Below are 44097 nucleotides of genomic sequence, written 5' to 3' on the forward strand. Positions count from 1 at the left end.
ATGACTCCGCTGCACGACCTCGCCGCCCGCTGCGGCATCAGCCCGGTGACCCGCGATGACGACGGCACCCAGCGCCCCGTTCCCGAGGCGGTCCTCACCGGCCTGCTCGAAGCTCTCGGGGTGGCCGCCACCACCGACGACGACGTCGCCGCCAGTCTGCAGCAGCTCGCCGATGACGAGGTGCGCCGGGGACTGCCGCGCTGCGTGACGATGCGGGCAGGCGCACCCGAAGGCGTGCCGGTCCACGTGCGCGAGGGAGCGCCCTACCGGCTCCTCATCGAGACCGAAGACGGTGCCGTGCTGCCGGTCGAGGCGATCGGCGAGGCGACCGCGACCACCTCGGTGATGGTCGACGGGACACCGCAGCTGCGTCAGTGCCGCACCGCCGTTCTGCCCGAAGGGCTGCCGACCGGCTACCACACCCTCGTGCTCACCGACGGCGACGCCGAGCACCGCTGCCCGCTCATCGTCGCCCCCGCCGCCACACCCGGTCCCGGCAGCCGTGCAGGGCAGGCCGGGGATGCCCGCGAGCGGATGTGGGGCCTGTGCGCTGACCTCTACGCGATCCGGTCCCACCGCTCCTGGGGAGTCGGGGACTTCGGCGACCTCAGCGACCTCGTCATCGCCGCCGCCGACCGCGGTGCCGACTTCATCCGACTGGGTCCCATCCACGCACTGCCGATCCGCGAGACCAACGTCAAGAGCTCGAAGGCCAGCCCACTGGGCACCCCATCTCCCTACGTGCCCTCCAGCCGGGTGGCGATCGACCCGATCTACCTGCGCATCGAAGACGTCCCGGAGATCGGCCACGTTCCCGCCGCCCAGCGCGAGGCGATCCAGTCACTCGGCCGCGGCTGGGGCCGGCCGAATGCCGCCGCCGAGCCGATCCCGCGCGCCAAGGTGCTCGGCGACAAGCTCGCCGCCCTGCGCATCCTCTACAGCATGCCCCCGACGCCGACGCGGCGCCGGCTGTTCGCCGACTTCTGCCGGCAGGCCCCGGAGTCGCTCCAACGCTGGGCGCTCATGAGCGCGGCAGCCGCCCACTACGCCACCGGGCGGAACCCGGATGCGTGGCGGGAGAAGATGCCGCACCCGCACAGCAGGACAGCCGCGGAGTTCTCCGAAGAGCACCGCACCGATGTCGAGTTCTGGCTGTGGACCCAGTTCCTGGCCGTCGAACAGCTGCGCCAGGTCAAGGCTGTGGCCGCACAGGTCGGCATGCGGGTCGGGCTCATCACCGACATCGCCCCGGGCATCAGCGCCGAGGGCGGAGACTGGTGGGCGGGCCTGCCCGGCGAGGACGCCGACTCCGGCGGTCAGAGCCTGTACCTCGACGGCATCGAACGCCGCGACGGCTCGGCCTCCAGCGGCGATGCCGCCCTGCGCCCGTGGAATCCGCATCTGCTCGCCGCAGACGGCTACACCGCGGTGCGCGACATGCTGCGCACCGCCGCGGCCGGAGCCGGGGCGATCAGCATCGAGCGCTTCTCCAGCCTCGGCCGGCAGCGGTGGGCCGTCACCGACGCCGAGGAAGATGCCTGGGCCGAAGTGGACCTCGGGAGCGAGGCGATCGATGCGGTGCTCGCCCTCGAATCCGAACGCCTCGGCCTTGACATCCTTTCAACCACCTCGGTGTGGGAGGACCCCGAGCTGCGCCACAGCTTCGCTGACGGGACCGCGCCGGTTGAGACGATCGCCGTGCTCACCCCGCCGACCCACACACCGCTGGCCAGCTACATCAACCTCGGCGACATCGAGGCCGCGCAGAAGCACAAGGCCCTCGACGGCGACGTCCACCAGCTCACCAGCGACGCCCGCACTGCCCGCCAGGAGGTGCTCAAGGAAGCCGCCGAACTCGGTGCGCTGGCCCCGACCGAGACGATGGTCGGCACGATCGACGAACCCTGGCCGGTCGTCGCCGGGCTGCACACCTACCTCGGACAGCTCAACGCCGCCTACCTCGGAGCCTCCCTCATGGATATCGTCGGCCAGGAGGCCCCGCCGCACATTCCGGGCGCGGGGGAGTCCCACCCGAACTGGTCGGTGGTGCTCCAGGACGCGAACGCCCAAGCGGTCCTCATCGAGGAACTCGACCAGCATCCCGGCTTCGCCCAGATCGCGAACACGCTGAGCGAACAGGTCTCCGGCGGCCTTAGGCTGGAGGCCACCGAGCCGGCCGCCGGCTTCGCCGCAGACACCGGTTCGACGGCCGCCGACGAACTCCAGGCCGATGCCGGAGAGGGCGCATCGGGCAGCGAACGGCAGACCACCGGCTCGACAGCTGCCAGCGCCCGCACCCGTGAGGAGGACAGATGACCAGCGAATCCGCGAATGCGCAGTCAGCCGGCAGCGCGACCGGTGTGCCGGCAGACGCCCACGCCGAGGCGCCTGCGGAGCTCACGCGACTGCGCAACAGCATCGACAACGTCGACGCCGCGCTCATCCACATCCTCGCCGAACGGTTCAAGCTCACCGAAGCCGTCGGCCGGCTCAAAGCCAGCAGCGACTTGCCGCCCGCCGACCCGGCACGTGAGGCCCGGCAGGTCGAACGGCTGCGCTCCCTGGCCGAGGAGAGCCACCTCGATCCCGAATTCGCTGAGAAGTTCCTCACATTCATCGTCGCCGAGGTCATCCGCCACCATGAGCGGATCGCCGAGGAGAACCGCGACAGCTCAGCCTGAGCCGGTGCGGCGCCGGCTGCCAGGGGAGAGGCGCCGGTGACAGGGCCGCCCGGCTGCTTTGAATCCGGTGGCCAGGCGCGCTAGACTGTTGCGTCGGTGCAGAAAGCACCACGGTCGATCCTTCCTCTCAATGGGTCGGATCCTCCTGCCGGTTGCCGCGCAGCCTGCAGAAGGAGACGGACCAAGGAAGTATTGCCGTTTCGGGAAGTCGCCGCAGCATCCGGCTGGGCGCGCAGAATGCTAAGAAGGGGTTCGCACATGGTCTATGCCATCGTCCGTGCCGGCGGCCATCAGGAGAAGGTCAGCGTCGGCGATATCATCACCGTCAACCGTATGAAGGCCGCAGCTGGCGACAACGTCGAACTCGAAGCAGTTCTGCACGTCGACGGCGACACCGTCACCCACGACTCTGACTCGCTTGCCGAGATCACCGTGACCGCCGAGGTCGTCGACGAGACCCGCGGACCGAAGATCGTCATCCAGAAGTACAAGAACAAGACTGGATACAAGAAGCGGATCGGTCACCGCCAGGATCTCACCCGCCTGAAGATCACCGGTATCAAGTAAGCACACCCAGCTCTTTCTAGGAGACACACTATGGCAACGAAAAAGGGAGCGAGCTCGACCAAGAACGGTCGCGACTCAAACGCCCAGCGACTGGGTGTCAAGCGCTTCGGCGGCCAGACCGTCAACGCCGGCGAGATCCTCGTCCGTCAGCGCGGCACCCGTTTCCACCCGGGCGCCAATGTCGGCAAGGGCGGCGACGACACGCTGTTCGCCCTCTCGGCAGGCACCGTTGAGTTCGGCGCGAAGGGCGGCCGCAAGGTCGTCAACATCGTCGCCGGCTGATAACAGACATTCCGGCAGTCCGGCTGCCGGCTCACCACGACGGTGAGCGCACGGAGGGGTGAGTCCGCACGGACTCACCCCTTTGCGCATCTTCCGCACCGTTCGCTCCCCGGGCGCATCACCCACCGAGGCGTTGCGCCCGCTAGGCTTGAGCGGGCAGCCGCTGGACAGCTGTGCCAGCACCCAGACCAGGCAGCACACCTGGTCGTCAACCACAGGATGACAGGACGCTATGGCCATCGAATTCATTGACCGTGTGACTCTGCACGTCTCCGCAGGCGACGGCGGCAACGGCTGCACGTCGGTGCGGCGTGAGAAGTTCAAGCCCCTCGGCGGCCCCGACGGCGCCAACGGCGGTAACGGCGGCGACGTTATCCTCGAAGTCGACGACCAGACCACCACGCTCCTGCCGTACCAGCGCTCACCGCATCGCAGCGCTCCCAACGGCGGGATCGGCAAGGGCGACCTGCGGCATGGCGCCGACGGTGAGGACCTCATTCTGGCCGTGCCCTCCGGCACGGTCGTGAAAGCCGCTGACGGCACCCTGCTGGCCGACCTTGTCGAGCCGGGCACCCGGTTCATCGCCGCCGCCGGCGGCCGCGGCGGGCTCGGCAACGCAGCCCTTGCCTCGAAGAAGCGCAAGGCACCCGGCTTCGCCCTGCTCGGCGAACCCGGTGAGACCCGCGACCTCATCCTCGAAGTCAAGACCGTCGCCGACGTCGCCCTCATCGGCTACCCGTCAGCCGGCAAGTCCAGCCTCATCGCCGCCCTCTCGGCAGCCAAGCCGAAGATCGCCGACTACCCCTTCACCACGCTCGTGCCCAACCTCGGCGTCGTGCAGGCCGGCGACACCCGCTACACGATCGCCGATGTGCCCGGGCTCATCCCCGGAGCCGCACAGGGCCGCGGTCTCGGCCACGAGTTCCTCCGCCACGTCGAACGCTGCGCAGTCCTCGTCCACGTCATCGACATGGCCACCTGGGAGACCGACCGCGACCCGGTCAGCGACCTCAAGACCATCGAAGCCGAACTCGCCGCCTACGAGGTCGACGTCGCCCCCGGAGACGACAACACCGCAGGCGACCTGCTGCTGCTGACCGAACGGCCCACCCTCGTGGCCTTCAACAAGGTCGATGTGCCCGACGCACAGGATCTGGCCGACATCGTCCGCGAGGACGTCGAGGCCGCCGGCTACCGGGTCTTCGACGTCTCGGCTGCCACCCACAAGGGACTGAAGGAACTGTCGTACGCGCTGGCCGACATCGTCGCCGCCGAGCGCGAACGCCGCGCTGCCGAAGCGAAGGAACCGGTGCGCACCGTCATCCGCCCGGTCGCCGTCGACGACACCGGATTCCAGATCGTCGAAGAGCACTCCGCTGACGGTCCGGTCTTCCGGATCCTCGGCGCCAAGCCCGAACGCTGGGTGCGCCAGACCGACTTCGGCAACGACGAAGCCGTCGGCTACCTTGCCGACCGGCTCGAGCGCCTCGGTGTCGAAGAAGAGCTGTTCCGGGCCGGAGCCAAGCCCGGTGAGACCATCGTCATCGGACCCGATGACGGGGTGGTCTTCGACTGGGATCCGACCATGGTCGGCGGAGCCGAACTGCTGGCCGCCCCACGCGGCGGCGACGCCCGGCTCGAAGAGAGCGGCCGCGCCACCCGCCGGGAGCGCAAGGCCGCCTTCCACGAGCGGATGGACGCCAAGGCCGCCACGCGCGCCGAGTTCGAAGCCGAGCGGCTGGCCGAGAAGGCCCTGCGGGAGGAAGGAGAACAGGGGTGAGCGATGTGACCCTGGAGGCCACCCGCGAGGCGGTGCGCCGCGCCAAGCGCGTCGTCGTCAAGATCGGCTCCTCGTCGCTGACCTCGGTGGCAGGCGGCCTCAACCGCGACCATCTGCGCGCCCTGACGACCGCACTGGCTCAGCACCGGGCTGCCGGCCACGAGGTCATCCTGGTCTCCTCCGGCGCGATCGCCGCCGGCCTCGAACCGGCCGGACTGCCCAAACGGCCGAAGGACCTCGCCACCCAGCAGGCCGCCGCGGGCGTCGGCCAGGGCCTGCTCATGGCGGCCTACACCACCGTGCTGCGCGAACACGCCGTCGTACCCGGCCAGGTGCTGCTGACCGCCGACGACCTTATCCGCCGCACCCAGTACCGCAACGCCCAGCGCGCCATCGAACGCCTCCTTGCCCTGGGCGTCATGCCGATCGTCAACGAGAACGATGCTGTGGCCACCCACGAGATCCGCTTCGGCGACAACGACCGTCTCGCTGCCCTCGTCGCCCACCTGACCCACGCCGATGCACTCGTGCTGCTCTCCGACGTCGACGCCCTGTACACCGCACCCCCGGGCGACCCGGACTCCCGCCGCGTCGACTTCGTCCCGGACCAGGACGCACTGGCCGCCTACGGCATCGGCGGCACCGGGGCGGCCGGCACTGGCACCGGCGGGATGCTGACGAAGGTGCAGGCGGCGACCATGGCCGCCGACTCCGGCATCCCGACCGTGCTGACAGCAGCCGACAACGTCTACCGGGCACTGGCCGGAGAGGACATCGGCACTTACTTCGCCGTCACTCACCGGCGCCGCCAGACCCGCCTGCTGTGGCTGGCGCATTTGGCCCAGACACTGGGTTCCATCCGCATCGACGACGGTGCCGTGCGCGCGATCTCCCGGCGCGGCACGTCTCTGCTGGCTGCCGGGGTCAGCGGCGTCGACGGGGAGTTCGAAGCCGGAGATCCAGTTGATGTTCGCGACTCTGAGGGTAGGCTGGTGGCGCGTGGGCTGGTGAACTTCGCCGCTCACGAACTCCCAGACCTGTTCGGGCTGTCCACTGATGAACTGGGTCGGCGCTTCGGGGATGACTACCGCAAGGAGATCATCCACCGCAACGACCTGGTTCTCACCGACGCCGTCTTCTAAGAAAGCACTGACCATGACGGAAACTGCGACTTCTGAGATCCATCCCAAGACCGTGCGCGCGATCACCCGCATCGCCAAGAGCGCCAAGGATGCCTCCACGGAGCTGGCCACCACCTCGACTGCGGTGAAGAACGCCGCGCTCGAGGCGATCGCCCAGACGCTGGAGGAGAACACCGCTGACATCCTGCAGGCCAATGCCGAGGACCTGGAGATGGCGGAGAAGAAGGGCACGGCTGAGGCACTGCTCGACCGGCTGCGGCTGACCGAGGAGCGCATCGCCGACATCGCTGGTGCTGTACGCGAGGTCATCGCGCTCGACGACCCGGTCGGCACCGTCATCCAGGGCCGCACCCTGCTCAACGGCATCCAGCTGACCGAACAGCGGGTGCCGATGGGCGTCATCGGTGCGATCTACGAAGCCCGCCCGAACGTCACCGTCGACATCGCCGCCCTTGCCATCAAGGCCGGCAACGCCGTCGTGCTGCGCGGGGGATCGGCTGCGAAGTCCTCGAACACGCTGCTCATCGAGCTGTTGCGCTCAGCGGTCGAAAGCACGGGCCTGCCGGCCGCGACCGTCGCTGGCATCGACGAGTACGGCCGCGACGGTGCGAAGGTGCTCATGCAGTCACGTGACTTCGTCGACCTGCTCATCCCGCGCGGCGGCGCCGACCTCATCTCGACTGTCGTGCACGAGTCGATCGTGCCGGTCATCGAGACCGGGGTCGGCAATGTGCATATGTTCCTCGACGCCTCGGCCACGGCCCGGCAGTCCGCCGGCCTCGTCGTCAACTCCAAGACCCAGCGGCCGAGCGTGTGCAACGCCCTGGAGACCCTGCTGGTGCATGAGAAGGCGGCCCGGCGCGTGCTGCCGAAGATCCTCGGCGAACTCGACGCCCACGGCGTGACGATCCACGCTGGTTCCGATGTCGGCGAGTACGCCCCAGACGGTGTCAAGGTCCGGCGGGTCTCGCGCCGTGACTGGGCCAAGGAGTACCTCGGCCTGGAGATCGCGATCAAGCTCGTCTCCAGCCTGGACGAGGCCATCGAGCACATCCGCGCCTACACCTCCGGCCACACCGAGGTCATCGTCACCAACGACATCTCCAACGCCGACGCCTTCGTCGGTGCCGTCGATGCCGCCGCTGTCGGCGTCAACGTCTCAACCCGGTTCACCGACGGCGGGCAGTTCGGCCTCGGAGCGGAGGTCGGCATCTCGACGCAGAAACTGCACGCGCGCGGGCCGATGGGCCTGACCCACCTGACGACGAGCAAGTGGATCATGCGCGGCAGCGGACAGCTGCGCATCTGAATCGATGGCCGGCCACGCCGCGCCCGGGTGCGCGCTGACCTGCATTTCATGAGAAACTGGTGACGACTGTCGCGCCCGCGCGGCAGCCGGCACCATCTGACACAAGGAGAAACTGAGTGAAGACCGCCATCCTGCTCGCCCAGGCAGCACCTGAGCATCATGTCGTCATCGACCTGCCGATGGACCCGATCTACTTCGGCCTCATCGCATTTGGCATCCTGATGTTCCTCATGTTCGTCACGATGTCGTGGAAGGGCATCTCGCACCGTCACTGACATGTCATCAGGTCCGCGCAGAGTCGGTGTCATGGGTGGCACCTTCGATCCCATTCACAACGGTCACCTGGTCGCCGCCAGCGAGGTGGCGGCCACGTTCGACCTCGATGAGGTCGTGTTCGTGCCCACCGGCATTCCGTATCAGAAGCAGCACGTCACCGCTGCTGAGCACCGCTACCTTATGACGGTCATCGCGACCGCCTCGAATCCGCGGTTCACCGTCTCCCGGGTCGACATCGATCGGCCCGGGGAGACGTACACCATCGACACGCTGCGCGATCTGGCCGAGGTGTATGGTGAAGAAACCGAGCTGTACTTCATCACCGGCGCCGACGCGGTCGAGCAGATCCTGACGTGGAAAGACGTCGAGGAGCTGTTCTCGCTGGCGCACTTCGTCGGCGTCACCCGGCCAGGACACGACCTCAACGGCGACGGCATCCCGACCGATGAGCTGAGCCAACTGCAGATCCCGGCCCTGGCGATCTCCTCGACCGACTGCCGGGCACGTGTGGAAAAGGGCCTGCCGGTCTGGTACCTGGTGCCCGATGGTGTCGTGCAGTACATCGCAAAGCACGAGCTGTACAGGAGTGAGGATGGCTGACGAGTTCATGTCCCGCAAGGCGCGCCGTGAAGCAGAGCGGCGTGCCGCCGAGCAGGCTTTCGAAGCCCGGCAGAGCAGCGGACAGCCCGGGCAGCCGCCGGCAGACACGACACCGGCAAGCACGACTCAGGTACAGCAGACCCAGGCACCTGCCGACCAGCCAGCAGCCCAGCAGCAGGCGGTCCCGGCTTTCGACGGCGCCGAGGTGCCGCCAGTGCGCCACGAGCGCGGCCCGCTGGCAGCCGACCGGCCGGTCGAAGAGGCACCCCCGCAGACCGCAGCCAACCGCCGTCGCTACGACGACGCCTCAGCACCGGTGCGCCGGACTGATCAGCATCAGCAGAACGGTCAGCCGCAGGTGCAGGAAGCCCAGTCGACGCCCTCACCCTCCCAGCCGGTGCCTTCACCGCCGAAGCCCGAGCATGCGCCGCCGCCGTCTGCGACGGACCTGCCGACGTTCGCCACGCGCGCCGAACGGCGCCGCTATCTGCGCGAACACGGGCTCGTGCCCGCTCCCGCCGACGCCGCCGACGCCACCGTTACCGGTGAGAGCGCCGCCGGCACCGGACCGACCGCCCAGGACACCCCGGCAGCAGCGAGCGATGACACCGAGCAGGCTGCGGCGATGACCCCGCGCCCACCGGCCCCGCCGGTCGAGGAGAGCAGCGCAGCCACAAACCAGCGTCCGTACCCCTCGGCCCCGGCCCGGCAGGCCACGGCGAGCAACCTCGCCGGCGACCTCAGCGACGACGTCGCAGACGAGCGTCCGCACACCATGAGCCCCGGCGCCTATGCCACCAGCCATCCGGGCACCCCTGCGGCCCCGGCTCAGGGATCCAGCGGGATGCCAGTCGAGCAGATCGGCACCCAGCGGATGTCACCAGGAGCCAGGCCCGATGCTGTCGTTGCCTCCCCGCCGCCTGCCACCCAGCCAGCCGGCTCACCGCTGCCGTCAGCCCAGCCGACGCCCTCGCCGTCAGCTCAGCAGACCGCAGCACCCGAACAGGCTGCGGCAGCAATCCCGGTGCCCGAGCATGGCCGCCCGGTAACCGGCACGACCCCGCCGACGGCAGGCGGTGTGGACCTCACAGCGCGACGCCAGCGCCGCGCCCCCGTCGTCAAGCCCCCGCAGACAGAGGGCATCCGCGTCGTCACCGGCGCCGCCCAGCTCGCCCGCACCCAGGCGGCGATCGACGAGGCCCGGCGCGCCGACGACGCCCAGACGCCCACCGCCTCGGGTACGGCCGCCGGCACCCAGACCGACCCCAGCGCCGAGGCCGACGACCACGCACTGCGGGTGCGCGCCTCCGGCCCGATGACCACCCCGATCGACGCGATTCCACAGGAAGACCTCGACAAGGAGGTCGAAGGTGACGCCGTCGAATCGTGGGACGCCCCAGACGCCGGGGAGGGCGATGAGCTCGCCAGCCCGCCAGCCCCGCCGATGAGTGCGCGCCAGATCACCCACGAAGACGGCGACATCCTCTACGACGGCGAGCCGTCGAAGCTGCCGTTCATCGTGCTCGGAATCGCAGGAGTCGCGGCGCTCACCCTCATCATCTTCGCCCTCATCCTCATCTTCTGAGGTCTCCTCGTAACGAAAGGAACTGCGTGACGGCTACCGACCACGCGATCGCACTGGCCCGGACTGCCGGACAGGCCGCCGCCGACAAGCTCGGCACCGACATCGTCGCCCTCGACGTCAGCGAGCAGCTCTACCTCACCGACATCTTCCTCATCGCCTCCGTGTCCAATGAGCGGCAGGCCGGCGCCGTCATCGACGCCGTCGAACAGGCGCTGCGCACAACCCACGACGTCAAACCGGCCCGGCGTGAAGGCAAGGGCTCCTCAGGCTGGTCGCTCATCGACTTCGGCGATGTCGTCGTCCACGTCTTCAACGCCGAGGACCGGCAGTTCTACGCTCTCGAAAGCCTGTGGAAGGACTGCCCGGTCATCGAACTCGACATCGACGCAGGCAGCGACAGCGCAGCCGGTGAACCGGCGGCAGGTGTGCAGGACTGATGGTCCAGGCGCTGTACTTCGTCCGGCACGGCGAGACCGACTACAACCGGGAGGGCCGCTTCCAGGGCCACGCCGACATCCCGCTGAACGCCCGCGGCCGTGAGCAGGCAGCAGCGGTGGCCGCCGAGCTGGCTGGTCACGGCATCCGCACTATCGTCTCCTCTGACCTCTCCCGCGCCCGCGAGACCGCTGATGCGATCGCCGGTGCCCTCGGCGTCGAGGTCGAGGAGAACCCGCTGCTGCGCGAACTCAACGTCGGCGACTGGCAGGCCAAGACCCGCCAGGAGATCAGCGAGATCTGGCCCGAGCAGCTCGCCGCCTGGCTCGGCGGCCAAGACATGCGCCCACCCGGCGGCGAGAGCCGCAGCGAATCAGCCAACCGGGTCGTGCAGGCGATCCGCGCCCTCGTCGCAGAGATCGGCGAGGTTGACGGAGCAATCGCCATCGTCGCCCACGGTGCGGTGCTGCGCGGGGCTGCCGAGGAACTCCTCGGCATGAGCGCCGGCAGCGGCAGCCTCGGCGTTCTCGGCAACTGCGCCTACGGTGTGCTCACCCCGCGCCGGGACGCGTGGGTGCTGCGCAGCTGGGGGATGAGCGCCACCGACACCCCCGCGTGAGGCGCGCGGTCAGCGCAGTGGGCGGGCGCTAGTCCTCGGCTGGTGCTCGTCGCCCACCAGCTGGTGAGCGAGATCGAGCAGCTGCTGGGCTGAGCGCTCCCAGCTGAACGTCTGTGCCTGCCTGCGGCCTGCCTCGGCGGCGGTTCGCCAGCGTTCGGCATCGGCAAACCGGAGCACGGCAGCAGCCATCGCCTCGGGGTCCCGCGGGTCGAAGAACTCCGCAACACCATCGGCGAGTTCGTGGAAAACCGGGATGTCCGACAGCGCGACCGGCACTGCGCGGCTCATCGCCTCGACGACCGGCAGACCGAAGCCCTCATCCAACGACGGCATGACGAGCGCGGTCGCCCGATCGAGCAGCTGCTGATAGTCCGCATCGCTGATCCCGCGGTGGAAGACCACCCGGGCACAGTCCGGCGTGAGGCTGCGCAGCCGCGCCTCGATCTGCGCAGTGATGCCACTGGCCAGGTGCAGCGTCCAGCCCGGCAGCCAGTGCAGCGCCTGGACGAGCGTGTCGACGTTCTTATACGGCAGGAACGAACCCATGTAGACGAGCGTGCGCGCATCATGGCCACTGCTGCGCTGCGGCAGCTCGGCCGGCGGGGTGGCGGCATTGCGGATGACGGTGATCGGGCGGCTGGTGAAGTCATGCTCGGCCAGCAGCCGGGCGGTCGTCTCCGAGACCGCAGCAACCGCGTCAGCACGGTCGAGCAACAGCCGCTGCGGCCAATGCGCCTTGTGATACAGCCGCCACAGCCCCCGCACCGGGGCCGGCAGGTCACGCGGCGGCAGCGGGTGCGAGTAGTAGATGAGATCGTGGATCGTGAGGATGAGCTTGTAGTCACGCGGCCAGGAGCCCATCACCTGCATGGGGGAGAAGACGACATCGGCGCCGAGCCGGTTGACCTTCGTGCCGATCCACAGTTCCGCAGGCGACAGCGGAGAATTCAGCTTCACCGACTCGACCTCGGGCAGCATAGCCAGCTGCCGGTCGTCGTGAATGATCGCGGTGACCTCGACGTCGGTGCCTGAGGTGAGCTCGAGCAGGGAGGTGAGCAGGGAGGCGCCGTACCGGGAGATCCCGTCATGATGGGTCATGCGGGTGAACCGGGCATCGAAGAAGAGTCGCATCGCCACCAGCCTAGGCTACGTCCTGCGGTGATCTGCGGTCGGCTTCAGGGTGATATCAGGTTCTCAGCGTTTTGGCGAGCTTCGTTCAGTGTCGATATTATGTTGCGTATGTTCGAAGCGACTCCCGCACCCGTGCCAGCAGCCGCATTCCGAGCTCTTCAACCTGAGAGCGCCATCACGGGTGGACGGGTGGAACATCCATGACAGGACTTGTGACCCTGGCCCTGCTGGCCGGTCTTGTCGCTCTGACCCCGGTCGTCACCGCTCTCTTCGGCCGGGCCTCCGGCTGGCTCATCGGCGCCGCCTACGTCGCTGCCGCCATCGCCTTCATCCCGGCCACCCAGGCAGTGCTCGCCGGTGACACACCGGAATGGGCGCTGCCGTGGATGCCGGCCTTCAACGTCGAGCTCGCCTTCCGCATCGACGGCATCGGCGTGGTCTTCACCCACATCGCGCTGCTTATCGGCGCGGCCGTGCTCTTCTACTCGACACACTATCTCGATAAGGGCCGCAACCTCAGCTTCTACTGGCTGATGGTCGCCTTCACCTTCTCGATGGTCGCTCTTGTGCTGACCAACGACCTCGTCGTCCTGTTCATCGCCTGGGAGCTGACGTCCCTGGCGTCCTTCATGCTCATCGCCCGGTCGGGCTCTTCCGGGGAGGCGCCGTCGTTCCGCACACTCCTCATCACCTTCATCGGCGGTGTGCTGCTGCTTGTCGCCGTCGGGTTCATCATCGCTTTCACCGGCACCACGAACATCGTCGCCGCCCTGACCGATCCGTTCTGGGCAGCCAATCCGGCTGCCACCACGGCAGTGGCGCTGCTCGTGGCGATCGCGGCGATGACGAAATCCGCGCAGTTTCCGTTCCACACCTGGCTGCCTGATGCGATGGCCGCCGCCACCCCGGTCAGCGCCTACCTGCACGCTGCCGCCGTCGTCAAAGCCGGCATCTTCCTGCTCATCCGCTTCACCCCGGCCTTCCACACCACCCCGGCGTGGAACGGCCTGCTCATCACTACCGGCCTCATCACCACGGCACTCGGCGGCTGGTTCGCCCTCAACCAGGCGGACCTGAAGAAGCTCATGGCCTACTCGACGGTCAGCCAGCTGGGCCTCATCGTCGCTGCAATCGGCGTCGGCAGCGAACTGGCCCTCGCGGCGGCCGTCTTCCACGTCATCGCCCACGCGCTGTTCAAGTCCGGGCTGTTCATGATGGTCGGCGTCATCGACCACATGGGCCACACCCGCATGTTCGGCCGTATTCCACAGCTGTTCCGTATCGCCCCGATCTCGTTCGCCGTCACCGTCCTCGGCACCGCCTCGATGGCCGGCATCCCGCCGCTGTTGGGCTTCGCGTCGAAGGAGACGGTGTTCATGGCGCTGCGTGAGACTCCGGGCGCGGCCGCGCTCGGCTGGCTTGCCCTCATCGCCGGTGCTGCGGCGTCGGTGCTGACGTTCGCCTACTGCGCCAAGATCGTCTTCGGCAGCTTCGTCGACGGGCCCGAGGTGCCGGCAGAGAAGCTCGGCCACGAGGACAAGGTCATGCTCACCTTCGCGGCCCTGCCGATCCTTGCGTCCGTGCCGCTGGCGTTCATGCTGCCGACACTGGAGAACCTTGTCGTCCCGGCCGCTGCGGCAGCGCTGCCGGGCACCGACCCGCACCCGCACCTGGCCCTGTGGCACGGCATCAGCCCCGAGCTCATCGCCTCCGCCCTCATCATCGTCGCCGGCACCGTCATCATCCTCACCCGCCAGCGCGCCTGGGAATTCTTCACCGCCGCTACCCTGCCGTTCAACGGCGCCGATGTCATCGACGTCATCACCCGGTTCCTCGGCCGGCTCGGCGCCCGGGCCACCCGTCTCATCGGCGATGAGCGCGGCGCCCCGCACGCCGCAGCACTCATCGGGTTTATGACGGTTGTCTCGATCGGCGGCTTGGCCACTGTGCTGGCCGGCCACGAGCTGCCGGCCGCGCAGCCGAATCTGTCGCGCCCGATCGACTTCGTGCTGCTGGGACTCATCGGGTTCTCCGTCATCGCCGTCTGCTTCTCTCGCTCCCGCATGACCGCCACCGTCGCGCTGTCGGCCGTCGGCATCCTTGCGACCATCCAGATCATGGCGATCGGCGCACCCGACGTCACGCTCACCCAGTTGCTCGTCGAGGCGATGACGATCATCGTCATCATGCTCGTGTTGCAGAAGCTGCCGCGCACCTTCTGGAAGTATCCCAAGCGCATGCAGGTCCGCCGCGGCGTGCTCGCCATCCTCGCCGGCATCGGCGTCGGCGGCATGACATGGGCGATGGCCGGCCGGCGCGAACGCTCCGACATCGCGATGTGGTACCTGAATGAGGCCCCGGAGATCTCTGGGGGCAACAACATCGTCAACGTCATCCTCGTCGAATTCCGTGCACTCGACACCCTCGGCGAACTCACCGTGCTCGGCATGGCCGGCATCGCCATCGTCGCCGTGATGTCGACGGTGCGCGACAAGTACATCGACCCGCCGGCCTCCGAGGTTCCGGAGATGCCGCGCCGGCCGTGGATCGTGCTGCGTCCGCGCGGTTCCATGGCCCACCGTGCGGTGTCTCTGGCCTGGCCGAACGTCGTGGCCATGCAGCTCATGGTCCGGATCGTCGGCCCGATCCTGGCGATCACCTCGGCGCTCATCTTCTGGCGCGGGCACAACGAGCCCGGCGGCGGCTTCATCGCAGCGCTCGTCGGCTCGGCGATCGTCGGGCTGATGTATATGTCGACGTCGAAGGACCGGGCGATCGGCCCGCCGCGCGCGCCGCTGTTCCTCATCGGCGGCGGCATGCTCGTCGCCGTGCTGACCGGCATCGCCGGACTCATCTTCGCCGGGTCGTTCCTCGAGCCGATCCACGGTTACATCCTCGGCGAGCACTTCTCGACCTCGCTCATCTTCGATGTCGGCGTCTATCTGGCGGTCGTCGGACTCATCCTCGTGTCGTTCAACCTGCTCGGCACCTCGGATTCAGCCTTCACCCCGGCTGGTGACGACGTCCTCTACCTCGGTGAGATGCACCGCGATGTCGTCGATCACGAGCGCACCCGAGAACGCACCGACGAGATGGTCCACGGTGAGCTCGCCGGCCCGATGGAGAACATGCGAGGCGAGCCGCCCACAGCTGAGGACTACTTCAGAGAAGAGAGCGACCACACCCGGTTGTCGAGATCATCGAGGCACATCGGCTCAGGCACCCAGATGAAGGAGCGTGGAGAATGATCCTGGCAGTCACAGTCGGCGTTCTCACCGCAGGCGGGGTGTACCTGCTGCTGCAGCGCTCCATGGTGCGTGCCGTCTTCGGTCTCACGCTCATCTCCCACGCCGCGAATTTCGCGCTGCTGGCCTCCGGCGTGCCCGCCTGGCGCGGTGAGCCGCTGGCCGACCGCACCGACATCGCGGTCGCAGCAGATCCGCTGCCGCAGGCCTTCGTGCTCACCGCCATCGTCATCACCCTTGCGGTGACGATCTTCATGCTCGCGATGGCTGTGCTCGGACACGATGACGACCAATACCGCACACCGGAGACAGGGGAGGCCCACCAGCAGTGAATCCCGCTCTTCTGCTCCTCATCATCGCCGTGCCGCTGTTCGCCTCGGCGATGACCGTCCTCATCCGCGTGCGCGTCTTCGAACGCGCCCTGCTGCTCGCCGTTCCGGTCTTCGTCTTCGTCTTCGGCATCGTGCTGCTCGTCTACCACCAGCAGGTGCCGGTCATCGCCCACTCGGTCGGCGGATACGAAGACGGCCTGGCGATCCCGTTCGTGTCCGACACGTTCACCGCGCTCATGCTCACCGTCACCTCGCTGGCGGCGTTCGTGTGCTGTCTGTTCCTCATCACCACCGGTGAGGACCAGTACCGGTTCGTACCCTCGCTGGTGCTCATGATGCTCTCCGGCGTTTACGGTGCCTTCCTCACCGGCGACCTGTTCAACCTTTTCGTCTTCATCGAGGTCATGGTGCTGCCGTCCTACGCGCTCATCGCCGTGACCGGCACCTGGCGGCGCCTGGGTGTGGGGCGGATGTTCGTCATCGTCAACCTGCTCATCTCGACGATCCTCGTCATCGGCGTCGGCTTCGTCTACGGTGCTGCAGGCACCGTGAACATCGCCGGTATCGCAGCGATCGGCCATGTCAGCCCGCAGCTGTCGCTGGCGGTCGGCTTCCTGCTCGTGGCCTTCCTCGGCAAGGCCGGCGCGGCTCCCATGCACGGCTGGCTCATCCGCTCGTATCCGAACACCTCGGCGGGGATGATGGCGCTGTTCTCCGCCCTGCACACGAAAGTCGGCCTCTACGCCGTCTACCGTGTCTACACCGCAGTCTTCGGCCAGCCGGCCCCGTGGGCGTGGGTGCTCGTCGCACTCGTCATCGTCACGATCCTTCTCTCGGTTGTCTCCGCGTTCGGCGAGCACCGGGCCCGCAACGTGCTGGCGTTCACGATGTCCAACGGCGTCGGCCACATCCTCATCGGTGTCGCCCTCATGACCGCCGCAGCACTGTCGGCGGGCATGTACTACCTCATCCACCACATCATCACGATGGCCGGGCTGCTGCTCGTGCTCGGCGCCGTTGAGCAGACCTACGGTACCGGCGCGTTCAAGAAGCTCTCGGGCCTGGCCCGGCGGGAGAAGTTCGCCACGGTCCTCATGGTGCTCGGGCTCTTCAGCATCATCGGCCTGCCGCCCACCTCGGGCCTGTGGGGCAAAGTCGGGCTGATCCTCGCCTCGGCATCGGCAGACCGGCCCGGCTCCTGGATCATCATCGCCGCGATCGTCATCGGCTCGATCATCGGGCTCATGGCCCTGCAGCGGATGTGGTCGAACACGTTCTGGGGCAAGGACATGACGACCTACCACCCGGACTCCAAGCAGACCGGACGCGCCCCAGCCACGGAGCTGACCGACGATGTGCGCATCCCGAACCGGCTGCTCATGCCCGGCGCGATCATGATCGCCGTCTCGGGGTTCCTGTTCTTCGGCGCCCAGCTCGTCATCCCGTTCACACAGCACGCCGCCGAGAGCCTGCTCAACATCACCCCCTACCTGGAGGCGGTGCTCGGACATGTTTAATCCCATCAGCGCGGTCGGATACTCCGCGTGGATCCTCAAGGAAGTCGTCGCCGGCAGCGTCGAGGTCATCACCCACATCTTCCAGTCCGGCGGCTACGGCCACCCGATGATCGTCGAACTGCCGCTGCGCTGCGTGACCGATGTCGAGGTCACCCTCATGGCCTCGTCGATCACCATCACTCCGGGCACCCTCGTCGTCGCCGTCGGCGCCGGGGACGAGCGCCGCCCGCCGACCCTGTTCGTCCACGTCCTCTTCGCCGACAGCGAGGACGAAGCACTCGAAGGACTGCGCGACATGGAGAGCCGACTGCTCAAGGTCACCCGCGGACGCGCACCCGGTGACATCCGTGAGGGCACGAAGTCGGGTGATGTGCGATGACCGTCGTCATCTGGATCTGCATCGCTCTGCTGGCCGCCAGCATCGTCATCGGACTGGTGCGTGCGCTCACCGCCATCGATATGGGTTCGCGAGCCATCATCGGCGACCTCGTGTACTTCTCTGCCATCGGCATCCTCACCTGCATCGCGATGCTCGTGGACCTGTCGATCATCCTCGACGTCATCTTCCTGTCCTCGCTGCTCGGCATCCTCGCCACGGTGGCGCTGGCCCGCATCCAGACAAGGGGGCACCGATGATCCCGGACACCCTGGCCGCTGTGTTCGTCGGGATCTTCGGGATCACCGGCAGCCTGCTCATGTTCTTCTCCGTCATCGCGATGTTCCGTGCCAAGGACGCCCTGGCCCGCATCAGTGTTTTCTCACCGGCCACCGGCCTCGGCATGCCGCTCATCCTTGCCGCCGCCTACATCTACACGCTGTGGCAGGACGGCTTCAGCCTCATGCGCCTGCTGATGGCCCTCGTCGCGTTCGTCTCGCTGCTGCTGGTGTCCTCGGTCGCCTCGAACACCCTCTCGCGGGCGACCTTCATGGGCGGCTCACCGGTATGGCGCAAGACGCACCCGAACCGGCTGGCCGAGCCGCGCCACCCTGAAGACGACGCCGGCCTCAACTGAGCGGTCAGTCCTCGATCGCGTCGATGATCCCTGTGATCTGCTCCGGGCGCTCATAGTGCGTCAGGTGCCCGACGCGATCGAACACCACGAGCCCGGCATCCGGAAGCGAATCAGCGAACGCCGTAGTCGCGGCCAGCGGCGCGATCTTGTCATCCCGCCCGGCGACCACGGTGACCGGCATCGTCAACGCGTCTGCCACCTCGGCGGCGGTGTGCCGGATCGAGACCTCGAAGGCCTCAGCCAGAGAGCGGCGGTCGGCAAACGTCGAGAAGTGCCGGCGATGCTGGTCGTGGATGAACGCGCGCAGCCCCGGATCCCGGGTTGCGGCCATCACCTCGCTCATCAGCCGGACGATGGCCCGGTTGCGCAGCAGCGCGCTGCCGGCCCGTTCTGGCAGCTGTGATCCGGCCCAGTAGTAGGCTTGTGCGGCCTGCGTCATGATCCGGTTCGTGCCCGCGAGTGCGGGGGTGATGATCGGGTTGAGCAGGATGAGCGGTGCCGCCGCCGAGGCGGGGGGCACCTGGGCGCGATCGGCGCGGCTCATCGTGCGGGCGGCCCAGTGGGCGGTCAAGATCGAGCCGAAGGAGTGTCCGATGACCAGCGGGGGAGCGCCTGCGGCAGAGGTCACTGCGGTGACGAGCCCGTCGAGGAAGTCGAGGTAGGCCTCCAGGGTCAGTCCGCCGGGCAACGGGGGAGTGAGCCCGAATCCGGGCAGATCAGGCACATAGGCCTCGCGCGTGCGCAGATGATGGGCGATGAACGATAGACCGTGGTGGTCGCCGCGGAAGCCGTGGATGAGCAGCACCGGCCGGCGCTCTGCGCTGCCGAACGCGCTGCGGGCCGGGTAGTGCCACAGCGCTGTCGGAACTGTGCTGCCCCGGAAGGGGACGGAGAGATCGGCGCGGGCGCTGTGTATGAAGTCCATCGATGGTGAGTCTACCGCCCGGTCACCGGCACAGCTCGCGAGCGCCAGGCGCGGCGTTGCTGCAGACCCGGCTTCAGCGTTGCGCAGCTCACACCTGCAGGATTTTGCAATTCGCCCACGGGTGAGTACCATCGATACAGGCGTTCGCGAGAACACCAACCCGCACGGGGGTATGGCGCAGTTGGTAGCGCGTCTCCATGGCATGGAGAAGGTCAGGGGTTCGAATCCCCTTACCTCCACAATGTGAAGTCTCGGGACATCGTTCACTCGATGTTCCGAGATTTCTTTTTGTTTTGGCGTTGATGTCTCGCGTCATCGTTCCGGGTTTCGCTGTGGAAAACTGCGCGCGAACACGATCGCGAAGCTCTCCGCCCGCTGGCCTCTGACTGTTCGGCCTCGGTATGCGTTTCTTCGTTCCCAGCGACTCGCCCGCGCTGGCCGCCAGTAACTTCGACACCAGATAGCCACAGGACCCCTGAGCTTGGCAGGTCAAGGCTGCGGGCATCTCCTCACCGTGTAATGCCATGGTTGAGTCGTGAACGATGACGTGCGACATGCCTGGAACGATCTCGTGAGACATGTGCAGTCGGGATCTAGGCGGTAGGGGTGAACGATGTCGTGAAACCACACACCCTTACCTCCACCATAAGAGGCTTACTGAAATCGGCGTCCTCGTAAACGCCGCTAAGCAGGTCGAGCCAGAGGTTCGTTAGTTCGGCCAGGCCGCCCTTCGGGGCGGTTTTTGGCGTTTCTGGGCCGCTGTGGCGCGCTGTCGCGGCTTGAGTGGCGGCGCGGGCGGCCTCGGGTGATGCGCCCGCTGTGAGGGCTTCCCAGCCGCGTTCGGCGGCGAGAAGTTCCCGTAGCGGAGAGCGGATGTCGTCACCGACGACTTCGTCGTGGGCGCCGTAGACGTGGGCGAAGATGGCCTGGTTGAGTCTGCGGCGGGTGGCTTCGCTGGCGTGGAGGTACAGCTCGTGGGGGTTCTCGAGCAGGTCGAGGTGGGCGTAGAGGAACGCTCGGCCGCTGGAGAGATCGCCGTGGACTTGGCTGAGTTGCTCGGTGACGCGTTGCCGGTTGCGGGCGATGTCGCGCAGGCGCTGGAGGATGCGTTCTTGCGGGAGCGAGCTGTCGGCGGCGAGGTCGAGGAGGTTGTCTTCTTTGACGGTGAGCTGCGCGAGTTGGTCTTCGAGGTTCTTGCGGAGCAGTTGCTGCGCGGCGACCTGGTCGTTCAGGGCGGTCTCGATGTGGTTACGCACGGCGGCGACAAACGCGGGGCTGAGGCGGATGGTCTTGTAGTGCTCGGCGACGGCGTCTTCGACGCGGTCGATCGAGGAGTATGGGGCGTCGCAGACGTGGTCTTGCACGCCTCGGCATAAGAAGTAGCCGTAGTCGGCGTTGCCGTGCCTGCCGGTGGTACGCATGAGGATCATGCGGCGGTTGACGAGCTGTTCGAGGCGGCACTGCCCGCACCAGATAGTGCCCTTGAGGTAGTGGTCGTGGCGCTTGCGGCGTTCGCGGGCGTAGCCGCGTTCGTCCATGAGCTGCTACACCTGGTTGAACAGCTCCTCGGAGATGAGCGGCTCGTGCCTGCCGGGGTAGGTCTCGTCCTTGTAGCGGACTTCTCCGAGGTAGTAGCGGGCGCGGGGAGCATCTGCTGGATCTTAGAGTCGGAGATCGGCCCGGCTGGACGCCACTGTGTGGGCCTGCTGCGAAGGTCTCGGCCGGTGCGCTCGTCAGCGATGTCTCGGAACTACTTGCCGCGTATTATGAGCAGTTCGAAGGTGAGCGTAACGAAAGGTACGCATTCGGGGTCGACCTTGACGCTGTGGATCTCCGGCCTTAAGGCCGGAAAGTGTGGCGTGGTTGGGAGTGTCGTGGGTTAGTTACCATAAAGTCCGGACCAACCTATTCTGATCCGGATTCCCTCTCCCCGGTTCAGAAGGGGATGGAGATTGTGAAGCGGATAGCCGGGCGCATACCTGTTCTTAAACACGACGCAAATCGATCGCTAAGGCGATACTGAAGCGGTTTATCTTCGGGCAATTCATGGAGGGACAGCGACATTCCTATTCCGGCAAATTGAGGATTATAAGACAATGGAGGTAGATCGCAGCGTCCCGGTCGAACCGTCAGGCTCCCGCCTGCGGCAGCCCAACCCGCCCGACGCGACGTGGCACGCTGGCCGTGTCGGAGGTCCCCGGTATCGTTGGACACGGAACTATGAGCACAACTTAAGACGCGCCCTCGGCGCGGAGGAGCATGACCCTGATGAAGCGCAGAGCGGCCGGATCGATCGGCTGCGACGGCCGCCTGGCCGCCGCAGCTTCCATGTGTCTGCCCTGCTGCACCGTGAGGGGCTGCCGATGACAGCTCCCCTCACCGACTACCAGTCGAAGTACTTCGCCCACGAGCTGCAGCGCAGCTACGCCAACGACCACGTCGGCAAGCTCGCTGGTCTGCTGTTCGACGCCCAGGTCGAGCCGAAGCCCCACCAGATCGATGCGGCGTTGTTCGCGTTGCAGACACCGTTCCTGCCGGGCGTGATCCTCGCTGACGAGGTGGGTCTCGGTAAGACGATCGAGGCGGGCATCGTCATCTCGCAGTCCTGGGCCGAACGCAAGCGGCGCATCCTGATCATCGCGCCCTCGAGCCTGCGTCAGCAGTGGAAACAGGAGCTGTACGAGAAGTTCCTCATCCCGTCCTCGATCCTCGACGCCAAGTCGAAGCACGCGTTGCTCACGACGGCCGACACCCGTTCTACTGAGGTTCTCATCTGCTCGTATGAGTTCGCCCTCCGCCACGAGACCTCACTGCTGAAACCGTGGGATCTGGTGGTGGCTGACGAAGCGCACCGCCTGCGCAGCTTCTGGAACGGGAAAGCAAAGATGGCCGAGGCCGTTTCGCACGTCGCCCGCAGCGCGCACAAAACCGTTCTGCTCACGGCGACGCCGCTGCAGAACAAGCTCGAGGAGCTGTACGGTCTGGTGTCGATCTTCGACCCAGACTACTTCTACTCTCTCGACGCGTTCCGCGAGCGGTACATCAAGAACCGCGACCTGACCGGCGATGACGATCTGGTCGAGCGTGTGGCATCGATCTCGAAGCGTACGCTCCGCAAGGACGCGAACAAGTACATCCGGTTCACCAAGCGCATGCCGCTGACGGTGGAGTTCACGCCGTCGCCTGACGAGGTGCGCCTGTACGACCTAGTCAACGACTACCTGCAGCGCGACGAGCTGTTCGCGTTCGCGGGATCGCAGCGCCATCTCTCCGCCCTTATCATTCGTAAGCGCCTCGGTTCGTCGACGTATGCTGTGGCGAGCACGCTGGAGAACATTGCCAACCGTCTGGCGGACGAGGTGGCCGCCGGCAAACTCCGTGACAACCGTGGCGGGCTGTTCCTGGCCGACTTCGAGGCTGGTGACGAACTCGAGGACGAGATCGTCGAGGAAGCCGAAGAGACGACGGATCAGGCATCGAGCGCGCAACTCGACGCCGAGACCCTCAAGCGCATGCGCGCCGAGGTCGATGAGCTCCGCGAGTATGCGGCACTGGCTCGCTCGATCACCGTCAATCAGAAGGCAGTCAAGCTCAATGAGGCCCTCGACATGGGCTTCGAGCGGCTGCGCGAACTGGGCGCCGCCGAGAAGGCGATCATCTTCACCGACTCGACCAAGACGCAGGAGTACATCGCCCGCACGCTGGCCGATGCCGGTCGCGGCGAGGGCGTGGTGCTGTTCAACGGATCGAACACCTCACCTGAGCAGACGGCGATCTACCAGGCATGGCTGACGGCCAACAAGGACGGCGATCTGATCACGGGCATCCCGGCGGTCGACCGACGTAAGGCGCTCGTGGACTACTTCCGCGAGCAGGGCACGATCATGATCGCGACCGAGGCGGCGGCGGAAGGTATCAACCTGCAGTTCTGCTCGATGCTCGTCAACTACGACCTGCCGTGGAACCCGCAGCGCGTCGAGCAGCGCATTGGCCGCGTGCACCGCTTCGGCCAGAAGCACAACGTCGTCGTCGTGAACTTCAGCAACAAGGGCAATGTCGCCGAGCAGCGCATCCTGGAACTGCTGACGAACAAGTTCCAACTGTTCTCGAGCGTGTTCGGCGCCTCCGACGAGGTGCTCGGCGCGGTGGAGGACGGCCTCGACTTCGAGAAGCGAATCAGCGACATCCTTACCCGCTGCAAGACGGCCGGCGAGATCGATGCGGCATTCAAGCAGCTTGAGGATCAGTTCGCGGGCGAGATCTCGAAGGAGATGGCCAGCGCCAAGGCCAAGGTCTTCGATCACCTCGACCCGCACGTGCAGGATCGCCTCAAAGCGTACGACGAGCAGTCGGATGACGTTCTCAACAAGTTCGAGCGTCTCCTGCTTGCGATCACCCAGCACGAACTCCGAGAGGTCGCGACGTTCGAGGGCGACGGCCGCACGTTCGTCCTGAATCAAGCGCCGACCAAGGATGCACCGACGGGTCGCTACTTCTTCAAGTCAAAGCCGCTCCCGAATGCCCACCAGTATCGCTACGCCAGTCCGCTCGCGCAGCACGTCGCAGACACCGCGAAGGCGCACGAGACGCCGCAGCGCGAGCTGACCTTCTCGCTCGGCCAATCGAAGCGTGACAGCAACGCTGTCAAGGCGCTCGAAGGCAAGAGTGGCGAGCTGACGGTCAACTTGCTGACCTTCACGATGCGCGCTCGCGACGAGGACATCTCCGAGTCGTACATGCTCGCCGGCGGCATGACCGACGACGGCGAGTTCTTGGACGAGGAATACGTCGCCGACATCCTCGACCTCGCCTGCCTCAACGTGGGTGAACAACCCGTCGCGGTCGACGTCGCGAAGGTCGATCCACAGCTCAAGGCGCGGCTCGGTGAGCTGGAGAAAGAAGTCCAGGGGCGCAACTCTCGCTACTACGACCAGCAGGAGGAGCTGCTCTACCGCAACCAGCAGGACCGCAAGGCCGAGCACGAAGGCAAGATCCGTGAGTATCGCACCAAGGAGAAGGAAGCCCGCAAGGCGGCGAAGCGAGCGGACGACCCGATGGAGCAGCTCAAGCTCAAACGTGAGGCCCGCAAGTGGGAGCGTCGGGCGGACGAAGCCGACGACGACTTCCGCGACGCACGCCGCAAGCTGCAGGCCGAGATCGACGAGAAGCTCGACATGATCGAGCAGTCCCTACAGGGCACTCAGCAGACCGAACACCTGTTCGCGATCCGTTGGCGCATTGTCGCGTAACTGCCAGCGTTCACAGACGACATCGCACTTTTCAAACTAAGGAAAGAGAAAATCCGATGAGCGAAGAAGTTCACGAAACACCATCCACCACACCGAACTTCCGAACCGAGCTCGCCGCGCAGCTGGCTGACCTGGTCCCCGAGGCCATCGCCGACGGCAAGGTGGACGTGGAGAAGCTCAAGGAGCTGCTCGAGAGCGACGCGGCCGACACCAGCGAGCGGTTCGGGCTCTTCTGGCCGGGCAAGAAGCGCGCCCTGCGTGCGGCGCAGGAGCCGACCACTGCAACGCTGCGACCTGACTTCGAGAACTCGAAGGACTGGGACACCACCAAGAACGTGTTCATCGAGGGCGACAACCTCGAAGTGCTGAAGATCCTGCAGAAGCACTATCACGCCAAGATCAAGTTAATCTACATCGATCCGCCGTACAACACCGGCAACGACTTCGTCTACCCGGACAACTACAAGGAGGGTCTCGACGCCTACCTCGAGTGGACGCGTCAGGTCAACGAGGAGGGCAAGAAGCTCTCGACCAACGCCGACACCGAGGGGCGCTACCACTCCAACTGGCTCAACATGATGTACCCGCGACTGAAGCTCGCGCGGAACCTGTTGACCGAGGATGGCGTTATCTTCCTGTCGATTGATGACCACGAGTACGACAATCTCAAGAAGCTCTGCAATGAAGTTTTCGGGGAGTCCAACTACTTGAACACTTTCGTCTGGGTTAGCAACCTCAAGGGGCGTCAGATCGCTGCCAGCGGTGCGGCAGGCACCAAGGAGTACATTCTTTGCTATGCACGTCGAGTGGACGAGGCGGGTGAATTCATAGGCTCAGGATCGAAACTTAAGAAGCTGATGCCCTCCATATACAAGGGGTTCAACTACAAAGCTGAGCATGACGAGCGTGGCGCGTATGTTCTCAAGAACGAGCTCTACAACACTAACTCGGCATTTAACGAGGTTACTCGCCCCAACCTTGTCTTCGACATCTACTACAACGCGGAGACGGGCGATGTGAAGACCGCCGACGTGTCCGATGTGCATGTCTACGATGGCTACACCAAGATCGCCCCGAAGCAGAACAATAACGGGACAAACAAGTATCACGCATTTCGCTGGAGTCGACGCAAGGTCGAATCGGAATCGTATGACCTGGCGTTCATTGAGGGGGCTTCCGGATGGAAGGTCTACACGAAGGTGCGTGATGTCGATGGAGCGACCGTCAAAGACCTCGTCATGGACATCACTACCAACGAGGGATCGGCTGACATCAAGGCGGTTGGGCTCGATCCGAAATGGTTCGACTACCCGAAGCCGGTGAACCTCGTGAAACTGCTCGTTGACGTGGCCGCTGACACCGAGTCGATCGTTCTCGACTTCTTTGCCGGTTCTGGTACGACTGCGCACGCGGTCATGTCGCTCAACGCGGAAGACGGTGGTAATCGGAAGTTCGTTCAAGTTCAGCTACCAGAACCACTCTTCGATGGACATCCAGCGCGGAAAGCGGGTCACGATTCAATTGCGGACATCTCCGTATCTCGGATTCAGGCTGCTGGGTCACTTCTTCGGAAAGAGTCAAGTAGCCGTTTGTCCGACGATCCCGACCTGGACTTTGGAGTGCGCGCTTATCGACTCGCGGACACGAACTTTACGAAGTGGAAGCAATCGAGCGATGTCGATCTGAATCAGCTTGAGCAACATCTTCTCGACTTGCGCGACAGCAGCAGTGCGGACGCCGCGTCTGCCGATGACCTCCTCGCTGAGATTCTCCTCAAGCAGGGCTACTCCCTGACCGAGCAGATCGCTCCGATCGATGTGGCCGGCCTGAACCTGCGCTCGGTGGGCGATGGCATCGTGCTCGCCTACCTGAACGAGCACGTCAAGCCGACACTCGGGCAACTGCGCGCCGTGGTCGACGAGGACCCTGCCCGCCTGATTGTCCTTGAGGATGCGTTCCAGGGTGACGACCAGCTCAAGACCAACCTGGCTCAGCTCTGCAAGAGCAAGGGCATCGAGCTCTGGACGGCCTGATCATGGGAGACAACACAGCGAGCAGCGGATTCAAGTTTGACGCTAGCCAGCCGTATCAGCTCGACGCGATCAAGTCTGTCGTCGATCTATTCGACGGACAGCCGAAGGACGCCGAGAAGCTGGAGACGACGTTGCGCGGCCAGGTAGCCGCGCTCGACGAGACGGAGAACGAGGCGCTCGACCTCGACCTCTCGCAAGAGGTCGGCGCCATCGGAAACCGCCTGGTGCTCGACCGCGACACGGTGCTTGCCAATTTGCAGCGCGTGCAGGACAAAAACGGCCTCGAGGTCGCCTCGAAGCTGTTCGATGACTCGGCGCTCGACTTCGACATCGAGATGGAGACGGGTACGGGTAAGACGTACGTGTACCTCCGCACCATCTTCGAGCTGGCCGAGCGGTACAACTTCACCAAGTTCGTCATCCTCGTGCCAAACGTGGCGATCCGTGAGGGCGTCAACACGAGCATCCGGCTCATGCGTTCGCACTTCGAGAACCTGTACAAGAAGCGCAACATCACCTTCGACTCGTCGGTCTATAGCGGTAAGACGGCCGAGGAAGTGCAGTCGTTCGCGACGTCGACCAACGTGCAGATCATGGTCATGACGATCGACTCGATCCGTGGCAACGCGAACACGCGCATCATCCACCAGACGCGCGACAAGCTGAACGGCCTTAAGCCGATCGACTACCTGAAGGCGACGCATCCGGTCGTCATCATGGACGAGCCGCAGAACATGGAGTCCCTGCTCTCTCAGTCGGCCGTGAGCGAGCTCGACCCGGTGTTCACGTTGCGCTATAGCGCGACGCACAAGAAGCTCCGTAACGTCGTCTACCGGCTTGATCCGGTCGACGCGCATGACCTCGGACTTGTGAAGCAGATCGTGGTGGCGGACGTGCAGCAGCAGGGTGCGGACGCCTCGCCGTACATCAAGCTGGTCGAGGTCAAGAACGACAAGGGCTGGGTTGCCCGGCTGGATCTGTCGTGCCGCAAGGCCAGCGGTGAACTCGAACGCCGCGTCGTGAACGTCAAGCAGAATCAGGAGCTGTCTGACCCTCGCATCACGGGCAACGCACACTATGACGGCTGGCGCATCAACGAGATGAGCATTGAGCCTTCATTCATTGACCTCACCCTGCACAACGGTTACCTGTACCAAGGTGAGAGCATCGGCGGTGCATCGGGCGCGATCTACAAAGAGATGATCCGCGAGACGATCAAGGAGCACCTGCGCAAGGAGACGCAGCTGCGCGCCAAGGGCATCAAGGTGCTCAGCCTGTTCTTCATCGACAAGGTCGAGAGCTTCCTCGGTGACGGCTCGAACAACAACGACGCGAACGGTCAATTCGTGCAGTGGTTCGACGAGCTGTTCCGCGAGGAACGCGCCAAGTCGCCGCAGTGGCAGGAGCTGCTCCCGCAGGATCCGGCCGAGCTGCGTCGCGGCTACTTCTCTGTCCTCAAGGGCAAGAGAGGAGCACCTGACGGCTTCCAGGAGGTCTCGAAGTCAGGCACGACCAAGGCTGAGGACGACGCCTACGAGCTGATCATGCAGGACAAGGAGCGCCTGCTCGACGAGAACGAGCCGACGCGGTTCGTCTTCAGCCACTCTGCCCTGCGCGAGGGCTGGGACAACCCGAACGTCTTCCAGATCTGCACCCTGCGCGAAATGGGCGCCGAGACGGAGCGCCGCCAGACGCTCGGTCGTGGTCTGCGCCTACCTGTCGCGAAGAGCGCGGGCGGCTACGAGCGCGTTGCCGATCGCGGCATCGCAACGCTGACCGTGGTCGCGAACGAGTCGTACAAGCAGTTCGCTGATGCGCTCCAGAAGGAGTTCAAGGACGCGGGCGTCGAGATCGGGCGTGTGCGCAAGGCGGAGTTCTCGAAGATCCCGCTACAGAACCCGGACGGGTCGCTCACCGACGAAAACCTCGGCTACGAGAGATCCGTGTCGATCTGGGAGCACCTGCTCGCACAGAAGTTCATCGACAAGGACGGCGTCGTGCAGCCGAAGTTCCAGCCGAACACGCTCGACTTCAGCCTCAACATGCCCGTCGACTTCATGTGGGCTGAGCCGTTTGTCATCGAGTTGGTCGGTCGTGCGAACATCGGCAAGTACGTCAAGCCGAAGAGCAAGCGTCACTCGCGCAAGCTCAACAAGGAGCTGTTCGCGAACCCGGAGTTCGAGAAGTTCTGGGAGACGATCAGCCGTCGCACGACGTACCGCGTCGAGGTGGAGCGCGACAAGATCATCGAGAACTCGGTCAAGGCGATCAAGGAAGCACCAGACGTCGATCCGCTGCGCATCCAGGTCACCCGGGCGGGCGTGAAGGTCCTCCGCGGTGGCGCGAAGGGCCAGGAACTCGGGTCACGTCAGCAAGAACTCCGAGGTAGCTACGACCTGCCCGACATCATCGGAGAGCTGCAGGAGGCCACTTCCCTCACCCGCAAGACCATCGTCGACGTCCTCGTCGGCAGTGGACGGCTGGGCGAGTTCATCGCGAACCCGAACGACTTCATCGCCATGGCGAAGCGCCTCATGCAGACCGAGCTGGCGAAGCTCGTCGTCGACGGCGTGCAGTACGAGAAGATCGCAGGTTCCGTCTACGAGCTGCGTGAACTGCGCAAGGACGGCGAAGAGGAGAAGGAACGCTTCCTCGACCAGATGTACAAGCTGGAGAACGCGAACAAGTCGAACTTCGACTACGTCGTCTACGACTCCGACCCCGAGCGCCAATTCGCTGAGTTGCTCGACGGTCGCGAGGACATCAAGTTCTTCATGAAGCTGCCCGACAAGTTCAAGATCGACACCCCGGTCGGCCCGTACAACCCGGACTGGGCGATCGTGAAGCACGAGTACGGCGAGGAGCGCGTCTACATGATCCGCGAGACGAAGAGCACGGAAGACGAGATCAAGCGCCGCCCCACGGAGAACGCCAAGATCAAGTCCGCGAAGCAACACTTCGAGGCAATTGGCGTGCCGGACTACGCGGTGTCGGTTCCGGGGAGTTGGAAGCTGTGACTGTGAATGACGCTGAGGACTATGAATCGCAGTCATTTCTGTTTTTCTCGCAGGTGGTTCCGCAGTGAGGGTCCGACAGCTTGAGATTGAGAACTTCCGCGGCATTACAGCCGGGCGGGTGGTCTTCCAGCAGCACACCTTGCTCGTTGGTGGAAACAACATCGGCAAGTCCACGGTTTGCGAAGCATTGGAGCTGGTCTTGGGGCCAGAGCGCCTGTACCGTCGCCCCGTTATAGACGAGCACGACTTCTCACACGGTGATTACCTGGGCGATGGTGGCGAGCCGCGCGAGATTCGTGTTCGCGCGGTCCTCACCGACCTCTCGGATGAGCAGCGGCGCCGGTTCTTCCAGCACCTCCGGCGCTGGGATGACGCGGCGCTCTCGTTCATCGACGAGGAACCGGACAGCATCCAATCCGCGGATCGCGATGGGACCTCTTGGGCCCTCCCTGTCATCTTCATTGGACGCTACGACCGTGAAGAAGACGACTTTATCGGGGATACGTTTTTCGATCATCCGTTGCCCGAACATGACGAGCTCGACGAAGACCAACGCGCATCACTCGGCTCGAGTCGCGCACAGTTCAACCGCGCGCACAAGCGCCTCTGCGGCTTCATCTTCCTGCGAGCACTGCGCACCGGATCTCGTGCGCTCAGCTTGCAGCGCGGTTCGCTGCTCGACACCATCCTCCGGCTCGGTGGTGAGGGCGCAGCGGAGATGTGGCGGGACGCACTTGGGGCACTGCAAGACCTTGATCCGGCGATCGGAGAGATCGAACAGCTCAAGGTCATCCGCGAGAACATCCGCACGCGCCTCGGCAAGTTCGTCAACCTGGCTCCAGGTGAGGACTCGGCAGCGTTCTTCGCCTCAGACCTGACGCGCGAGCACCTACGCGAGGTAGTCCGGCTCTTCGTCGCGACGCAACCGAGCAACCATTCGGTGCCGTTCTCCAAGCAGGGCACCGGCTCGATTAACCTGCTGGTATTCGCGTTGCTGACGATCATCGCAGATCTCAAGGAAGACCAGTCGGTCATCTTCGTGATGGAGGAGCCGGAGATCGCGCTTCCTCCGCACACTCAGCGGCGCGTGACGAAGTACGTGGTGCAGCAAATGGGGCAGTCGATCGTTACCTCCCATTCGCCCTATGTCATCGAGCAGTTCGACCCGGAGAACGTGGTGATCCTCTCTCGTGACGGGGATACCTTCACCGGTGCACCAATCGACACCACGAGCGTTAAACCGAAGACCTACCGCACGCAGCGCCGCCAGTTTGCCGAGGCAATCCTAAGCCGCGCCGTGTTCGTCCTCGAAGGACAGACGGAGATGGTCGCTGTGCACGCGGTCTCATCGGCGCTCGAACACTTCCGAGACGACTACTCACACATTGACCTCACTGGCGTCACCCTCTTCAACGCGGGTAACGACCGCGAAGTGCCGCGGTACGCCCCGATATTCAAGGCTCTTGGCAAGCGGGTCTACGGAATGCGGGACAAGCTGAACGCCCCCGATGCAGCGGACGCGACGGAGAACATTAAGTCGTTCGACGATTTTTGGGAGTCGCAGGAAACGGGCATCGAGCAGATCCTCGTGAAGCAGGTTCCGACGCGTGTGCTGCGGAGCTTTCTCGACGAAGTCGTGCAGCGCGACGACTATCCGACAAGCCATCCCTACGTTGCCGAGCGGGTTGCGGACGATGACCTGGCCGCACTGGCAGCGAAGGTACTGAAAGCCCGCAAGGGTGATGCGTTCGGCTTCGGGTACACCGGTACGCTCATCGAGCAGTGTCAGGCCGAGGCCGAGTTGCCTGCCTTCATCCGCGACGCGCTTCTCACTATCAACGAGCATCTCGATGACGAGCCTGAGCTGGTGCTGGACGACGCTGCACCGGCGGCCGGCTCCGGAGAGACCAAGGAGTAATTACGGTGCAGGTGCAGCTCTCCGAGACCGCCCAGGGAGCCCTGGATCACGGCTGCCCCGTCTTGGTGCTCGGCGGTCCAGGCTCCGGCAAGACCACATTGTCTCTCCTGAAAGCCCAGACGATGCTCCCGGCGCTGCAGGCCGGCCAGGAGATCCTCTTCCTCAGTTTCTCCCGTGCGGCCGTTCGTCAGGTTGAGATCCGCTGCCGTGACATCCTGCCTTACGACGAGCGTCGCCAGATTGCCGTGCGCACGTATCATGCGTTCGCAATGGACATCCTGCGAGCGCATGGTCGCCTGCTCACTGGACGCGCACCGCGTATTATCTATCCCGGCGACGAGAACCTCGCTAAGGCCGCCTTCGACGGCGACTGGGAGGCCGAGGCAGCGCGCCTCGCGCGTGATGAGGGTCGCTACGTATTCGGTCAGTTCGCCGCAGCCGCTGCCCAACTCGTCGCTGGCAGCGCGTCGATTGCGTCTCTGCTCGCCAACAAGTACCCCGTGGTCATCCTGGATGAGTTCCAGGACACCGACGATGCGCAGTGGGCGCTGGTCAAGGCGCTGTCCGCGCGCTCGAAGACCATGTTCATGGCTGACCCGGATCAGCGGATCTTCGACTATGACGCGCGGGTGGATCCAGAGCGCCTCAATCACCTGCGCGCCCACCTCGACCCTGCCGAGTTTGATCTCAGTGGGGAGAACCATCGAAGCCCGGACGCTGGCATCCTGGAGTATGCCAACGCCGTATTGACGAACCGACCTCTGCCGGACACCAAAGACGTGATCACGCGCGCATACTGGCCGAACGCTTTCGACAGCACTGTCCACGCTGGCGTGGTCTGGATGCTGGGCTCGCTTCGCAAGGCGGGCATCATTCATCCCTCCGTAGTCGTGCTGGCGCGAACGAACTCGCTCGTAGGCAAGCTCTCGACGATCCTGGGGCAAGAGCACAGCTTCAACGGCCAGACGGTCAGGCCGGTCGAGCACGACGTGCTCTGGGACGCTGACCTCACTGCAGCGGCCGCGTTGGTGGTGGCCTCGATTCTGGAGTGGCCGAGTCGCTCAAAGGACGATGCACTAGGCCAGACCTTCGATCGCATCGCCGACTACTTCGACGCCAAGAACGCTGCCAGCGCGAGCAACGCCGCCCGGCAGGCCAGCGAGCGATACCGGACGGCCGCGGGCCGGGCACGCAGAGGTGAGGGGCAGCGGCTGAAGAGCACCAAGGCTCTCACTGCCTCGTACGACAGTGGTCTGATGCTCCAGGGCGATCCGGCCTGGGATTGGCTACAGGCGCGTGATCTGCTCGGTGCCGGAAACGACCTATCAGACTTACTGGCGAACGCCAAGTTCGTTCGACTCTTCCGCGCAACCGATGAGATCGGAAGCCGACTTGCCTCGGCGTGGGACCTGCGCGGCAGCTACGGCCGCGCCATTGACCTGGTACGCCGTGCGCTCGAGGCAGGCAGGCTTCAGGCGGACCAGCGCGACCCACGCGGTTGCGTACTCATGACCATCCACAAGGCCAAGGGCAAGGAGTTCGATGGCGTCCTACTTGTCGAGGGGCAGTACCAGGGCAGCTTCTTCCGCGACACCGATACGGAGGCGCAACGTGCCGCGGCGCGCCGTCTGCTGCGGGTGGGCATCACCCGAGCGCGACACCAGGTGGTGATCGTTCGGCCGCAAGGTGCTCCGGTGCTTGTGACCTCAGCGGGTGCGTCCCGGTCGGCATGACGACATGTGCCGCCTAGGAGTTGACGTTGATTCGCCGAAGACACGCCGAGAGTAAAATCAGGCGCGCCCGATACTGACTGTGCGCTACGATGAGGACATGAGCTCAGAAGACGACGCACTGGAGAGCCTAGGTAAGTCCGGGCTGCTTGAAGCGCTCACTTGGGCTGCGCCCGTGGCGTTCGCTCGAACGGGGCAGGACTACGACGAAGACGCCGGGCATGATCAGATGGTCATCGGTGTCCATAACTTCGTTTACCTCCGGGATCTTCTCGACCGGGCGACCGCCAACGGGCGCTATACCCTTCCCGACGGCGCTAACAGTCTCGGTGAAGACGTCCTCGGGAGCGGCGTCACGCCAGAAGTGCGGCGGGCAATGCCGCCGCTTCCCCCTGATCGCATCAGTCGAAGCGACTACAAGCGCTCACCGGGATGGGCGGCTGACGGCTATCGCGTGCTGTTGCAGTCCTTCAAGTACGGCGAGGTCGATCGCATCAAGTGGGGACAGCGGAGTGAAGCGAAACGGCGTGTGGCATCGCAGTCCTTCATTGCCCAGGACACGCTCTTCGCGGATGAGGACTTCGGCCTGGAGACCATCGCTGGGATTCCTGACGACGATGACTTCGAAGGAGTGACGCTCGTCGCTGCACACTCCTACGACCCAGTCACCGGCAAGTTCGAGCTTCACATCGGTCAGAGCAAGAACTCCGAGTTCCGGGGAGATTCATGCTGGCACTGGCGCCATCAGTTGCTCGACGGTGGCACACCTCCTGAGCTGACAGGACGGGGCCTGCCCCCTGTGCTTCCGGGCGACGCTCCTTCGACGGAGGTTGAGGAGATTGCTGTTCGGCTTAAGAAGGCACAGGCAGGCGACGGCACGGCCACTTCGAATGGCTAGCGCGGGACGCACGACTCAAACGCTCGCCAACGCCACGTCGTTCTTCGACGGGCGACGGTTGACGATGGCGCGCCAGCTCGCCGGCCTTCGTAAAGCTCGTCTTGCGGACCTGATAGGGATGTCGCCAGCATCGGTTACGGGCTGGGAGAGCGGGGCTAAGCAGCCCAACCGAGCTACAGTGGCCAAGCTGGCGTTGGCGCTGAGGGTCGAGCCACAGTTCTTCGCTGGAGGGGCCCCTCCCCGCGTCGAGAAGCCACATTTCCGTTCGCTGCGTTCAACCCCGCAGGTCGCTCAGGACGAGGCGGAAGCTTACGGCCAGTTCGTCACGGAGATCGCCGGACTCCTTGAGAAGGTTGTTGATCTCCCCGAGACGTCGTTGCCCGATCTCCCCGTGGCTCCCGACGAAGCCGATGCCTCACCGGAGGAGGTAGCGCGCGAAGCCCGGGACTTCTTTGGTGTCACACCGGGGCCGATCCAGCACGTCGTCCGGCTGGCGGAGCGCGCTGGTGTGGTCGTCGTGTTTAGCGAACCTGGCATCGCGGCGATTGACGCTTACTCCCTGCACACCGGGACGCGTCCGATCATCGTGCTCAATCCTGTGAAGGACGACTACTACCGACAGCGCTTCGATGTTGCCCACGAGATCGGGCACTTGATCATGCACCACGATGCTGAACCTGGCGGGAAGGTCGCGGAGGAGCAAGCCAACCGCTTCGCCGCAGAGTTCCTGATGCCAGCCGAGGAGATCGGGTTACACCTTCCCGCGACGACTGCGGGTCGGGGCTGGGCCAAGCTCGCGGAGCTTAAGGAGCACTGGGGCGTCAGCATCGCGGCGCTTCTCTATCGGGCTCGTACGCTCGGCGTCATGGGAGATGTGACGTATAGAAATGCCATGATTCGGATGTCACAGAACGGTTGGCGACGTGCCGAACCTGGGAGGGTCTCTTCTCTCGAGGCGCCTTCAATGCTGCCGCGAGCCCGTGAAGTGATCAACGAAGCCGGGATCAACGATGAGCAACTGCTCACCGGCGCAGGCATTCCGCTAAGTCTGTTCGAAGTTGTGACTGCTCGTACGCCAGTCGCGAACGTGACGTAGCCAGACACGACGACGGTGGTTATTGAGGGCATCCGTGAGAGTCGCGCGTTGTGATGCCTTGCCGCAGCAGCATCGTGCGAACGATGGTGGCATGGAAGCCGAGTTGCGCGCCGATGCTGGCGAGCGAGAGCCCAGACTTGTAGAGCCGAGCGGCCATGTCGACTTGACTTGGACTCATGCTCTTAGCCCGCTTCACCGTGCTGGTTCGGTCGAGTACTTCGCTGTCTTTGACGCGGTGGATGCCGTGACGCGCGGCGATCTTCTTCATCGTCTGCCCTGCTTTGTACTCGGCGACGATGGCTTGCTCCGTCTCTGCAAGCAATTGCTTCCCTGTCCGCGCCGAACGCGGAGACCTAAGGGCACGAAGTGTGGCGCTGCACGCCTGATCTGGCCTTTGGCTCCTGGGACCACGCCATCGATTTGAGAGGTAGTCTCCTTTCGATTTCAGTAAGTCTTTAGGAGCCCCACGTTGTGAAGTCTCGGGACATCGTTCACTCGATGTCCCGAGATTTTTTGTTCTGGCGGCGATGTCTCGCGTCATCGTTCCGGGGCCCGTCACCTCAGATTCCAGTGATTCGATGATCCACGTTGAATCTGATTCCATCCAACCGCACCGAGGTTTTGGGATGCCGTGCGTGCTGACGAGAGGGTTCTCGCCAAACATGCCGGCGCGACCTCGTCGTGACGGCGAACGATGACCTGAATCCACGCGCACGAGAATCCCGGGCCATCGTTGCCCGATGTCCCGGGATCCTCTGTACACATGCCGCTGCCGGCAGTGGTTCACGACGTCCAACGATCGTCAGCTCGGTGGTGGCACCGCCTTCTGCACGAGTTCTGCCACACGTGTCCGTACGGCATCCGTCAGGGCGGGAATCGCGAAATGGGTTGCCCACATGTCCCCGTCGTCGAGCTGCGCGGCACCGTTGAATCCGAGAGTCGAATAGCGGGTGTCGAATTTGCTGGAGAGCTGCAGGAACACCACGACATCGGCGTCGTCGGCGTAGGCCGGCATCCCGTACCACAGCCGCGGGGCCAGATGAGGCGCCGCCTCGGTCATGATCTGATGGACAGCTGCTGCGATCTGCTTGTCGCCTTCCGGGAGCGCAGCGATCGCCTCGAGCAGCGCCTCCAGGTTCTTCGCCTTCTTGTTCCCGCCCTTCTGCGAGCGCAGCTCGGCCGCGCGCTCCTTCATCGCAGTGAGCTCTGCCTCGGAGAAGCCGCTGTCATTCGCCATGGCCGGCCTCCCGGGCCTGGATCCGGACGAGGTTGCCGGCGGGGTCGCGCACCGCACAGTCGCGCAGTCCGTAGACCTGGTCCTTCGGCTCCTGCACGACCTCGACGCCCGCCTGTGCGAGGCGCTGGAAGAGCCCGTCGAGATCGTCACTGGCGAGGTTGATGCCGGCATAGGTGCCCTTGGCCATCATGTCGGCGATGGTCTGCGCCTCGGCATCGGTGACCCCAGGGTCACATACCGGCGGTTGCAGGACGACGTGGGTGTCCGGCTGACCGGCAGCGCCGAGGGTGATCCACCGCATCGGGCCCTCACCGACGTCGAGCCGCACTTCGAAGCCGAGCACATCGCGGTAGAAGCGCAGGGACGCTTCCGGGTCTGTGTGCGGCAGGAAACTGGAATGAATGCTCAGTGTCATGAGCACAAGGCTACGGAGCCGAGAACGGCTGAGCTTCTCGATTTCTGACCGGTCTCGTGACCGTCCGGACGACACATGCCGGAAGGTGCAGCAGGTCTGCCTTGGACGCTTTTCGGTACGCTGTCGGCGAGACACCGACGAGTTCGGTGAATCGCGTGCTGAACGTCCCCAGCGAGGAGAAGCCGACGCTCATGCAGACATCCGTCACACTCAGCTCGGAATGGCGCAGCAGCGCCATCGCGCGTTCGATCCGCCGTGTCATGAGGTAGGAGTACACGGATTCTCCGAAAGCCGCTTTGAACCTCCGTGACAGGTGTCCGGCCGACATGTGGACACCGCGGGCAAGGGAGGGAACGTCGAGAGGCTGGTCGAACTCCCGGTCGATCCGATCCCGGACTCTGCGCAGCAGTACTAGATCCGTCTGAACGCGGGGACCGGCTGGCATGGCGCGAGCGTAGCACGCCGGCCAGGCGCGTCTTGATCCGCAAGACACCGGCATAGGCGACCTGTCCGGATACGCTGGAGCCGGGTGCGATGAGGACTGCAGATGGGAGACGGCGGTGGCGACGATGCTGACACGGACGGCGAGTGCCGAGGGTGTGCTTGAGATCGTACGGCTCGATCCCGCTGACTGGGACGCCCACCGTCAGGTGCGCCTGCGGATGCTCGCCGATGCGCCCGAAGCGTTCTGGGGCACCTACGAGGAGGCCGCGCAGCTGCGTGCGGCTGACTGGCAGGCTCAGCTGAGCGGCGCACGCATCGTGCTCCACGCCCGCCACCGGGAACAGCCGGCAGACGGTGAGACCACCGCAGCCGAGGTGCCGGTCGGGTGTCTGGTGCTCCAGCCGGAGGGCTACACGCCGGACATGCCGTTGGCCGAAGACGAGGCGATTCTCACCAAGATCTGGGTGCGTCCAGCCGCCCGCGGCAGGGGAGTGTCAGCCGCAGTCGTGCGCGAAGCTGCGCGCCTGTCCGAGCAGCTGGGCAGACCGAGACTGCTGCTTGACGTCGATGACAGCAACGCGGCCGCAATCCGCTCCTACGAGCGCTTGGGCTTCCGTGCTACCGGCAACGGCTATCCGCGCGAAGGGACCGGCACACGCTGGGCTGAATACAGCGCCCATGCCTCGCAGCTTAGCTGACGACTTCTCATCTGCGTGCGTCTGTCGCGATGTGACCGCATTTCAGTCGCGAACTGCACAAAGACACTGCCGTATGTACACTGACGGCATCGATCAACGCTGATCGATCCTGCGGGAGCCCGGTGAGGGCTGAGAGGGCTTAAGCGCCGACCGCTGAACCTGATGCGGTTGAGACCGCCGGAGGAAAGGATGCATGCGCTATGCCCGTGCCAGCAGATGAGGCACACGCTTTCACAGCAGACGTCGCCGTCGTCGGCGGTGGCATCATCGGCCTCGCCACTGCCTGGCGGCTCACCCGTTCTGGTCTCAGCACAATCGTCATCGATCCGAGCCCGGGAACCGGTGCCAGCTTCGCCGCGGCAGGGATGATCGCCCCGGTCTCTGAGATGAGCTATCAGCATGAACGGCTCTTCGCCCTCATGCGCGACTCCGCTTCCGAATATCCAGCATTCGTCGCAGACCTTGAAGATGATGCACAGGCAGACGTCGACTACCGCGAGACCGAGACACTCGTCTGCGCTGCCGACCCCGCAGACCGGCAGGCGCTGGCGGATCTGCAGCAGTACCAGCAGGCCGCCGGCGGAGTAGTCGAAGCGCTGACCGGCCGTACCGCCCGGCGTCTCGAACCCGCCTTGAGCCCCTCGCTGTCCGGGGTGTTCCGCTCAGCCGGTGACCACCAGGTCAACCCGCGCCGCATCACCGCTGCCCTGCAGACCGTGCTGCCCACCATCATCCGGCAGATGGCCGTCGAACTCATCCGAGCTGAGAACAGGAGCGGGCCAGTGGTGACCGGAGTCCGCCTCGACGACGGCAGAACCCTCACAACTCCGGTCACGGTGCTCGCCACCGGAGTGGCGCAGACGATCACGCTGCTGCCAAGGGAGCGCTCGCTGCCGCTGCGCCCGATCCGCGGTGAGGTGCTGCGCACCCGCCTGCCGGACGGTGCACCGCCGCTGCTGGAGCGCACCATCCGCGGCATCGTCACAGGCCGTCCCATCTACCTCGTGCCGCGGGCCGATGGGGAGATCGTCATCGGTGCCACCAGCCGCGAAGACAACCGGGAAGGCCCCAGCGTCGAAGGCGTCGCCCAGCTGCTGCGCGACGCCCAGCGCCTGGTGCCCGGCATCGGCGAGAGCGAACTGACCGAAGTCACCGCCCGCGCCCGGCCCGGCACCCACGACGACGCCCCCTACCTCGGCGCCTTGCCCACCGCTGAAGGCGACACTGTCGGGGGACTCATCGTTGCCAACGGGTTCTACCGGCACGGCATCCTGCTCACCCCGCTCGCCTCACGGCTGGCGGCCCAGCTCGTGCTGCACGAACTCGACCCGCAGGCCGTGCCCCGACCAGGCGGCAGTGCGGAGACCGCAGACACGGACCACCACCATCTGCAGACGATGGACCCGCGCCGCATCGCACATCACGCTGCAGAGAATCAGCCACAAGGAGGAAGACCATGACAGCGAACCACAGCCTTGCGACCCCGACGGAGTCAGAGGTGACGGTCACCATCAATGGAGAGACCCGCACGGCTCACGCGGACACGACGCTGAGCGACATCATCGCCGAGACCACCGGACGGCAGCTCCAGGCAGACGGAACCGCCGCAGACGGCCAGCGTCTCGGTATCGCCGTCGCCGTCGACGCGGCCGTGGTCCCGCGCAGCCGGTGGTCGTCCACCGGTCTGCGCGATGGACAGAACATCGAGATCATCACTGCGATGCAGGGAGGCTGAGCCCGATGACCCATACACCCGCACTGCCGCCGCTGAGCATCGACGGCGTCGAACTGAACTCACGCCTCATCATGGGCACCGGAGGCCTGAGCTCCCTGAGCGTCCTTGAAGACGCGCTCATCGCCTCAGGCACGGAACTCACCACCGTCGCCATGCGCCGCTACACCCCGCAGACCGGCGACAGCCTGTTCACCCTGCTTGAGCGCAACGATATCCGCATCCTGCCCAACACCGCCGGCTGCTACACCGCCCGCGACGCCATCCTCACCGCCGAACTCGGCCGCGAAGCGCTCGAGACCCACTGGGTCAAACTCGAGCTCATCGCCGATGAGGACACGCTGCTGCCCGATGTCGTCGAACTCGTCGACACGACCGAACAGCTGGCCAACCGCGGGTTCACCGTCTTCGCCTACACCTCCGACGACCCCGCCGTCGCCCGCCGACTCGAAGACGCCGGAGCCGCTGCCGTCATGCCGCTCGGCGCTCCCATCGGCTCCGGCCTGGGCATCCTCAATCCGCACAACATCGAACTCATCTGCGCCCGCGCCCGGGTACCGATCATCCTCGACGCCGGCATCGGCACCGCCTCAGAAGCCGCCCTATCCATGGAGCTCGGCTGTGACGCCGTGCTGCTGGCCTCAGCCGTCACCCGCGCCCAGGACCCCGTCGCGATGGCCACCGCGATGCGCCACGCCGTCACCGCCGGCGGCCTCGCTGCCCGTGCCGGGCGCATCCCGGCCCGCCGGCACGCCATCGCCAGCTCACCGCAGGAGGGCATCATGACCCCGCTCGGGACTGCCGAACCGATCACCGAGGCGGCCTCATGACCGGCATAGGACCGCTCGCCGCCCCTGCCGACGGGTTGACCCAGGCTGAGGCGCACCGGGCCAGCCGCCACCTGAGCCTGCCCGGGTTCGGGATCGACGCCCAGCTGCGGCTCAAGAGCGCTCGCGTGCTCGTCATCGGCGCCGGTGGACTGGGCTCACCGGTGCTGCTCTACCTTGCAGCAGCCGGGGTCGGCACCATCGGCATCGTCGACGACGACACCGTCGAGGTCACCAATCTGCAGCGCCAGGTCATCCACACCACCGCCGACATCGGCCGTGCCAAGGCGACATCGGCAGCAGAGAAGATCACGAACCTCAATCCGCACGTCAGCGTCGAGACGTTCATCGAACGGCTCAGTCCCGACAATGCCGCCGACCTGGTCGACGGCTGGGATGTCGTCATCGACGGCACCGACAACTTCGCCACCCGCTATGTCACCTCAGATGCCTGCACGCTGGCCGGCGTGCCGTGCGTGTGGGGCTCGATCCTGCGCTTCAACGGGCAGGTCAGCGTCTTCTGGGCGGGACACGGTCCCACCTATCGCGACCTGCACCCCGAACCCCCGCCGCCTGGCGAAGTCCCCAGCTGCGCTGAAGGCGGCGTGCTCGGCGTGCTGCCGGGCACCATCGGCTCGGTCATGGCCACCGAGGCGATCAAGCTGCTCACCGGCATCGGCCAGCCGCTGCTCGGCCGCGTGCTGCTCTTCGACGCACTGACGATGAGCTGGCGCGAACTCGCTCTGGCCCCCGATCCCGACGCGGGCGAGGTCACCTCGATCGGCGAGCCCGCCGCCGAGGCGAACTGCCAGGCGCTGCCGCCCACCGCCTCGGGCACGGGGGAGAGCATGACACCCCGCGAGCTCAGCGCCCGCCTGGACGACGGCACCACCGTGGCCGTCGACGTGCGCGAACCGTGGGAGCGGGCGATCGCTGCCATCCCGCAGTCTGTGGCCGTCCCCCTCGGTGAGATCGAACAGCGCGGCTGGGACGCGCTGCCGCCCACTGCAGCCGCAGCGACATACGTGTTCTGCTGCAAATCCGGGGTGCGTTCCCAGCAGGCGATCGATATCCTCCGCACACGAGCCGGGGATCAGCAGCCGGATCCGGAACTCGTGAATCTGGGTGGTGGGATCGACGCGTGGGCAGAGACCGTCGACGGGCAGATGGCGCGTTACTGAGGGCGTCTGACAGGGGAGAACACGGGTTTCTTTCCGACCGCGCCTTGTCCTACGCGCATAAGGGAAGCAGCGGAATCGAAAACCGGTTCTCAGACGCCGTCGATTCGAATCTCAGCGTTCTTTGTGCTTTTATCGAATGCGTGCCGAGGTCAAGTTCTGGCTTCGGCGCCGTTCTGCGCCGAGAACGTCTGATGTGATCGGATGCGCCGGCGCAGACGCTGCCCTCGTCGCCTGCGAAACGGAGAATCTGTGCCGCCGTCTTCTGACACTTCAGACCTTGTCCAACTCGGCATCCCCGGCCTCGTGCTGCTACTCCTGCTGTTCTACGGCGGAACCATGTGGATGTCGATGGCGATATCGAAGAGGAAGGAGAACGCAGACGATTACATGACCGCCGGCAACCGGATCGGCTTCGGCATCTCCGCAGCCTCGATGACCGCGACCTGGATCTGGGCCTCGTCGATGTACGCCTCGGCCACCGCCGGCTACACCTACGGCGTGTCCGGCCCGATCCACTACGGGCTGTGGGGCGCGCTCATGATCCTGTTCATCTACCCCTTCGGCCGCCGTATCCGCGCCGTCGCCCCGCGCGCCCACACACTGGCCGAGGTGATGTACGCCCGCCACGGCCGGTCCTCGCAGCTCATGCTCGCCGGATCGAACGTCCTCGGCTCGGTCATTTCGCTGACCTCGAACTTCATCGCCGGTGGTGCGATCATCTCGCTTCTGTCACCCATCAGCTTCGGCGGCGGCATCATCATCGTCGCCGCAGGTGTGCTGCTCTACACCCTGTGGTCGGGTTTCCGCGCTTCGGTGCTGACCGACTTCGCCCAGGTGTGCGCAATGCTCGGCGCGACCGTCATCATCATCCCGATCGTGTTCTTCGCCGCCGGCGGACCGGACATGTTCGAAGCCGGCCGTGCTGCCGGCAACGTCACCGCCGCCCAGGAGAGCTTCTTCTCCTCGGACGCCTTTATGAACCAGGGCGCGCCCTACATCGCCGCCGTCCTCGCCTACGCGATCGGCAACCAGACGATCGCCCAGCGGATGTTCGCCGTGCGCGAGGACCTCATCAAGCCGACCTTTGTCACCGCCACCATCGGCTACGGCGCCTCGGTCATCGGCATCGGCATGATCGGCGTCATGGCCCTCTACCTCGGTGTGCAGCCGCTCGATGGAGACGTCAACAACCTGCTCCCGCAGATGGCCGCCACCTACCTGCCGGCCATCCTCGTCGCCGTCGCGTTCATCATGATCATCGGCTCACTGTCCTCGACAGCCGACTCCGATCTGTCGGCGCTCAGCTCGATCGTCATGACCGACATCTACGGTCAGTCCGTCGGCCGCCGCAACGCCGACCCACGCACCATGCTGCTCATCGGCCGGGTGACGATGATCGTCGCCACCGGTGCCGCGCTGTACTTCGCGACAGCCCGGTTCAACATCCTCGACCTGCTCGTCTTCGTCGGAGCACTCTGGGGCTGCCTCGTCTTCCCCGTCATCGCCTCGTTCTATTGGAAGAAGGTCACCAACCGCGCTTTCACCGTCTCTGTGCTCGCGGCACTGGCAGTCTTCATCCCCGTGCGCTTCGAGCTCATCCCGGTCACCGGTGCGTGGGCGATCATCGTCGAGGCGCTGGCGATCATCGGCGTCGGAGTGGTGCCCGGCATCATGGCCTTCGGGTTCTTCGGACTCCGCCCGGCGATCATCGTCGGTGCTCTCGCCACTGTCGCCACGGGGTTCGTCGGCTTCGGGTTCCTGCGCGACTACACGGTGCTCTCGGCATCCCTGGTCGCCTACGCAGTCTCCTTCCTCGTGTGCTGGTCGATGTCCGTGCGCTCGAACCAGGACTTCGACTTCGGCATCATCCAGCGTGTCACCGGTGACTTCGACCCCAGCGACGATACCGAGGACGCTGATCTCGACGCCGAGCTGCGCGAACTCCAGGACGAGGACGAGAAGGCAGCCGATGACGGCCCGTTCGAGACCTCCAGCCACCGCACCACCCGCAACGACTCCGATCAGAGGAAGTGATCACAGATGTCCATTTCGATCCTGACCCTGTACATGCTCATGTGGCCGGTCATCGTCGCCGGAGTGCTGTACTTCATCGTCAAGGGATTCATCGCCGACGTCCGCTCTGCACGCAAGCACGACGACATGGTCATCTGATCACGGCTCAC

39 protein-coding genes, 1 tRNA gene and 1 riboswitch are annotated in these 44097 nt (G+C 65.3%); of the genes, 33 read left to right on the forward strand and 7 right to left on the reverse strand.

Translation table 11 applies throughout. From position 1 onward, the window contains the following. The 12 genes from M3C25_RS07740 to M3C25_RS07795 all read left to right on the forward strand — a co-directional run. A partial coding sequence (locus tag M3C25_RS07740; RefSeq protein WP_259855644.1) for a 4-alpha-glucanotransferase occupies nt 1-2316 on the forward strand: 2316 nt, incomplete at its 5' end. Then, a complete protein-coding gene (locus tag M3C25_RS07745; RefSeq protein WP_102159798.1) occupies nt 2313-2681 on the forward strand; it encodes a chorismate mutase in 369 nt (122 codons plus the stop codon). The genes M3C25_RS07740 and M3C25_RS07745, both read left to right, overlap by 4 nt. Before the next feature lie 258 nt (nt 2682-2939). Continuing rightward, nucleotides 2940-3248: a 50S ribosomal protein L21 gene (gene rplU, locus M3C25_RS07750; RefSeq protein ID WP_259855646.1), complete on the forward strand. Its 309-nt coding sequence runs from the start codon at nt 2940-2942 to the stop codon at nt 3246-3248. A 30-nt stretch (nt 3249-3278) separates the two neighbouring features. Further along, on the forward strand, nt 3279-3530 hold the full coding sequence (gene rpmA / locus M3C25_RS07755) for a 50S ribosomal protein L27 (protein WP_102159802.1): 252 nt from the start codon (nt 3279-3281) through the stop codon (nt 3528-3530). Nucleotides 3531-3762: 232 nt separating this feature from the next. After that, a complete protein-coding gene (obgE, locus tag M3C25_RS07760; protein ID WP_259855649.1) occupies nt 3763-5310 on the forward strand; it encodes a GTPase ObgE in 1548 nt (515 codons plus the stop codon). Continuing rightward, complete coding sequence (gene proB, locus M3C25_RS07765; RefSeq protein ID WP_375545105.1) at nt 5307-6452, forward strand: glutamate 5-kinase; 1146 nt, start codon at nt 5307-5309, stop codon at nt 6450-6452. Before obgE ends, proB begins: the two co-directional genes overlap by 4 nt. Before the next feature lie 13 nt (nt 6453-6465). Then, entirely contained in the window at nt 6466-7761 is a 1296-nt protein-coding gene (locus M3C25_RS07770) for a glutamate-5-semialdehyde dehydrogenase (protein ID WP_259855651.1), read from the forward strand. Nucleotides 7762-7877: 116 nt separating this feature from the next. Beyond that, nucleotides 7878-8036: a hypothetical protein gene (locus M3C25_RS07775; RefSeq protein ID WP_170273905.1), complete on the forward strand. Its 159-nt coding sequence runs from the start codon at nt 7878-7880 to the stop codon at nt 8034-8036. 1 nt (nt 8037) lies between these two features. Continuing rightward, complete coding sequence (gene nadD, locus M3C25_RS07780; RefSeq protein WP_165883086.1) at nt 8038-8637, forward strand: nicotinate-nucleotide adenylyltransferase; 600 nt, start codon at nt 8038-8040, stop codon at nt 8635-8637. Next, on the forward strand, nt 8630-10222 hold the full coding sequence (locus tag M3C25_RS07785) for a hypothetical protein (RefSeq protein ID WP_259855653.1): 1593 nt from the start codon (nt 8630-8632) through the stop codon (nt 10220-10222). The genes nadD and M3C25_RS07785 overlap by 8 nt, the downstream gene beginning before the upstream one ends. A 26-nt stretch (nt 10223-10248) precedes the next feature. Beyond that, complete coding sequence (gene rsfS / locus M3C25_RS07790) at nt 10249-10659, forward strand: ribosome silencing factor (RefSeq protein WP_259855666.1); 411 nt, start codon at nt 10249-10251, stop codon at nt 10657-10659. After that, the gene (locus tag M3C25_RS07795) at nt 10659-11276 is read left to right on the forward strand and encodes a histidine phosphatase family protein (RefSeq protein WP_259855667.1); all 618 of its coding nucleotides are present in this window, start codon (nt 10659-10661) and stop codon (nt 11274-11276) included. Before rsfS ends, M3C25_RS07795 begins: the two co-directional genes overlap by 1 nt. Nucleotides 11277-11285: 9 nt before the next feature. On the opposite strand, the gene M3C25_RS07800 is transcribed toward M3C25_RS07795, so the two are convergent. Next, nucleotides 11286-12407: a glycosyltransferase family 4 protein gene (locus M3C25_RS07800; RefSeq protein WP_259855703.1), complete on the reverse strand. Its 1122-nt coding sequence runs from the start codon at nt 12405-12407 to the stop codon at nt 11286-11288. A gap of 200 nt (nt 12408-12607) precedes the next feature. Between M3C25_RS07800 and M3C25_RS07805 the strand changes: the two genes are divergently transcribed. From M3C25_RS07805 to M3C25_RS07830, 6 genes are read left to right on the forward strand one after another with little or no spacing between them, the layout of a single operon-like run. Then, nucleotides 12608-15655, forward strand: a complete 3048-nt coding sequence (locus M3C25_RS07805) for a DUF4040 family protein (protein WP_259855668.1) — start codon at nt 12608-12610, stop codon at nt 15653-15655. Beyond that, entirely contained in the window at nt 15652-15984 is a 333-nt protein-coding gene (locus M3C25_RS07810) for a sodium:proton antiporter (protein ID WP_165883080.1), read from the forward strand. Before M3C25_RS07805 ends, M3C25_RS07810 begins: the two co-directional genes overlap by 4 nt. Further along, nucleotides 15981-17501, forward strand: coding sequence for a monovalent cation/H+ antiporter subunit D family protein (locus tag M3C25_RS07815; protein WP_259855669.1), 1521 nt, complete (start codon nt 15981-15983; stop codon nt 17499-17501). The genes M3C25_RS07810 and M3C25_RS07815 overlap by 4 nt, the downstream gene beginning before the upstream one ends. Next, the gene (locus tag M3C25_RS07820) at nt 17494-17880 is read left to right on the forward strand and encodes a Na+/H+ antiporter subunit E (protein WP_170273989.1); all 387 of its coding nucleotides are present in this window, start codon (nt 17494-17496) and stop codon (nt 17878-17880) included. The genes M3C25_RS07815 and M3C25_RS07820 overlap by 8 nt, the downstream gene beginning before the upstream one ends. Continuing rightward, nucleotides 17877-18137 (forward strand): transporter, encoded by a 261-nt coding sequence (locus M3C25_RS07825; protein ID WP_102159825.1) that lies wholly within the window; start codon nt 17877-17879, stop codon nt 18135-18137. The genes M3C25_RS07820 and M3C25_RS07825 overlap by 4 nt, the downstream gene beginning before the upstream one ends. Next, entirely contained in the window at nt 18134-18514 is a 381-nt protein-coding gene (locus M3C25_RS07830; protein WP_259855671.1) for a cation:proton antiporter, read from the forward strand. The genes M3C25_RS07825 and M3C25_RS07830 overlap by 4 nt, the downstream gene beginning before the upstream one ends. Nucleotides 18515-18518: 4 nt before the next feature. On the opposite strand, the gene M3C25_RS07835 is transcribed toward M3C25_RS07830, so the two are convergent. After that, nucleotides 18519-19439 (reverse strand): alpha/beta fold hydrolase, encoded by a 921-nt coding sequence (locus tag M3C25_RS07835; protein WP_259855672.1) that lies wholly within the window; start codon nt 19437-19439, stop codon nt 18519-18521. A 166-nt stretch (nt 19440-19605) separates the two neighbouring features. Between M3C25_RS07835 and M3C25_RS07840 the strand changes: the two genes are divergently transcribed. Then, nucleotides 19606-19678, forward strand: a tRNA-Ala gene (locus tag M3C25_RS07840). A 354-nt stretch (nt 19679-20032) separates the two neighbouring features. Here M3C25_RS07840 and M3C25_RS07845 read toward each other — a convergent pair. Further along, nucleotides 20033-20977 carry a recombinase zinc ribbon domain-containing protein gene (locus tag M3C25_RS07845; RefSeq protein WP_259855673.1) on the reverse strand — a complete coding sequence of 315 codons (945 nt, stop codon included), beginning with the start codon at nt 20975-20977 and terminating at the stop codon, nt 20033-20035. Between the two features lie 825 nt (nt 20978-21802). On the opposite strand from M3C25_RS07845, the gene M3C25_RS07850 reads away from it, so the two are divergent. The 7 genes from M3C25_RS07850 to M3C25_RS07880 all read left to right on the forward strand — a co-directional run bounded on the left by M3C25_RS07850 (nt 21803) and on the right by M3C25_RS07880 (nt 35380). Continuing rightward, the gene (locus tag M3C25_RS07850) at nt 21803-24688 is read left to right on the forward strand and encodes an SNF2-related protein (RefSeq protein ID WP_259855674.1); all 2886 of its coding nucleotides are present in this window, start codon (nt 21803-21805) and stop codon (nt 24686-24688) included. Nucleotides 24689-24744: 56 nt separating this feature from the next. Continuing rightward, on the forward strand, nt 24745-26721 hold the full coding sequence (locus M3C25_RS07855) for a site-specific DNA-methyltransferase (protein ID WP_259855675.1): 1977 nt from the start codon (nt 24745-24747) through the stop codon (nt 26719-26721). Between the two features lie 2 nt (nt 26722-26723). After that, nucleotides 26724-29738 carry a restriction endonuclease gene (locus tag M3C25_RS07860; RefSeq protein WP_259855677.1) on the forward strand — a complete coding sequence of 1005 codons (3015 nt, stop codon included), beginning with the start codon at nt 26724-26726 and terminating at the stop codon, nt 29736-29738. A gap of 64 nt (nt 29739-29802) precedes the next feature. Then, nucleotides 29803-31656, forward strand: a complete 1854-nt coding sequence (locus tag M3C25_RS07865; RefSeq protein ID WP_259855679.1) for an ATP-dependent nuclease — start codon at nt 29803-29805, stop codon at nt 31654-31656. Between the two features lie 5 nt (nt 31657-31661). Next, nucleotides 31662-33389 carry a UvrD-helicase domain-containing protein gene (locus M3C25_RS07870; protein WP_259855681.1) on the forward strand — a complete coding sequence of 576 codons (1728 nt, stop codon included), beginning with the start codon at nt 31662-31664 and terminating at the stop codon, nt 33387-33389. 97 nt (nt 33390-33486) lie between these two features. Next, nucleotides 33487-34284 carry a hypothetical protein gene (locus tag M3C25_RS07875; RefSeq protein WP_259855683.1) on the forward strand — a complete coding sequence of 266 codons (798 nt, stop codon included), beginning with the start codon at nt 33487-33489 and terminating at the stop codon, nt 34282-34284. Next, nucleotides 34277-35380: a helix-turn-helix domain-containing protein gene (locus M3C25_RS07880; RefSeq protein WP_259855684.1), complete on the forward strand. Its 1104-nt coding sequence runs from the start codon at nt 34277-34279 to the stop codon at nt 35378-35380. The genes M3C25_RS07875 and M3C25_RS07880 overlap by 8 nt, the downstream gene beginning before the upstream one ends. Nucleotides 35381-35399: 19 nt before the next feature. Here M3C25_RS07880 and M3C25_RS07885 read toward each other — a convergent pair whose 3' ends face one another. The 4 genes from M3C25_RS07885 to M3C25_RS07900 all read right to left on the reverse strand — a co-directional run bounded on the left by M3C25_RS07885 (nt 35400) and on the right by M3C25_RS07900 (nt 37477). Continuing rightward, nucleotides 35400-35648: a hypothetical protein gene (locus M3C25_RS07885; RefSeq protein WP_259855685.1), complete on the reverse strand. Its 249-nt coding sequence runs from the start codon at nt 35646-35648 to the stop codon at nt 35400-35402. 534 nt (nt 35649-36182) lie between these two features. Beyond that, nucleotides 36183-36617: a DUF1801 domain-containing protein gene (locus M3C25_RS07890; protein ID WP_259855686.1), complete on the reverse strand. Its 435-nt coding sequence runs from the start codon at nt 36615-36617 to the stop codon at nt 36183-36185. Next, nucleotides 36607-37032 (reverse strand): VOC family protein, encoded by a 426-nt coding sequence (locus tag M3C25_RS07895; protein ID WP_259855689.1) that lies wholly within the window; start codon nt 37030-37032, stop codon nt 36607-36609. Before M3C25_RS07895 ends, M3C25_RS07890 begins: the two co-directional genes overlap by 11 nt. Before the next feature lie 10 nt (nt 37033-37042). Beyond that, a complete protein-coding gene (locus tag M3C25_RS07900; protein ID WP_259855690.1) occupies nt 37043-37477 on the reverse strand; it encodes a helix-turn-helix transcriptional regulator in 435 nt (144 codons plus the stop codon). Between the two features lie 124 nt (nt 37478-37601). On the opposite strand from M3C25_RS07900, the gene M3C25_RS07905 reads away from it, so the two are divergent. From M3C25_RS07905 to M3C25_RS07935, 7 genes are all read left to right on the forward strand, one after another. After that, on the forward strand, nt 37602-38174 hold the full coding sequence (locus M3C25_RS07905; RefSeq protein ID WP_259855691.1) for a GNAT family N-acetyltransferase: 573 nt from the start codon (nt 37602-37604) through the stop codon (nt 38172-38174). Nucleotides 38175-38275: 101 nt separating this feature from the next. Further along, nucleotides 38276-38377: riboswitch (TPP riboswitch) on the forward strand. Next, entirely contained in the window at nt 38375-39634 is a 1260-nt protein-coding gene (thiO, locus tag M3C25_RS07910) for a glycine oxidase ThiO (RefSeq protein ID WP_259855692.1), read from the forward strand. It overlaps the preceding riboswitch by 3 nt. Continuing rightward, nucleotides 39631-39909: a sulfur carrier protein ThiS gene (gene thiS, locus M3C25_RS07915; RefSeq protein WP_259795802.1), complete on the forward strand. Its 279-nt coding sequence runs from the start codon at nt 39631-39633 to the stop codon at nt 39907-39909. Before thiO ends, thiS begins: the two co-directional genes overlap by 4 nt. Before the next feature lie 5 nt (nt 39910-39914). Next, entirely contained in the window at nt 39915-40736 is an 822-nt protein-coding gene (locus M3C25_RS07920; RefSeq protein WP_170273996.1) for a thiazole synthase, read from the forward strand. After that, nucleotides 40733-41914 carry a molybdopterin-synthase adenylyltransferase MoeB gene (gene moeB / locus M3C25_RS07925; protein WP_259855693.1) on the forward strand — a complete coding sequence of 394 codons (1182 nt, stop codon included), beginning with the start codon at nt 40733-40735 and terminating at the stop codon, nt 41912-41914. Before M3C25_RS07920 ends, moeB begins: the two co-directional genes overlap by 4 nt. A gap of 249 nt (nt 41915-42163) precedes the next feature. Further along, nucleotides 42164-43948, forward strand: coding sequence for a sodium:solute symporter family protein (locus M3C25_RS07930; RefSeq protein ID WP_259855695.1), 1785 nt, complete (start codon nt 42164-42166; stop codon nt 43946-43948). 6 nt (nt 43949-43954) lie between these two features. Continuing rightward, nucleotides 43955-44086: a putative transporter small subunit gene (locus tag M3C25_RS07935; RefSeq protein ID WP_259855698.1), complete on the forward strand. Its 132-nt coding sequence runs from the start codon at nt 43955-43957 to the stop codon at nt 44084-44086. The last annotated feature ends 11 nt before the right edge of the window (nt 44087-44097 follow it).

This window comes from Brevibacterium luteolum, from assembly GCF_025147615.1.
Taxonomy (GTDB): domain Bacteria; phylum Actinomycetota; class Actinomycetes; order Actinomycetales; family Brevibacteriaceae; genus Brevibacterium; species Brevibacterium luteolum.

What these genes read in the sequence shown, in the direction of transcription:
- obgE (WP_259855649.1), top strand. Translation starts at nt 3,763, where the DNA reads ATGGCCATCGAATTCATTGACCGTGTGACTCTGCACGTCTCCGCAGGC.
- M3C25_RS07935 (WP_259855698.1), top strand. Translation starts at nt 43,955, where the DNA reads ATGTCCATTTCGATCCTGACCCTGTACATGCTCATGTGGCCGGTCATC.
- M3C25_RS07810 (WP_165883080.1), top strand. Translation starts at nt 15,652, where the DNA reads ATGATCCTGGCAGTCACAGTCGGCGTTCTCACCGCAGGCGGGGTGTAC.
- M3C25_RS07830 (WP_259855671.1), top strand. Translation starts at nt 18,134, where the DNA reads ATGATCCCGGACACCCTGGCCGCTGTGTTCGTCGGGATCTTCGGGATC.
- M3C25_RS07905 (WP_259855691.1), top strand. Translation starts at nt 37,602, where the DNA reads ATGCTGACACGGACGGCGAGTGCCGAGGGTGTGCTTGAGATCGTACGG.
- M3C25_RS07875 (WP_259855683.1), top strand. Translation starts at nt 33,487, where the DNA reads ATGAGCTCAGAAGACGACGCACTGGAGAGCCTAGGTAAGTCCGGGCTG.
- M3C25_RS07800 (WP_259855703.1), bottom strand. Translation starts at nt 12,407, where the DNA reads ATGCGACTCTTCTTCGATGCCCGGTTCACCCGCATGACCCATCATGAC.
- M3C25_RS07845 (WP_259855673.1), bottom strand. Translation starts at nt 20,977, where the DNA reads ATGGACGAACGCGGCTACGCCCGCGAACGCCGCAAGCGCCACGACCAC.
- thiO (WP_259855692.1), top strand. Translation starts at nt 38,375, where the DNA reads ATGCCCGTGCCAGCAGATGAGGCACACGCTTTCACAGCAGACGTCGCC.
- thiS (WP_259795802.1), top strand. Translation starts at nt 39,631, where the DNA reads ATGACAGCGAACCACAGCCTTGCGACCCCGACGGAGTCAGAGGTGACG.
- moeB (WP_259855693.1), top strand. Translation starts at nt 40,733, where the DNA reads ATGACCGGCATAGGACCGCTCGCCGCCCCTGCCGACGGGTTGACCCAG.
- M3C25_RS07835 (WP_259855672.1), bottom strand. Translation starts at nt 19,439, where the DNA reads ATGGACTTCATACACAGCGCCCGCGCCGATCTCTCCGTCCCCTTCCGG.
- M3C25_RS07885 (WP_259855685.1), bottom strand. Translation starts at nt 35,648, where the DNA reads ATGAAGAAGATCGCCGCGCGTCACGGCATCCACCGCGTCAAAGACAGC.
- M3C25_RS07745 (WP_102159798.1), top strand. Translation starts at nt 2,313, where the DNA reads ATGACCAGCGAATCCGCGAATGCGCAGTCAGCCGGCAGCGCGACCGGT.
- M3C25_RS07820 (WP_170273989.1), top strand. Translation starts at nt 17,494, where the DNA reads ATGTTTAATCCCATCAGCGCGGTCGGATACTCCGCGTGGATCCTCAAG.
- M3C25_RS07805 (WP_259855668.1), top strand. Translation starts at nt 12,608, where the DNA reads ATGACAGGACTTGTGACCCTGGCCCTGCTGGCCGGTCTTGTCGCTCTG.
- M3C25_RS07855 (WP_259855675.1), top strand. Translation starts at nt 24,745, where the DNA reads ATGAGCGAAGAAGTTCACGAAACACCATCCACCACACCGAACTTCCGA.
- M3C25_RS07920 (WP_170273996.1), top strand. Translation starts at nt 39,915, where the DNA reads ATGACCCATACACCCGCACTGCCGCCGCTGAGCATCGACGGCGTCGAA.
- M3C25_RS07770 (WP_259855651.1), top strand. Translation starts at nt 6,466, where the DNA reads ATGACGGAAACTGCGACTTCTGAGATCCATCCCAAGACCGTGCGCGCG.
- rpmA (WP_102159802.1), top strand. Translation starts at nt 3,279, where the DNA reads ATGGCAACGAAAAAGGGAGCGAGCTCGACCAAGAACGGTCGCGACTCA.
- M3C25_RS07795 (WP_259855667.1), top strand. Translation starts at nt 10,659, where the DNA reads ATGGTCCAGGCGCTGTACTTCGTCCGGCACGGCGAGACCGACTACAAC.
- nadD (WP_165883086.1), top strand. Translation starts at nt 8,038, where the DNA reads ATGTCATCAGGTCCGCGCAGAGTCGGTGTCATGGGTGGCACCTTCGAT.
- M3C25_RS07785 (WP_259855653.1), top strand. Translation starts at nt 8,630, where the DNA reads ATGGCTGACGAGTTCATGTCCCGCAAGGCGCGCCGTGAAGCAGAGCGG.
- M3C25_RS07890 (WP_259855686.1), bottom strand. Translation starts at nt 36,617, where the DNA reads ATGGCGAATGACAGCGGCTTCTCCGAGGCAGAGCTCACTGCGATGAAG.
- M3C25_RS07825 (WP_102159825.1), top strand. Translation starts at nt 17,877, where the DNA reads ATGACCGTCGTCATCTGGATCTGCATCGCTCTGCTGGCCGCCAGCATC.
- M3C25_RS07895 (WP_259855689.1), bottom strand. Translation starts at nt 37,032, where the DNA reads ATGACACTGAGCATTCATTCCAGTTTCCTGCCGCACACAGACCCGGAA.
- M3C25_RS07880 (WP_259855684.1), top strand. Translation starts at nt 34,277, where the DNA reads ATGGCTAGCGCGGGACGCACGACTCAAACGCTCGCCAACGCCACGTCG.
- M3C25_RS07900 (WP_259855690.1), bottom strand. Translation starts at nt 37,477, where the DNA reads ATGCCAGCCGGTCCCCGCGTTCAGACGGATCTAGTACTGCTGCGCAGA.
- rplU (WP_259855646.1), top strand. Translation starts at nt 2,940, where the DNA reads ATGGTCTATGCCATCGTCCGTGCCGGCGGCCATCAGGAGAAGGTCAGC.
- M3C25_RS07850 (WP_259855674.1), top strand. Translation starts at nt 21,803, where the DNA reads ATGACAGCTCCCCTCACCGACTACCAGTCGAAGTACTTCGCCCACGAG.
- M3C25_RS07860 (WP_259855677.1), top strand. Translation starts at nt 26,724, where the DNA reads ATGGGAGACAACACAGCGAGCAGCGGATTCAAGTTTGACGCTAGCCAG.